At 41.8% G+C, this 46182-nt stretch carries 38 protein-coding genes; 15 read left to right on the top strand and 23 right to left on the bottom strand.

Translation table 11 applies throughout. The features are described 5' to 3' along the window. Positions 1–134 precede the first annotated feature (134 nt). From NWP21_RS11620 to NWP21_RS11630, 3 genes are all read right to left on the bottom strand, one after another. A complete protein-coding gene (locus NWP21_RS11620; RefSeq protein WP_280792820.1) occupies positions 135–458 on the bottom strand; it encodes a hypothetical protein in 324 nt (107 codons plus the stop codon). 200 nt (positions 459–658) lie between these two features. Continuing rightward, the gene (gene hisS, locus NWP21_RS11625; protein WP_280792821.1) at positions 659–2047 is read right to left on the bottom strand and encodes a histidine--tRNA ligase; all 1389 of its coding nucleotides are present in this window, start codon (positions 2045–2047) and stop codon (positions 659–661) included. Positions 2048–2135: 88 nt separating this feature from the next. Beyond that, a complete protein-coding gene (locus NWP21_RS11630) occupies positions 2136–3566 on the bottom strand; it encodes an aldehyde dehydrogenase family protein (RefSeq protein WP_280792822.1) in 1431 nt (476 codons plus the stop codon). 278 nt (positions 3567–3844) lie between these two features. Between NWP21_RS11630 and NWP21_RS11635 the strand changes: the two genes are divergently transcribed. After that, positions 3845–7774: a DUF4011 domain-containing protein gene (locus NWP21_RS11635; RefSeq protein ID WP_280792823.1), complete on the top strand. Its 3930-nt coding sequence runs from the start codon at positions 3845–3847 to the stop codon at positions 7772–7774. 210 nt (positions 7775–7984) lie between these two features. On the opposite strand, the gene NWP21_RS11640 is transcribed toward NWP21_RS11635, so the two are convergent. Then, complete coding sequence (locus tag NWP21_RS11640; RefSeq protein WP_280792824.1) at positions 7985–8947, bottom strand: zinc ABC transporter substrate-binding protein; 963 nt, start codon at positions 8945–8947, stop codon at positions 7985–7987. 84 nt (positions 8948–9031) lie between these two features. On the opposite strand from NWP21_RS11640, the gene NWP21_RS11645 reads away from it, so the two are divergent. From NWP21_RS11645 to holB, 5 genes are all read left to right on the top strand, one after another. Further along, positions 9032–9808: a metal ABC transporter ATP-binding protein gene (locus NWP21_RS11645; RefSeq protein WP_280792825.1), complete on the top strand. Its 777-nt coding sequence runs from the start codon at positions 9032–9034 to the stop codon at positions 9806–9808. Between the two features lie 268 nt (positions 9809–10076). After that, positions 10077–10928, top strand: coding sequence for a metal ABC transporter permease (locus tag NWP21_RS11650; protein WP_280792826.1), 852 nt, complete (start codon positions 10077–10079; stop codon positions 10926–10928). A gap of 80 nt (positions 10929–11008) precedes the next feature. After that, the gene (locus tag NWP21_RS11655) at positions 11009–11794 is read left to right on the top strand and encodes an HAD family hydrolase (RefSeq protein ID WP_271732254.1); all 786 of its coding nucleotides are present in this window, start codon (positions 11009–11011) and stop codon (positions 11792–11794) included. Between the two features lie 161 nt (positions 11795–11955). Next, positions 11956–13131, top strand: coding sequence for a DNA double-strand break repair nuclease NurA (locus tag NWP21_RS11660; protein WP_280792827.1), 1176 nt, complete (start codon positions 11956–11958; stop codon positions 13129–13131). Continuing rightward, a complete protein-coding gene (holB, locus tag NWP21_RS11665; protein ID WP_280792828.1) occupies positions 13128–14084 on the top strand; it encodes a DNA polymerase III subunit delta' in 957 nt (318 codons plus the stop codon). Before NWP21_RS11660 ends, holB begins: the two co-directional genes overlap by 4 nt. Before the next feature lie 209 nt (positions 14085–14293). Here the strand turns inward: holB and NWP21_RS11670 are convergent, their stop codons facing one another. Next, positions 14294–15037 (bottom strand): response regulator transcription factor, encoded by a 744-nt coding sequence (locus tag NWP21_RS11670; protein WP_280792829.1) that lies wholly within the window; start codon positions 15035–15037, stop codon positions 14294–14296. 373 nt (positions 15038–15410) lie between these two features. Here NWP21_RS11670 and NWP21_RS11675 point away from each other — a divergent pair, with 373 nt between their 5' ends. Next, positions 15411–16847, top strand: a complete 1437-nt coding sequence (locus NWP21_RS11675) for an alkaline phosphatase PhoX (protein WP_280792830.1) — start codon at positions 15411–15413, stop codon at positions 16845–16847. Positions 16848–16915: 68 nt separating this feature from the next. Here NWP21_RS11675 and NWP21_RS11680 read toward each other — a convergent pair whose 3' ends face one another. Next, positions 16916–18271 (bottom strand): (Fe-S)-binding protein, encoded by a 1356-nt coding sequence (locus NWP21_RS11680; RefSeq protein ID WP_280792831.1) that lies wholly within the window; start codon positions 18269–18271, stop codon positions 16916–16918. A 56-nt stretch (positions 18272–18327) separates the two neighbouring features. After that, positions 18328–19611, bottom strand: coding sequence for an FAD-binding oxidoreductase (locus NWP21_RS11685; protein ID WP_280792832.1), 1284 nt, complete (start codon positions 19609–19611; stop codon positions 18328–18330). 347 nt (positions 19612–19958) lie between these two features. Here NWP21_RS11685 and NWP21_RS11690 point away from each other — a divergent pair, with 347 nt between their 5' ends. Beyond that, on the top strand, positions 19959–20258 hold the full coding sequence (locus NWP21_RS11690; protein WP_280792833.1) for an RNA-binding protein: 300 nt from the start codon (positions 19959–19961) through the stop codon (positions 20256–20258). Between the two features lie 147 nt (positions 20259–20405). On the opposite strand, the gene NWP21_RS11695 is transcribed toward NWP21_RS11690, so the two are convergent. The 5 genes from NWP21_RS11695 to NWP21_RS11715 form a co-directional block, all read right to left on the bottom strand. After that, entirely contained in the window at positions 20406–21023 is a 618-nt protein-coding gene (locus tag NWP21_RS11695) for a gamma-glutamylcyclotransferase (RefSeq protein ID WP_280792834.1), read from the bottom strand. A 133-nt stretch (positions 21024–21156) separates the two neighbouring features. Beyond that, positions 21157–21636 carry a hypothetical protein gene (locus NWP21_RS11700; protein ID WP_280792835.1) on the bottom strand — a complete coding sequence of 160 codons (480 nt, stop codon included), beginning with the start codon at positions 21634–21636 and terminating at the stop codon, positions 21157–21159. A 366-nt stretch (positions 21637–22002) separates the two neighbouring features. Next, positions 22003–24234, bottom strand: a complete 2232-nt coding sequence (locus NWP21_RS11705; RefSeq protein WP_280792836.1) for an NACHT domain-containing protein — start codon at positions 24232–24234, stop codon at positions 22003–22005. 9 nt (positions 24235–24243) lie between these two features. Then, a complete protein-coding gene (locus NWP21_RS11710) occupies positions 24244–24720 on the bottom strand; it encodes a hypothetical protein (RefSeq protein WP_280792837.1) in 477 nt (158 codons plus the stop codon). Between the two features lie 154 nt (positions 24721–24874). Continuing rightward, the gene (locus NWP21_RS11715; RefSeq protein WP_280792838.1) at positions 24875–25027 is read right to left on the bottom strand and encodes a hypothetical protein; all 153 of its coding nucleotides are present in this window, start codon (positions 25025–25027) and stop codon (positions 24875–24877) included. Positions 25028–25246: 219 nt separating this feature from the next. On the opposite strand from NWP21_RS11715, the gene NWP21_RS11720 reads away from it, so the two are divergent. Further along, a complete protein-coding gene (locus NWP21_RS11720; protein WP_280792839.1) occupies positions 25247–25387 on the top strand; it encodes a hypothetical protein in 141 nt (46 codons plus the stop codon). 353 nt (positions 25388–25740) lie between these two features. On the opposite strand, the gene NWP21_RS11725 is transcribed toward NWP21_RS11720, so the two are convergent. The 5 genes from NWP21_RS11725 to NWP21_RS11745 all read right to left on the bottom strand — a co-directional run bounded on the left by NWP21_RS11725 (position 25741) and on the right by NWP21_RS11745 (position 30680). Continuing rightward, positions 25741–26676 (bottom strand): DUF4351 domain-containing protein, encoded by a 936-nt coding sequence (locus NWP21_RS11725; protein WP_280792840.1) that lies wholly within the window; start codon positions 26674–26676, stop codon positions 25741–25743. A gap of 94 nt (positions 26677–26770) precedes the next feature. After that, positions 26771–28258 carry a site-2 protease family protein gene (locus tag NWP21_RS11730; protein WP_280792841.1) on the bottom strand — a complete coding sequence of 496 codons (1488 nt, stop codon included), beginning with the start codon at positions 28256–28258 and terminating at the stop codon, positions 26771–26773. Positions 28259–28369: 111 nt separating this feature from the next. After that, the gene (coaBC, locus tag NWP21_RS11735; RefSeq protein ID WP_280792842.1) at positions 28370–29623 is read right to left on the bottom strand and encodes a bifunctional phosphopantothenoylcysteine decarboxylase/phosphopantothenate--cysteine ligase CoaBC; all 1254 of its coding nucleotides are present in this window, start codon (positions 29621–29623) and stop codon (positions 28370–28372) included. Positions 29624–29668: 45 nt separating this feature from the next. Further along, on the bottom strand, positions 29669–29881 hold the full coding sequence (locus tag NWP21_RS11740; protein WP_280792843.1) for a DUF2555 domain-containing protein: 213 nt from the start codon (positions 29879–29881) through the stop codon (positions 29669–29671). Between the two features lie 178 nt (positions 29882–30059). After that, positions 30060–30680 carry an alpha/beta hydrolase gene (locus NWP21_RS11745; protein WP_280792844.1) on the bottom strand — a complete coding sequence of 207 codons (621 nt, stop codon included), beginning with the start codon at positions 30678–30680 and terminating at the stop codon, positions 30060–30062. 131 nt (positions 30681–30811) lie between these two features. Between NWP21_RS11745 and NWP21_RS11750 the strand changes: the two genes are divergently transcribed. Further along, positions 30812–32344 carry a SagB/ThcOx family dehydrogenase gene (locus NWP21_RS11750; protein WP_280792853.1) on the top strand — a complete coding sequence of 511 codons (1533 nt, stop codon included), beginning with the start codon at positions 30812–30814 and terminating at the stop codon, positions 32342–32344. A gap of 35 nt (positions 32345–32379) precedes the next feature. On the opposite strand, the gene NWP21_RS11755 is transcribed toward NWP21_RS11750, so the two are convergent. Continuing rightward, positions 32380–33405, bottom strand: coding sequence for a GTP-binding protein (locus NWP21_RS11755; RefSeq protein WP_280792845.1), 1026 nt, complete (start codon positions 33403–33405; stop codon positions 32380–32382). Between the two features lie 300 nt (positions 33406–33705). On the opposite strand from NWP21_RS11755, the gene NWP21_RS11760 reads away from it, so the two are divergent. The 5 genes from NWP21_RS11760 to NWP21_RS11780 all read left to right on the top strand — a co-directional run bounded on the left by NWP21_RS11760 (position 33706) and on the right by NWP21_RS11780 (position 42207). Continuing rightward, entirely contained in the window at positions 33706–34782 is a 1077-nt protein-coding gene (locus NWP21_RS11760) for an AI-2E family transporter (RefSeq protein ID WP_280792846.1), read from the top strand. Between the two features lie 115 nt (positions 34783–34897). Then, positions 34898–35293, top strand: a complete 396-nt coding sequence (gene tnpA / locus NWP21_RS11765) for an IS200/IS605 family transposase (RefSeq protein ID WP_280792847.1) — start codon at positions 34898–34900, stop codon at positions 35291–35293. 117 nt (positions 35294–35410) lie between these two features. Further along, positions 35411–36847: a TldD/PmbA family protein gene (locus NWP21_RS11770; protein WP_280792848.1), complete on the top strand. Its 1437-nt coding sequence runs from the start codon at positions 35411–35413 to the stop codon at positions 36845–36847. A gap of 99 nt (positions 36848–36946) precedes the next feature. Then, positions 36947–38275 (top strand): TldD/PmbA family protein, encoded by a 1329-nt coding sequence (locus NWP21_RS11775; protein WP_280792849.1) that lies wholly within the window; start codon positions 36947–36949, stop codon positions 38273–38275. A 1115-nt stretch (positions 38276–39390) separates the two neighbouring features. Beyond that, positions 39391–42207 (top strand): Calx-beta domain-containing protein, encoded by a 2817-nt coding sequence (locus tag NWP21_RS11780; RefSeq protein ID WP_280792850.1) that lies wholly within the window; start codon positions 39391–39393, stop codon positions 42205–42207. A gap of 212 nt (positions 42208–42419) precedes the next feature. On the opposite strand, the gene NWP21_RS11785 is transcribed toward NWP21_RS11780, so the two are convergent. The 5 genes from NWP21_RS11785 to NWP21_RS11805 form a co-directional block, all read right to left on the bottom strand. Next, entirely contained in the window at positions 42420–43520 is a 1101-nt protein-coding gene (locus NWP21_RS11785; protein WP_280792851.1) for a T3SS effector HopA1 family protein, read from the bottom strand. Between the two features lie 101 nt (positions 43521–43621). Then, positions 43622–44797 carry a phosphotransferase gene (locus NWP21_RS11790; protein ID WP_271732091.1) on the bottom strand — a complete coding sequence of 392 codons (1176 nt, stop codon included), beginning with the start codon at positions 44795–44797 and terminating at the stop codon, positions 43622–43624. A 134-nt stretch (positions 44798–44931) separates the two neighbouring features. After that, positions 44932–45195 (bottom strand): hypothetical protein, encoded by a 264-nt coding sequence (locus NWP21_RS11795; RefSeq protein ID WP_280792852.1) that lies wholly within the window; start codon positions 45193–45195, stop codon positions 44932–44934. Between the two features lie 384 nt (positions 45196–45579). Then, on the bottom strand, positions 45580–45813 hold the full coding sequence (locus NWP21_RS11800) for a hypothetical protein (protein ID WP_271732092.1): 234 nt from the start codon (positions 45811–45813) through the stop codon (positions 45580–45582). A 97-nt stretch (positions 45814–45910) separates the two neighbouring features. Further along, positions 45911–46156 (bottom strand): hypothetical protein, encoded by a 246-nt coding sequence (locus NWP21_RS11805; protein WP_271732094.1) that lies wholly within the window; start codon positions 46154–46156, stop codon positions 45911–45913. Positions 46157–46182: the final 26 nt, after the last annotated feature.

Here is a 46182-nt window from a genome sequence, read left to right on the forward strand (position 1 = left end):
AAAAATAAGGTGTAGATGTCTAGATTGCATTGTGCTGTCGAGGGTTTAGTAATTTCTCTCATTCTCCCATACCCATTACTAGACGACCCTTATTTATCAATGCACTATTTTGTTATTCTGTCAATGCGTAAGTCCTAGATATGTGGTAAGGGTAACTTCAAAAACCGGATCTGATTCTGCCAGTGATTTAAAATACTACTTTGCGCCGCTAGGGGATCATGGGGAAATACTGCACCTACTTCTAAGGATAGTAGGACGGCAGTATATTTACCACTGGCTGTTAATTCCTGTGCTAGGGTGAGCATGGCAGTGGTTTTACCGGTTTGTCTAGGTGCATGGATGACAAAGTAATTGCGCTGTTCAATTAGGCGTTTTAACTCTGGTAACCGTTCACTGGTGGGTAGGGTGTAGTGGATATCTGGTTGACAAGGACCTGCGGTGTTGAACCATTTAGTCATAATAGTTTAGGTTGACGGTTGACGGTTGACGGTTGACTGTTCGACTCCACTCAGGGCGAGTCGCTCACCGACCACGGGTGACTGTTGAGGGTTGTAACAATGTTTGAGAAATATCACCGGGAGCCAGTGTAGTTTTAGGGGGATCTAAAATTTTTGCTCCATCATGAGGGACTTTTAAAACAACCTCTAACTAAACCGTGTTACCCCAACCGGTTTTTAATTTCTCCTGCTAAGTTATCCAGGGTGACTTCCACCTGTTCACCGGATTTTAAATCTTTGAGAGATGACTTTTGGGCTGCAGCTTCCTCGGAGCCAATGATTACACAAAATTGAATCCCTTGTTTATCAGCAAGTTGGAATTGTTTACCTAAAGGGCGCTGCTCGAAATTAGTTACTACATTAATTCCCGCGCGGCGCAGGTTTTGAGATACATTTAAATAAGTAGGCATTAAGTCTGCTTGCATATTTACGACCATCACTTGGGCTGGTGTGGGAGATAAAGTATTAAGAATACCAGCTTTAAGTAAGCGACTAATTAAACGAGTTAAGCCGATAGAAATACCCACACCGGGCATTTTTTCGCCTAAAAAAGTTCCCACTAATTCCTCATATCTACCGCCTGAGCAAATACTACCTAAAGCTTCATGACCTAACAAAGTTGTTTCGTAAACGGTTCCGGTATAATAATCAAGACCACGTGCAATAGATAAGTCAATACAAAACCGATTTTCTGAGACTCCTAAATTACGCACACCTGCAATGACAGTTGCTAACTCAGTCACTCCCAAATTAAATACTTGGGCTTCTGGGAGATTTTCGGCCAGATGCTTGAGCTTATCTAAAACCTGATCAACGGAACCATGAATATTAATAAAATCAATAATTTTTTGTGTATGTTCGGTATTAATGCCTTCTGCTGCCAAAGCTTGCTTAACTTTAGCCTCACCGATTTTTTCTAGATTGTCAATTATACTAATACAGGATTTAATTTTATTTTCAGGAATACCCACAGATTGAAAAAAGCCTGTAAGCACCTTGCGATTATTGATGCGAATCAGAAAATCACCAATATTAACTTTCTCAAAGATTTCGCTAATAATTGCGGGCATTTGAGCATCATAGAGTAAACTCAGTTCACGACGAGCCACTACATCAATATCACACTGGCGGAACTGACGAAAGCGCCCATCTTTGGCGCGTTCACCCCGAAAGACTACATCCATTTGGTAACGTGCAAAAGGAAAAGTTAATTCATTGAGGTGACGCGCAATGTAAGCAGCTAGGGGTACAGTTTGGTCAAATTTTAAAGCTCTAGCTTCTGAACCTGTTTCCCCGGATTTTTCCTTTTGAGCTTGCAGATTTGGTGGTAATATAGGGTCAATGCCATAGATAATATTATCTCCTTGATTGCCCTTGGCTTGTAAAACTTCTAAACGTTCGACTGCGGGGGTTTCAATGGGAGTAAAGCCATAACTTTCAAATACGCGGCGAATGTGATCTAACAAATATAATTCCAAGCGTTTTTCGCTGGGAAGAAATTCGGGGAATCCGCTGGGGGTAGAAAAGTTAATTTTGTCACTTTTGGCCATATTTACACCTTGTTAAATATCAGATTGGGAAATTAAGAAATTAAATTATAACGCTTCTGAGATCAATAAAATGCAGAGCCATTGTGGATTAGTGTAAATCGCGCCAACTGTGGTCAAACCACCAAGGGTCGGGACTGGAGTTGTTTTTGATCAAAAATGCTTTTTTTCTGAGGAAGCGTTGAATTAACCCTCGTCCCAGGGGTGAAGCTCCCAGACCGGATAATTTAAAAGAATTTTTTTCTCCCTCAGACACAATAGCAGTCAAAGCAGCATCATTAATACTAATAGCACCAGCATCAAGTCTACCCACGGCTAAGGCTTCCTCTTGGGAGAGTGCAAACACGGCTGCGCTTTGTCCATATATAGAATCATTTGCTAAGTATACCGCTTCCTCAAGGGTGGTAAATGGCATTACTGGCATAATGGGGCCAAAAGTTGGATCTGTCATGAGCTTCATAGAATGGTTGACTTGGGTGATTACGGTGGGACGACACCACCAACCCCCGCCTAATTGTTCTACCTTACCGCCACAATGTATTAATGCTCCGTTTTCTATTGCATCTATTAGATGGTGGTTGATAATTGCGGCTTGTTTTTCGGTGATGATAGGGCCAATTTCTCCACTGTCAAGGTGGGGATGGGCTAAGTGTAAAGTAATAGCTCTAGCTATGAGTTGATGATAAAACTGTGTAAATATTGATTGGGCTACATAAATTCTTTGAATGGAAACAAATGACTGTCCAGCGTTGAATACTGAACCCCACAAAATAGCACGGGTGGCTAATTCCAGATTGGCTGATTCTAAAACAATGGCTGGGTCTTTTCCCCCTAATTCTAAATAGGCGGGAATGAGGCGTTGAGCTGCGGCCTGAGCTACTTTTCTCCCTGTGGTTAGACTCCCGGAAAAGCAAACTAAATCTACGTTGTCTATGAGGTTAGCGCCTGTTTCTCCTCCTCCTTCGACAAAACTTAACACATCACGCAAGTCTGGTACAGTCTTGAGGGCTGTAATCAGGGGGGCGACGAAGCGGGGTGAAATCTCGCTAGGTTTGACAATGACGGCACAACCTGCTATTAATGCGGGAATGGTGTTGATTGTGGATAGCAATAGGGGTAGGTTCCAGGTGCTAATTACCCCCACTAAGGGGTAAGGTACTGATGTTTGTTCTAGGGCGATAAATGGGATGGCTGTATTTTTAGCCGAGTCTCGTAGTAGTTCTGGGCTTAAGTCACACCAACGGTCAATATTATCTAGGAAAGTGTTTATTTCTAATATTGAGGTGGACAGTCTCCCGGTATCAGTTACTAAAGCCTGTGTGAGCTGTTCCTGAACAGAGACTATTGCTTGTTTCCATGTCTGTAAGGCCTCAATTCTGGCTTCTAAACCGATGTGATACCAGCGAGTTTGCGCCCTGCGAGCGCGCTGGCACTGGTGTGATAATAATCTAGGAGATGGGGGGAGAATTACATAGTCATACTTGCCATTTCGAGGGTTACGGACTTCGATGGGTTTATTCATTAGTATATTTTTTGATTATATTTATTAAAGTAGCCATGGCTAGGTTACCTTTGAAACTAGAATTGATGGTAGTTTGACACCGCAGGATTCATGAAGATACTGTTGAGGGCAGGGTATTTTTGTCATCTCACTGTTTTTCTTCTGTGTCAAGTATATTATTTATGCTCCCTATTCTGATTCTTTTGTCAAGTCATTTTTATACTAAATTAGATGAGCTTACCCTGGTTGAAAGGGTAGTATAATATTAAGCAATAGGCCTATTTACAAGAAAAGCAACTATGGGACAGTCAGCTTTCAGTTCTCAACCAAACCTTGCTCAGAAAATTGTACAGTGGAAAGCTGGACTGGCTGATTTAGGACGACGCAATCCTCTGATCAAGTTTCGGCAAAATAGTCCTCGAAATTTAGAAGTTATCACAGATGAACCAGATGTTCTCTTCACCAAGCTAACAAAAGAGAAAAAATCCCTTTCTTTTTTCAGGATTGATAGTGAAAATCAAGACATTACCCAGTTAGAAAACTTTAAAGCATTAACAGCCGAAAAAAATCCGCTTGAATTAATTACTCGCCAAATAGGCAATGAGCAATTAAAACGGCTCAACAAATTACGCCTTGAGGCGCGACGGTCATTTGAAGAACGAGGTGTCAACAGTTTGTTTCTGGCACTTGGAACCTTAAGTTGGTATGAGAAGGATAAACCAGATGATACTTTACTATCCCCACTCATTTTAGTACCTGTAGACTTAATTAAAGAACCTAGACGAGAGGTTTATAAGATATCTTTTTTAAACGAGGATATTGCACTAAATCCAACCCTGGCACAAAAGTTAAAGCAGACTTTTGGAATTGAGCTTCCAGATGAAGAAGCTATACAAACACTAAGTTATAACAAAATTATTACTGAGATTAGGGAACTATTAGAAGAACAAAAGACATGGGAAATTAAAGAGAATGTATTTCTCTCACTATTTTCCTATGCAAAGGCTGCAATGGTGAGGGACATTATCGAAAATGAAACTCTGATTTTTGACCACCCAATTTTGCAAGCAATTAGTGGAGATTTAACTAATTATCAGTCGAACTATACAGAACCCCTACCTGCATCTGCTCTGGATTCACAAGTAAAACCTGAAGGAATATTTCAAATTGTTGATGCTGACTCCAGTCAACAAGTTGTAATTGAAGCAGCAAAAGCTGGTTCTAGCTTTGTTGTCCAAGGACCTCCAGGAACAGGTAAAAGTCAAACTATTGTAAATATGATTGCGGAACTGATTGGCGATGGTAAATCAGTTTTATTAGTTGCAGAAAAAGAGACAGCATTGAGTGTGGTTTATAAACGCATGGCTGAATGTGGTTTAGACCATATGTGTCTTAATCTTCATCACAGTGGGACAACAGATAAGCGAGAGCTTGTACATAATTTGTCAAAAACTATTGAATACGTTAAACTTGATAGTGCAGAAAATAATCATCTTTTCTTTGAAAGGCTTGTTTCTACTCGTCAATCACTAATTTTATATCTGACAAGTTTACACACTAAGGAAAAGCCTTTAGAAAAATCAGCATTTGAGATATTTGGTGAACTTTTGAGAAAAGAACGGGAAGCAGTTCCCAGTATGAATGCCATATTTGCAAACTTCAGCCAATGGAATCCTCTGCGATTCCAAGAGGCAAAAGTTTTATTAAATCAACTGGCACAATTTATACCTTTATTTAAGGGAGAAAAAATAAATATTTGGGCAAAAAGTTCTCTAGATTCTTATTCTTATGAGCTGGAGTTGCAAATCAGAGAGGAAATAGAAGAATTTCAGGAAGCACTTTCTTCACTGCAAAAGATTAATCAACAATTGCAGACAAATTTACAAATTCCAGCTTTGCTGAATTTAGAGTCTCTAGATAATTGCTATTTGGCTATTCAACATATATTGAAAGTACCACCATCGAAGTTACCGGATAATTGGGCTAAAGTAAATATTGCTCAGGCTCAAGATGCTTTTAATACTCTAAAAAGTGATGTTCGGGAAATTGAAAAGAATAAGCGATCGCGGGAAAATAGAAATTTTATCAGCCAGATTTTAAGATTATTTGAAATTTTTAATAGGAAGAAAGCTAATCATATTGAGTCTTTGCAAAATAGGTTACGTCAGAGTGACTATCCTGCTCGTCGGATTTTTGGTTGTTTATTTAATCCAGAAGTTTGTAGTGAAGCAGAGTTAAAAGAAATTGAACAAGCTTTAAGTTGGTTGGTTGGCTTACAAAAGTATTCGCTTCCTGCTGATTACATTCAAAATTTGATAAATTCTCCTTTAAAAAGGCGTGAATTTGCTGAATTAGTTAAGAAATATGAGTCAGTCCATAACAGTATTAGAAAAGGATTAAATTTCCTATTATCTTACTTTAGGGAAAGTGATATCACAGATTCTTATCTACCTCATAATCAAATTGCTTTTGTGGAATTAGAAACATTTTTAAACGTAGCTCAATCGGAATTGTCTGATTTTCAAGAATGGTTAAGTTATAAAGAAACTTACCAAAAAATCGAAAATATTGCCAATAGTAAATTCTTAGATGCTTTACGTGAGAATCAAATTCAACCAGAGCAATGGTTTCCGGTTTTAGAAAAGCGCATTTATCAAATATGTCTTGATGCTATTCTGGCGAGAAAACCGGAGTTGAAGAATTTTAATGTTGAAGTACACGAACGGCTCATCAAGGAGTTTGCTCAACTCGACTATAATCAACTAGATGCTGCTAGAGAACGTCTAAAACAGTTTCATGTGCAACGTTGGCAAAAGTGGGAAAATACCTCACTTGCTCTAGCTGAGTTACCTAATTTGAAAAGAGAAACGACTAAGAAAAGCCGACATTTACCTATACGTAAACTCCTCAACGATAGACAAAAGGGGATACCAAACTTAGTTAAAACCTTAAAGCCTTGCTGGATGATGAGTCCGCTTTCGGTAAGCCAATATATAAATCCAAATGTAGTTCATTTTGATGTTCTGATTTTTGATGAAGCATCTCAGCTTCGGACTGAAGATGTTGTTCCTGCGATTATCCGTTCTAATCAAGTTATTGTAATTGGCGATAATAAACAGCTTCCTCCCACATCATTCTTTTCTACTGGAGATAAGGAGGAAGATATTAATGATGAGGATGATGCAAGCTATGAAAGCGTTTTGGATGAATGTTCAAATTTTATGTTTGCGCGAACGCTGAAATGGCATTATCGCAGTCAAGACGAACGTTTGATAGCGTTTTCTAATAAGTATTTTTATGATTCTCAGTTAGTTACCTTTCCAAACCCAATTCAAAATTCAGATTTGGGAGTGTCGTTTAAATATGTTCCTGATGGAGTTTATGATCGTGGTGGACGCAGAGATAATCGACGCGAAGCAGAAGTGGTTGCTCATTTGGCCTTAGAGCATTTTCGTAAGTTTCCCGAACAATCCCTTGGTATTATTGCCTTTAGCGAAGCACAAGGGGAGGCGATTCAGGAGCAAATTGAGATTTTAGGGCAAGAAAATCCCGATTTTGAGATATTTTGCAGCGATAACTCATCTCAGTTTTTTCTCAAAGCACTGGAAAATGTTCAGGGTGATGAGCGAGATGGGATTATACTCAGCATTGGGTATGCTCGTGATGATCAAGGTAAACTTTCTCTTAACTTTGGACCATTGAATCGCCAAGGTGGACAACGACGACTCAACGTAGCTATCACAAGGGCAAAAAGTAAAATTACACTTGTTTCTTCCATACAGGGTGGAGACATTGACTTAACCCGGACTAAAAGCAAAGGTGTAGAAGCACTGCGTAATTACTTAGAATACGCTGCGAGTGGTGGAGAACGACTGCAAGGTAACTCTTACACGGACACGCTTCATTTTGACTCGCCATTTGAGGAAGATGTTTACCATACTTTATCACAGCAGGGATACACTATCCGCACCCAAGTTGGATGCTCAGGATATCGGATTGACCTTGCTGTGGTCAATAATAAGCGTTCAGGAGAGTTTTTATTGGGGATTGAGTGTGATGGTGCATCTTACCATAGTTCACCGACTGCCAGAGATCGCGATCGCCTGCGACAACAGGTGCTTGAAAGACTAGGTTGGAAAATTTACCGGATTTGGTCAACAGACTGGTTTCGTAATAAACCTGTTCAAGTTCGTTTGTTGATGGAAAGAATTAAACAACTTGACCAATAGGGTCTAAACTGGGGAAGCTTAAGTTGGATATCTCCATCAGGTGTGAGCGATCGCCAAGGGTACCTCTCACATCTGTTACTCGGAAAAAAATATAGCAGGGGGCAGGGGGCACCGGAGCAGGGGGAAGCCTTGAAACGCTTGAATTTCAACGGTTTTATCTTTTGTTTGTGTCCTAACCACCTTGGCGGTTGCTATATGTTAAAAATGGAATTAATTAAGTTGAAATGGTGTGTATTTACCTCCCAATGCTTCTACAATGGTGCGAGTATTAGCTACCATCATTTTGATATAGGAATCGGTATCACTGCCTTTTGCACCAATGGAATCAGAGTATAATTTACCTGGTGCTAATTTTACACCGGCTTCTTGAGCAACGGTAGTAATTAAGGCTTTGTTGATTGTAGTCTCAGCAAAGATGGCGGGTACACGGGTGTTTTTGATAGACTCTACTAAACGCCCAACTGTTTGGGCGCTGGGTTGTTCTTCTGTACTCACACCGATTAATGTCCCGGCGATCGCCAAGCCATAGGCTTGAGTATAATATTGAAAAGCGTCATGGGTGGTGACCAGTTGGCGGTTATTTGGGGGGATTGTTTGAATTTGTTGATTAATCCAGTTATGTAATTGCTGTAGTTGATTGGTTAATTCAGATGCTCTTTGAGTAAATTCTGGTGCGTCTGGGGGGGATAATTTAATCAACTCATCCCGAATTATATTTACTATAGCGATGGCATTTTCTGCACTTCCCCACACATGGGGGTCTGGTATAATTTTCCCATCACCTTGATCTAATTTCAAGGCTGAGACTATTTCACCCACTGCTACCTTATGGGCTTTTTGACCCACCGCATTCATTAACTTAATTAGTCCGGGTTCCAAATCATAGCCATTATACAAGATTAAATCAGCCGTTTCTAAAACCCGGCCATCTGCTGGTGTGGGTTCATAAACATGGGGGTCTACACCTGCTTGGAGAATACTAATTAATTCAATGTCCTCTGCGCCGACTACCTCAGCTAAATCAGCAATAATAGTATTAGTTGCGACTACTCGTGGTTGTGCATCAATCCCCCCGGAGACGGGGTTACTATCTATTTGGTTACATCCGCCTATGGCCAACCCTAACAATACTCCTACCACACCTGGGCAAAATAATCTAGCTGTTGATTTCATTGAGTTACACTTGTTCTCATCTTCTTCTCATATTTAAGGTACACTATTCTCATATTCTTTTCATTTTTCTGGGAAGTCGCGAAAATGTTCACCCTAGACCCTGTGTACCCCATGAACTATGCAGTTACAAATACAAGTATTAATATTACCCATGTTGGGGTGCATTACCACACAGCAGCAGCTTTAACAGATGTAAACTGTATCATTAAACCAGGGAGAATCACGGGGATTTTTGGTCCTAATGGTGCTGGTAAAAGTACGTTAATGAAAGCCATGCTGGGGTTGGTCTCCCTGAGTAGTGGCAGAGTTTTGTATAAAGAGAAACTATTAACCCAGCAACTAGAAAAAGTTGCATATATCCCCCAGCGGAATCAAATAGATTGGAGTTACCCTGCTACAGTGTGGGATGTGGCGATGATGGGAAGGGTAAAAAAGACGGGTTGGTTACGTAGCTTTTCCCCGGTTAGTCGTCAGGAAACTAAAAACGCCCTCGACCGGGTAGGAATGTTAGCATATTGCGATCGCCCCATAGGAGAATTATCTGGGGGACAACAACAAAGGGTATTTTTAGCCCGTGCTTTGGCACAGCAAGCAGATATATACTGCTGTGATGAACCACTAGCGGGGATTGACCAAAAAACCCAAGCTGTGATTTTTACTGTCTTTCGGGAATTAGCCGCTGCTGGTAAAATTGTTTTAGTGGTTAACCACGATTTAGGCGAATCAATTACTCACTTTGATGATTTAATTTTACTCAATCGGGAATTAATCGCTACAGGTGTACGAGAGCAAGTTCTGACAGCAGAAAACCTGAATCGCGCCTATGGTGGTCGAGTTATGTACTTTAATGATGCTGCTTAAATTATCCCTATTTCTGGTTTGGTATAAATAGGACTGGCTGAATAAATCTAAAACCTATATAAATCAAAGGTTTGAGATTGCTAAAAAACAAAATCGGTGCAGGGTTTTTCCTGGTTTTACCATCAAAAGTGGACATTTTAGGTTAAATAAATCAAATCGGAAAATTTAGGGGTGACGGATAGCTCAAACTGTTCGGTGTGTTCCCTGTTCCCTGTTCCCTGTTCCCTATCCCCACGAAAAGAATTTCTGTTGCAAACCCTAAATACCTATGATTGAAGCATTAATTGAGCCACTACAATATACCTTCATGCAGCGATCGCTCCTGGTCGCCATTATAGTCGGTTTGCTGTGTGCCGTGGTGGGTAGTTACTTAATGGTGCAAAGATTAGCATTACTGGGTGATGCTATCAGTCATTCAGTCTTGCCAGGACTGGCGATCGCCTTTATACTAGGAGCAAACATTTATTTAGGGGCATTTATAGCCGGGGTAATCAGTACAATCGCCATCACCTGGATAAAAAGCCACTCCCCCATCAAAGAAGATGCGGCGATGGGTATAGTCCTGTCTGCATTTTTCGCCACGGGGATCACTTTAATTACAGTGATTCAAAAGACCCAAAAAATCGACCTGAGTCATTTTCTGTTTGGTAATATTCTGGGGGTAACATCCCAGGAGGTGCGGGACACGGCCATGATTGCGGCTATAGTTTTAATAGTTGTTTTCTTATTATATAAAGAACTATTATTTTACACCTTTGACCCGCTGGGGGCGCAAGCTGCGGGTTTACCGGTAAATCGGTTAAACTTTGGCTTAATGGTGCTGATTGCTCTGACAATTGTGGCTAGTATGAAAACTGTAGGCGTTATCCTAGTCTTAGCACTGTTAATTACACCGGGAGCGACTGCTTACCTGTTGGTGAAACGGTTACATCAAGTTATGATTGTAGGCGCATTCGCTGGGTGTATTTCCAGTATTAGCGGAATGTACCTCAGCTACTTTTTTAATTTACCCTCTGGTCCGGCGATAGTTTTAGTAGCGTCAGGCTTATTTTTGTTAGCATTACTGTTTAGTCCTAAAAACGGGATTTTGACGTCAAGAATGAGTCGTAAAAATACATAAATGATTAAATACTGACAAAAATTACAGCTTAGTTGAAAATTCTTCGTTAATCTAACAAAAGCAGTTTATTTTCCAGCAAAATGACCGGAAGCAGTCCCACAATTTTAGCCTTAGACTTTGATGGAGTAATTTGCGATGGACTAATAGAGTATTTTGAAGTCGCATGGAAAACCTATTGTAAAATTTGGTCTCCAGTAGATAACACGCCCCCAGATGATTTACCATTAAGATTCTATCGCCTCAGACCAGTGATTGAAACGGGTTGGGAAATGCCAGTTTTAATCAAAGCTTTAATAGATGGAATTCCCGAAACCTCAATTTTGCAGGAATGGGGGAAAATCACCCTGCGGATTTTATTAGAGTATAGTCTGCAATCCCAAACAATTGCCCTGCAACTTGACAATTTGCGGGATGAATGGATCAAAACTGATTTAGAAGGTTGGCTAAACCTGCATAGATTTTACCCCGGCGTAGTGGAAAGAATGAAAATCACCCTAGCCGGTGAAACAAAAATATACATTGTCACTACCAAAGAAGGGCGCTTTGTTGAGCGGTTATTAGCAAGGGAAGGGGTGAACCTACCACCGGGGGTAATTTTCGGTAAGGAAGTTAAACGACCCAAATATGAAACTTTGAGAGAATTAATTGGTAAGGCTGCAGAGAAACCGGTTAAACTGTGGTTTGTAGAAGATAGGCTGAAAACATTACAATTGGTGCAACAACAAACGGACTTGAAAGATGTTGAACTTTTTCTGGCAGACTGGGGATATAACACCCAAACAGAAAGGAAAGCAGCCCAAATTCATCCGACAATCGGACTACTAAGCCTATCCCAGTTTACTAAAAACTTTGCTGCCTGGCAATAAGGCCTCAAACCCTAGGCGCATGATCATCTGTGTTCATCTGTGGTGATTTTTTCCACTCACAGATGATTGAGTAAATCTAAAAATTGTGCTATAAGTGCGATAAATTTATAGCAATATAAAATAACTGTGGTTAACACAACCAACCAAACCTAAGTTATTTTATGCTAGATATTACAAAATTAGCGCGACAAATGCAGGGTTTAAGTCAACATCTGAGTTTAGAAGCTGCTGCAAGTCGCCAGAGGTTAGAATTAGCTCAAGAATATTTACAAAAAGCTTATGAGTCTCAGCAAGAGTTGATAGAGCTTCAGCAACGATGGCGCGATCGCATTCTGTTTGCGAATGCTACACCCATAGAACCCCTGGAAACCCGCATTAATATTCTAGTCCCCCCCAAAGTGCATACGGTCATCGCCACTGACGGGTCTCAAATTGCGCCCAACCATCATGAAATTGCTTACTGTTACCTGTTGAACATTGGTAGAGTAGTGTTACACTATGGGCAAAACCGCCAACCACTGCTAGATAGTTTACCAGAAGTATTTTATCGCCCGGAGGATTTATATATATCTCGGCAATGGGGAATTAAAACTGAGGAGTGGATGGGATATCGCCGCACTGCTTCGGAAACTACAGTTTTAGCAGAATTAGCTTGTGCAGCTAAAGGAGAAGCTCCGGCCTTAGCAATGGTGGATGGTTCTTTAATTTACTGGTTTTTAGAGCAGTTACCTTTAGATGCACGCGATCGCATTTTACCACCAATCCTGGAAGCATGGCAACAGTTGCATCTGGCTAAAATTCCCCTGTTAGGATATCTGAGCGCCTCTCGCCACATTGATTCTATCAACTTTTTCAGATTATTGACTTGTCCCCATCAGGTTCCCGACTGTAAAAGTTATTGTCCGGACCCTGCGGAAAAATCTCCTTGTCAAGTTTTTGACACTTTGAGAGATACTACTTTATGGGGAACGACATTACAACCAGGACAACGTGGTCCGATCTGGCGTAGTAATAACCGGGTTTTAGAACTTTATGAGCAGCAAATAATTTACTTTTGCCACGTCCATGTAGGCAGTGAAATTGCCCGGATAGAATTTCCTGCCTGGGTAGCTGAAGATACAGATATGCTGAACCAAGCGCTGGCGATGATGCTGGCCCAGGTGCAGAAAGGCCAAGGCTACCCTGTAGCGATCGCAGAAGCCCATAATCAAGCAGTAGTCAGGGGAGGAGATAGAAGCCGTTTTTTTGCTCTCTTAGAGAGACAAATGATTAAAGCCGGTTTGAGAAATGTGGGAACTTCCTACAAAGAAGCTAGAAAACGAGGCAGTATTGCGTGATACCAGACCTATTTGCCCCAGTATTAGGACAATCCCAAGCCATTGAATTACTTACCCAAGGGGTCAAACAAGACCGAGTCCCCCCGGCTTATTTATTTGTGGGCATAGATGGTGTGGGTAAAAGCCTGGCTGCTAGGTGCTTTGTAGAACTACTTTTTTACGTGGAAACACTTAACTTGACTACATTACAAAATCGGTTGCGTCAAGGTAATCATCCTGACTTGTGGTGGGTAGAACCAACTTACCAATACCAAGGAGAAAGATTCACGGCCGCAGAAGCAGCCGTGAAAAAACTTAAGCGCAAAGCTCCCCCGGTAATCAGACTAGAGCAGATCCGGGAAGTTAGCGAATTTCTCAGCCGTCCTCCCTGGGAAGCACGCAGAAACGTGGTTGTTATTGAGTCAGCCCAGACAATGGCGGAAGCTGCTGCTAATGCGTTGCTGAAAACCTTGGAGGAACCGGGTAGAGCGACAATAATTTTAATTGCACCATCACCTGAGTCTATATTACCCACATTGGTGTCACGTTGTCAACGTATCCCCTTTTATCCGTTGGATACACAGTCCTTAACTCAAGTCTTGACCCAAACGGGACATGAGGCAATTTTGGCAAATCAGGCACTATTAAATATGGCTGCTGGTAGTCCGGGTAGTGCGATCGCATCCTATGAGCAATTACAAGCAATTCCGGAAACCTTACTCCAAGATGTGAGCAAAAGACCATCATCTTACCGCCAAGCTTTAGAATTAGCCAAGAAAATCGCCCAAGAGTTAGACACAGAAGCACAACTATGGTTAGTGGATTATCTGCAACAATCCTACTGGCAACAGTGGCATCAACCACAAATCATGCACCAACTAGAACAAACTCGTAAATTCTTAATGTGTTACGCCCAACCGCGGTTAGTTTGGGAATGCACATTTATAGCCATGCTCCCCCGAAGAATGGAATAACCGCCCATTTTTGTGGATGCATCCGATTTGACCGGGACTTCTCCGTCTGAAAAAAGTTGTTTTTGCATACCTAATTCACACCTGTAATTATTCCATACTTTAGCTGATCAGATGCCCCCCCCAAATATCAACGGGTAAATAACTTGATGTGAAACTGTTCGTAGAGTAGGTTACATAACTTTACAGATGGGTGAAATCCCGGATAAATTTCACTCTATCACTGATGCGGAAGCACCCTCATTGGATTGAGGTAAGCTGGGTAACTCTAAACAATATCCTGCCCCATACACTGTTTTAATATAGCGGGGGTGACGGGGATCTGGTTCTAGTTTAGTTCTCAAGTGGCGGATATGCACCCGAATAGTTTCAATATCATCATCTGGGTCATAACCCCAAACCTCCCGCAAGATTTCACTGGGGGAAACTGTCTGACCGTGGCGTTGCAGCAAACAGTGCAGGAGTTCAAATTCCAGATGAGTGAGTTTCACTGTTTGATTAAACCATATGGCCTCAAATCTTTCTGGAACCAGAGTTAAATTCCCATAGTTGAGAATTTCGCTATGTTTTGCTGCTTGGGGGATGCGGTCAGTACGTCGCAATAACGCCCGCACCCGTGCTAACATCTCCTCAACTTCAAAGGGCTTAGTGAGGTAATCATCCGCCCCGGCATTGAAGCCTTCCACTTTGTCATGAGTTTGACTTAAAGCCGTCAGCATCAAGACGGGAATTTCCGCCGTGCGGTCATCCCGCCGTAGGCGTTGGCAAACTGTAAACCCGTCTACTCTGGGTAACATCAGGTCAAGCATGATTAAGTCAGGTTGTAGCTGTAGCGCCAGCGCTTGACCTTTGATACCATCTTCCGCCTGGCTGACATCGTAGCCAGCCATCTCTAAATTGACGGCCACTAGTTCTGAAATGGCGGCGTCATCGTCTATGACAAGAATCCTCGGCATTATTTAATAACTTATTACTACTTCATTAAGGATAAATAAGAACCTTTGATAGATACAAAGATTTTTATCTTGATTATAAGAAACACTTAAATCTAACATAAATGTCAAATTACAAGATGGTGGCATCAGAAATAAAGTACTCTAAATCCTATATGTGTTGTGTTCTTCTGCCTACAATTCGCCTGGATTCCTGGAAAATGCTGTGTAGGGAAAACGTTGTTGGGGGGGTTCAACCCCGTTCCCTGGTATAACCGCAAATTAAACTAGTTATTATCCCACCTTAATGTTCCTCGAATAAGTTCTGATAGTGCGATAGAGAAGCGCTGCTGCGTACAGGGCGATCGCGTATTTAGGTAAAGAGAAGAACAACACAATGGAAGTCTCAAGACGTAAATTTTTAACCTTAGCTGGCACAAGTGCAGCTACCGTGACAATGCTGTCACCATTGGAAGCATTTTATGCCCGGGTTGCCCGTGGTGAAATGCCCAACAGCACCGGTTATGGAGCTCTGGAGGACAAGCTACCCTTAAACACAGCTGAACTGCCTGATAACTTTAAAAACATACCGATTTTAAAACTCCCTCGGACATTTAACTACACGGCCTTCCATTTTACTGGTGAGCCAATGGGCGACGGGTTCAGAGTACCATCGAACCATGACGGGATGGCTGCATACTCCGGGGCTAACGGCTCAACAATTCTAGTTTGTAACCATGAACTGGGTACTTCCGCTAACCACCCTGTGAGTGGTGATAATCGCTACTCCACTGGCGCTCAGGGGGGAACCAGTACGATTGTAGTGGGAGCAAACCGCAGACCCATCACAAACTTTAACTCCTTAGCAGGTACTGTTCGTAACTGTGCAGGTGGACCGACACCCTGGCGGACATGGGTTACTTGTGAAGAAACCTTTTCTACAAGCACTAATACCACTGGTACTGCTGGGACCCAAACCGTTAGACACGGTTACAACTTTGAGGTTGTAGCTGACCCGAATAGCGGTTTAGTCACCCCAGTTCCCTTGATAGACATGGGACGCTTTAACCATGAGGCTATAGCTGTAGACCCCAGAACTGGCTATGTGTACGAAACTGAAGACCGTGGTGATAGCTGCTTCTATCGGTTTGTACCTAATGTCAGACCTACCAAAGCCGGGGACTTGGCTCAAGGCGGTACTCTGTATGCTTTAAAAGTTAGAGGTACAGAAAACTTTGCCCTTAATACCATCAATAATCCTAATTTTGGTGGTGAACCTGGGAAGGTTAAGGTTGGTCAAAAATTGCCTGTAGAGTGGGTGCAAATTGATAATCCCGACCCAGATGCTGAGAATGCTGGTACTGGGGTTGGTGTGCGTTACGAAGCTCAAAGCAAGGGTGCTGCCATTTTCTTCCGGGGTGAGGGCGCTTGGTATGGTAATCAAATGGTTTACTTTGTTGCTTCTCAAGGTGGTCCACCTGTATCTGATGCTGCTAACGCCAGAGGTAATGGTCAAGTTTGGGCTTATGACCCGGCGAGAGAAGAGTTAACTTTAGTAGTTGAAGCTTCTCCGAGTGGTCAATTTTTACAAGCTCCTGATAATATCACTGTTGCTCCTTGGGGTGACCTGTTCCTATGTGAGGATGGTAGTGGTACTGATTATATTGTGGGTGTTAACGGCAAAGGTGAAGTTTATCAATTTGCCATGAACAACTTTAATAGCAGTGAGTTTGCTGGCGCTTGCTTCTCTGCTGACGGTAGAACGATGTTTGTTAACATTCAGTCTCCGGGTATTACACTGGCTATTTTTGGTCCATGGAATCGTCGCCGATAAGTATTAAGTAGTGTTTAAATGAGAGAAAAAACTGGGTTTTCCCAGTTTTTTTTGCATAAATACACAGGTTAAAAACCTAACTTCACACCCCGAATGGCATAATCTAATAACTCCATGGGGTGCATGACTGAAATGGTTTTACCCTGTAATTGTAAATGCTTGGTAATTTGCAAGGTACAACCGGGATTAGCAGAAGCAATTAACTGTGCGCCTGTATTTAACAAATTCTGTACTTTTTGCTGACCTAACTCCTCGGCTACCTCTGGTTGCAGCATATTATAAACGCCGGCACTACCACAACACAAAGCTGCGTCTATAGGTTCGGTTAGTTTCACGCCGGGAATTTGTCGTAATAATTGACGTGGTTGCACACTAATCTTTTGTCCATGGAGTAAATGACAGGCATCTTGATAAACTAAATTTAAAGGCTGATCACTTAAGGGGGATAATTTAGCTGTCAATCCTACCTTGACTAAAAATTCTTGAGCATCTTTGACTTTAGCAGCAAAAGCCTGCGCCTGGTCTCGATATTCTGGGTCATCTTGGAGGATGTGACCGTATTCTTTTAAAGTATGACCACAACCTGCAGCATTGATAATGATAAAATCTACATGGGTATCGGCAAAACTGTCAATCATTTGTTTTGCTAAACTTTGGGCTTGTTGGGTTTGTCCTTGATGTTCTGGAAGCGCGGCACAACAACCTTGAGATTTAGGAATTACGACTTCGCAACCATTCGCGGTTAATACTCGCACGGTGGCCTCATTAATGGGGGAGAAGAATAACCGTTGCACACATCCCAAAATTACCCCTACCCGGTAACGCTTTTCTCCTTGGGGGGGAATAATATCTGGTAGGTTATTTTGAAAGGATTGCAGGGTAATTTTTGGTAAAATTGATTCCATGGCTGCTAAACGCGGGGATAGTTTCTTGAGTAACCCTGTAGTTTTTACTAATTTTGGTAATCCCAACTTTTGATAAACTAGCAGGGGAAATAAAAACAGCCGTAATAAATCAGGATTAGGAAATAAGGAAAATATCAGTTTACGAATCAAGGTATCTGGTAAATTGCGCTTATAATTGCGTTCTACTTGGTGACGAGTGGCGGATATTAATTTATCGTACTGCACGCCGGAAGGACAAGTACTTACACAAGCTAAACAACCTAAACAAGAATCAAAATGTTGTACTGTGGCTGTATTTAGAGCTATTTCACCCTCGTTAATTGCATCCATTAAGTAGATGCGTCCCCTGGGTGAGTCCATCTCTTTACCAATCACCCGATAACTTGGACAAGTGGACAGACAAAAACCACAATGTACACAACTATCAATCAATTTGGGATCGGGTGGCTGATTGATATCAAAACTTTTTAAATTCTTAATCCTATTAGTATGATTCGCGGAATTGTCAGAAACTTGCATATTTAAATTTTTCCCCTCTCTATCTGGTGTGTTTTGGTAGCTGTGTGGTTGTTTGCTTAAATCCCACCCACAAACCGACCCGGACTGAAAATATTTTTACTATCAAACTGTTTTTTAATTTGGCGCATCATATGCAAGGAATTACCAGTATATCCCCAAACATCTATGGCTTGTTTAACTGTGTTTGGTGCTGTTAAAATACTCAAGAATCCCTTGTGAGACTGACAGCGATCGCGCATTTTTAAAACCTGATTTTTATTTTCCAATTGCCACAGACCCAAACCACTAGACAGATGAATCAAACCCATACCTGTTTGACTCAAAACCTCCACAGATGCACTAGGTAATACTCCTATTTTGCAGGTAATTGTTGAATCTGTGACGGGTTTATCCATTATTTCTCGTAATCTTTGCCATAGATGAGCGTCATGTTCATCCATATAAATTGTCCCTTTTAAACCCAATTGTTCGCCTAGTGCTAACAGTCTACGTGACTGTTCTTGGACACTTTGACTAATGCTTTGGAAGCGCGCCATTATTCCTATACCCTGATTCTCACCTAGGATAGAAACCAGTTGTGTGGAGAGCAAATCAGCTTGAGTTGGTGTTAAAGCACTATTGCGCAGGGTGGTTGCAGCTTGGGATATGGCTTCTGGTTTACCTGTTAGCATCACTGTAGCGGATGCTGCGGGTAATGGATATACCCTTAAAGTTACTTGACTAATAAGACCTAATGTGCTGTAGGAACCGGTAAATAATTTCATTAAATCGTATCCGGCAACATTTTTCACTACTCGCCCCCCTGCTTTGGCAATTTCCCCATCAGCACGGACAAAGGTAATACCTAGTAACTGGTCGCGGACACTCCCATAACGTTGTCTGAGGGAGTTGGTATCAGCTGTGGCGATTATACCGCCTATGGTTGCTAATTGCGGTTGACTGGGGTCAAGGGCAATAAATTGGCGGGATTTGGCTAAAATTTCTTGGAGATGGCAAAATTGCATTCCTGCTTCTACGGTGACGGTTAAATCACCGACTGCGTGGGCAATTAGTTGGTTGATGCTTGCTGTACTAACTATGATGTCAATATCTGTGGCTAAACCACCCCAGTTGATTTTACTAGTTTTTCCTACCGGCAGGACGCGCCAGTTTTGACGGTGGGCTTCGGCGATGACTGCTGCTAGTTCCCCTTGGGTGCGGGGATAGACGATACAATTGGGAGGTTTTGCGGATGAGATCGCCTGTTGGATGTGTTTTTGCTGTTTGGGTGGGAGGTTTTCCCAAGGATGGATGGCGGTTTGTTCGATGATAGATGCAAGACAAGAGGCGATCGCGTTCATCAGTTTTTTTTGTTTTTAGTCTCCATATGTTAATATCTATCAAAATAATGCACCGAGGGTGAGAACCCCTAACCTTTCAGGAGAGGATTAAACGGGAGACCACGGGTTTTAACCGGTCATATTTCTGATTTTCCCCTAATACTTAAGCAGTAATTGCTTGTGTGACTTTTTATTACGATCTTTGTCATACTCCACCAATGGTTGTTTTTTGTGTCATAGTGGGGGGAAGAGAATTGATTCGGTGATCAGATTTTGTTTTTATTATTGACGGGCTATTTCCTTTTGGTATTTACAGGCTTTTCTCCGAAACCGAAATCTCTACACTCTTACGATTTTGGAGAAATTTTATGTCAGTTTATGTAGGTAATCTATCTTATGAGGTTACACAAGATGCACTTAATGCAGTATTTGCCGAATATGGTTCTGTAAAGCGGGTACAACTACCTACTAACCGCGAAACAGGACAACTGCGGGGTTTTGGGTTTGTAGAAATGGGTACAGATGAGGAAGAAACCGCTGCGATCGAGGCTCTGGATGGTGCTGAGTGGATGGGACGCTCCCTGAAGGTAAATAAGGCCAAACCCAGAGAAGATAAGGGTTCTTTTGGTGGTAACCGTGGTGGCGGTAATTTCCGTAGCCGTTACTAGATCAAATAGATTATACTTTTTCAACTGCTAAACACCGGCAGTAAAAAAAAGGTCATGGTTTCGTACACATGAAAATGGACTCAAACCGAGTCCTTTTTGATGTGAAAACATTAACCTAAGTGGGAAAGTCATGACTGGAGTTTGAGTTTAAGCGGGTAATAGCGCTTTCTCCGCAGCTTGGATCAGATGTTCTTGGGAAAGCTGTTGTAATTTGTACATATGCTCAAACAAACTCCAGCAGTATTCTTCTGGTAATCCACAGGTAACAGCACCCCGCAAGACAACACTAGAATACCAGTCGTTGGGTGCGAGTTCTTCTGGGAGCTTGTTCACCACTATATAAGTGCGCGTATTTTTGTAGACATTATTTTGGGAATGAATCTCTACTGTTTCCCGACGGTATAAACTTTGAGAAACACCTTCGCGTTTATCTAAGTTTCCACTCAAGCGCCAGGGTAGTTGATAAAGGACACCTTTGACATGAGCTTGGTCATCTGGTAAGACATCTAAAACCCCACACTTGCGGGTGGGAGAATAGGAATAGAACCCTAGGCGGTAACCTTTCAACACCGCTGGGCCGATAATATAATCATGGGTATTTTCACCCAGCGATCGCTTTAAGTCTACCGGACACATACAAGAACCATAGGCAAAATAGTAAAACATTGGCTCTTTTTGTGCCTGTTGTTGCAGTTTCAACTGAGGCTGGGGCAGATTATGGGATTGTACCCAACGATGGTGTGAGCGATCGCTTTGATGACTCATCTATCTTCAGAAGTATTTAATAAAAATTCTATCATTAATTTTCTCAAGATACAACTTTATTCCGATAGAAAAACCGTAGTTTCAAATTGTGGGTAGATAAACCCAGTAATTAATATGAGAATTAGGCTGAAATTTAACTGCAATCCTGGGTAATTTTCCCGGCTTTTTGATTGAGCCTGACGGCCGAACCTGTGCTATTAGTGTGATAAACTAAGGTTTGGTCAACAGCATCGACAGTTACTCGCCACCCTGGGACTAAAGCCTGAGTGCAGAATTCATCAGGACTAGCTAGGTTTAAACAGCCATCATTCCATGTTTGTGGTTGAGCTTGAATAATCTTGAGTTGAGAAATTGGTAAGTCTAAATTTTCAGAGACCGCTTGTAAAACTGCATTTTTGACAGACTCTGGTAGATTCATCACCTGGTTATCTGTGGGAGTATCAGTAGCTGCTAAACGTAAAGAACCCAGGTAGCTGTGTGGGTGAGGAGCAACGGTCGCAGCAGTAACGCGGTTAATGATTGTCAACCCGCTACCCAGAGAAAAAATGCCAGTTAAAATTACCACAGTGATAATTCGGGCTTTATCGGTAATATAATTATTCTTGTGCGTCATTTTGCTGATCAAACCCCAATATTTATTATTAGTCCATTATGGCAAGCGATGGCAGCACCAGCCCTAAAGTTCCCAAAGCAGATATGATAAATATCTGCACCCAATATACAGCTATTCTCACCAGGTAAAAATCATGCAACTTATTTGCATATGGACTGGTCATAATTATATCACTAGCTCTCAATCCTCAAACCATACCAAAGTTAGAATTAAGAGGCGTGTGGCTGACAAATATTGATAGTGCTGAATTTCCTCCAAGTCTAGCCCGATCAGTGCGATTGCGCACAGCGCAGTACGGGAGGCGATCGCAGTGGTACATCTGCAATCATTCCCCAATCAGAATCAGGTTTTAGCAGTTGTATTTTTTTAGTTCCGCTTGAACTCCATTTGAGCAAAGTGGTCTTGCAGTAGTTTGTGGATGAAGCGGTAGCGACCACCAACACGCTGGAGGAATAATCGCTCGGTGCAGTAGTCGAGGAAACGGGCATAGTTCCAGGGGATGTAACCGTTGCAGTAGAGGATAAAGCGTAGGGTGAAGTGTTTAATAACGGGTGTTCCACTTCTAGGTATCCCCACCAATAATCCCACAGATAATCCAGACATTAAGCTAGAAATTAAAGCTTCAAAAATGAAAGCTTGATTTAAACTAGTACTATTCGTTTGATTTTGAATCAAAAAGATTGATATTTGTATAAAAAAGATTAATATTGTGGAGGGTAAAAAAAACCAGGCTGATAACTTGACTGTATTTTTAGCAGATTGCCAAATACCTTGGTTAGGAATAGTTTTGTTTTCTATTTCTAGACCTGAAAATCCTAAAAATATCCCTAAAATTAGCCCATACATCAGCCCTAAAATCAGCCCAGAAATCAGCCCAGAAATCAGCCTTAAAATCAGCCCTAAAATTAGCCCTAAAATCAGCCCATTTTTAAAAATATGATAAGAAAATTTTATACTTTCAATTGCTTCAATTTTATCTCCAATCAGCCCATTAATCAGCCCTAAAATCAGCAATAAAATTAGCCCTAACCTCCACTTAAAAATCAAATAATAAATCAGCCTTAAAATCAACCCAAAAATCAACCCAAAAATCAGCCATTTTATAATAGTTTTGGTAAAAAATTTATTAGGCCTAATTAAATCTATATTTTCAATTTTATCCTCTATTATTTCACCAAAGAATCCATTAATCAGCCCTAAAATCAGCCCTAAAATCAGCCTTAAAATCAACTTATCAATCAACCTATCAATCAGCCCAGAAATCAGCCCAGAAATCAGCGCATAAATCAGCGCATAAATCAGCATTTGTATAACTCCCCAGACAATCAAATTATAAAGAATTTTGGGAATTTTAGTTTTTAATAAATCAGGCTGCATTTCTTCAATCAAGAAATCCGTTCGGGTTTCTTTTTGCATCTGTTTAGCCAACCACACAAGCCACATTCGGGTTCGTTTAGCATTAGGAGGTTTGGTTGAAGAATATGTATTAATTTTCATATTTCGTGTCAACATTCGCCCTATATAGGCATCTAGCAAATACTGAATCCGGTCATTTGAGGAGTTCAAATGCCGCCATTCTTCTATAGATATTTCTTGAAAAGCTAGAACAGTAATACTCAGGAGTAAGGGAGTTTTTACTAACTCTAGTAAGTTTAAGTCGCTCCTGATGATTGAGCAGAGTTCTATATAATTAGTATTTTCTAGATAATCATAAATTTGATTGTCGTTTAAAGGCTGTAAGCATATAGCACCGTTCAGCTGTAATTGAGTAGCGCAGCTACTATATTCTTCACTGCGGCTACAAACAACTAAAGAAAGCGGTCTATTTTCACTTACTAAAAACTGATTAATTGTATGGACACAAAGTTCTTGACGCTGTGGCTCAAGTTCATCTAAACCATCAAGCAATGGTAGTAATTTCTGGTTGTCTACCCATTCTTTACCTAGTTTGTTTGAAACACCATATTTAGATTTGAGTTCAGTTAATAGCCAATCCGTTAAAGATTTTCGGTTATCTTTCCATGAGGACAAGTTGAATAAAACAGGAACGGGATGATCAGGCTGTGCTTCTGCACGTTTGACTAAAGCTTGCGCCAATTCTAATTGTATAGTTGTCTTCCCCGACCCTGGGTTACCTAAAATTAACAGTTTACCTGCAATTTCTTGTGATTCAAAAACTTCTAAAATTGTTGTGGTATCTGGAAGAGCTTCAGCAGGCTTTGAGCCAATTTTTATATCAGCATCCCAAGGGCGCTTGACTTGTTGTGGTTGTGACTCCTTCCCCAAATTAATTAGCACAGCATTATGTAGAGACTGTCTTAACCGTGCTGTAATTTCTTCCTTGACTGCGGCTAATAATTTCTGTTCATTCTTTGGTCGAGCCGGGTCACTTCCTGATGTTGGTATCTGCTGTCCAAAAATTAACTCGTGGATATTTAGCATCAAGTTGTTAGTACCCTGAACTACTCTATTACCCTCACCCAGAACACCTTGATTTTCATTACCCTGAACCGCCCGGTTTTGATTACCTCCAATTTGATTTTGATATGTAGAATTATCAGGCTGTTGTGGTTCTAAGTTTTCAGGTGGCTGATTCATAAATACCTTCTACAATCCTAATAGAGATGAACCAACCGCCGCACCTAACCAGCCAGCAACTTTTACAATAATCGGCTTGGCTACTGTCCAAAGTTGCTTACCAGAATCCACCGTTTTAGTTGTTTTTTCTAGAGTTTCTGTCACGCTTGTTAAGCGGTCTAATGCACGTTTTTTATTCGGTTCTTCCTTATCTGTTGCTTTTTTAACTGCGCTCAAATCGTCAATTACTTCTTCTTTGGTGTCGGCTGGTAATTCTGCGCCTTGAATCAAGGTTTCTAATTGTGCCAGTAACTTGATAACATCTTCTTTAGTAAGGGATGCTGCGGTATCTGCACCCACTTGATTTTGTTGCATGACTTGATTATTGTCACCAAGCACAGCCTGATTATTGTTTCCTTGCACTGTGCGGTTGTTATCGCCTTGCACGTTGTTGACGTTACCGCCGACAGAACCACCAACTGAAAAGCCACCGGGATTACTAACCATATTTGCTACTTATTGTATTTGTGTATTTGATTTTAATTGTTAATTATTTACATGGGTGTGGAATAGTGATACAGTAGCATTAAATGGCTAATATTGCTACCAATAGCCCAAATATTAAAAAATATTATCTAAAATTTCCCTTTTAAAACAACATCTAACCTACACTCTTGATGGTATCATAAATACTAGATAGTAATTTCTCAAACACAACAGCTTTAAATTCTTGATTATTCATGAATTGCATAAAGATTTCTTGATTACCTTCCATAGGTTCGATAAATAGATTTTGTAGATGTTTTTCTAGCACCGGAGCAAAATTTTCAAGGTTTCATGGTTGCTTGCGGTGTAAAGTATTTAGTATGAAATAAAATAATAATAACTCTATAGGACTCGTATTTGAATAGAAAACAAACCTTTGCGTACCTTTGCGCCAACCTTTGCGCCCCTTTGCGTTTAACAACAGGGGAGCCGGGGGTTAGAAACCCCCGTCTGAAAGCTAAAGTCAGATTTATCTGACTAGAAAATCATGTGTTTGATTATCTTGACAAGATGCGATAGCGAAGCGCTGCTGCAAGCAGATCGCTATTCCAGGATCTGTGAGGGGATGTTAAGGGCGATCGCCTTACAGATTCTCACCCACTCCTGTAGTCATAATTTTGCTGTATAAGAGATTATTTCTGTTGTTGATTGCTAAATTACTTCTGAGAGGATGTTTAGTAAGTGATGATTAGTGTACCAAATATTCTTTCACCCCTCCCCCTTGCTTACAAGGGTAGGTTTTTAATATTATCTGTGAAGGCAAGACCACCGAAGACAAGGAAGGAAAGTGGACAAGGAAGATTTTATACGGAGAATGGTCTTTTAATGGGCTATTTTTCTTACTAAGAATACAGACTTTGTGCTGTTTTTCTCTCTGGTCACCTTGTCCACCTTGTCTTGTCCTTGTCAGGGGAGGGGACTGGATTTAATGAATTAAATGGGGTAAAGATGTGATGAAAGTTATCAAATAACTGCCATAGTTTACTTTTGTTGTTCTAACCAGTTAGTTAAATCTGCTAGAGATTGGAGGTCAAAAATTACATCGGCTAGGTTTTCTAATTGTGCTGAAGATAAGCTATTAATTTGGCTTTCCAGTGTGGGAGTAATATTGTTAAATCGCCGTTTTACTTGTCTTCTAATAATTTTTTGTTCTCCCTGTTCAATACCTTGTTCAATTCCTTGTTTAATTCCCTTCTCAATTCCCTTTTCCATCCAACTGGTAACAATTTCCATGATTTGTTCCTCTTCAACTAAGTTGGCTTGTTTTAATTCGGTGTTTAATTCTTGTTCTTCGGCTGTGTTTAATCTGAGATAGGTGTCAATAAAACCGGAAATTAGTTCTATTTTAGCAGGATTTAATTGTAATGTGACTAACATTCTCAAGCATTCTAGTTTAACTCTCACCCTTTCTTGTGGCTGAAAGTCCATTTTGGCCATTAATGCGGCTGCTACGGGGTTGGGTTGGTTTAAAAAGTTGCGCCATTTGAGGTTATTTAGTTGAATGGTAAAGTAGTTAAATTCCAGTATTTTTCGGTTGGGAAAGTTAACGGTATATTGGCTTTTCTCTGGGCGTTTTGGTTCGTCGTATGAGAAGATAACTATAGGAAATATGGGGAGTAAATATTTAGCATCTAACCGAGCGAAGTAATGGAACATCCGCCGTTCAAATTCTTTCTGATTATAGGCTTGATTTTCTAGGTGAATGAGAAAGTAACTGTCTTGTTTTTCCCACTTTACTTGTGCTAATAAATCTATTTTTCTTTTGTCCCCAGAGGTGACATCGGTAAATATTTCTTCTGGTAAGAAGGTGAGGGTGTCTGTTTCTACATACTCTAATACTTCTGGTAAAAACAGTTCGATAAATTCCCAAAAGAAGGTTTGGATTAATTCTTTAAATAGTCTATCGTGGTCTATCATTGGCGGTTATCATAAATGTAAAAAACCTACCCTTGTAAGCCTTAATCCCCCCTTGTAGGGGGGGAAACAATAAAATCAAGTCCCTTCCCCTTAATTAACCGCCAATCCCTAATCTTCCGGCCAGACCGGGAGTCAAAGGTAACAGAGTAGTAATCATTAAAAACAGTGCTAATAAACCTAAAGCGGCTCTGGTATCATCTGGTTCGGTGATTTCATTTAAAGTCGGGCGTTCCAAATCTCTTTGTAACAAGAAAATCACTACCGCCCAGTAAATAGCCAGGGGATTGCCTAAAGAAATCAGACCCAGTAGAATTAAAGTGGCTGTAGTTGCGCGTCCTGCGGTTTTGCGGCCATAAATTGCTTGGACAATCCGCCCACCGTCTAATTGTCCAGCTGGCATTAAATTCAAAGCTGTAACTACTAATCCTAGCCAACCAATCACTACCAGGGGATGGACACTAACCGTAGATGATTGTAAAGCCGAACCCAGAACCACCCGCGCCAAACCACCTACTAAAATAGAACCCTGGAAAAACTGATTAGGTAGTTGAAATAAACTACCGGGGTGGGAAAGTAGCAAACCACTAATTAACATGAATAAGGAGAGAATACCACCAGCAGCAGGACCAGCCAAAGCAATATCAAATAGGACTTTACGACTAGGTAACAGAGACTCAAAGCGAGTAATTGCACCAAAGGAACCTATTTGCACAGCTGGTAAAAAGAAAGGCCAGCTCAAGGGGACTTGGTGACGACGAGCTACTAACCAATGACCGATTTCATGAGTTGCTAAAATTGCAAATATCCCCGCAGCAATGGGTAAAGCCTCTGTAAAGCGTCCGGGATTGGTAAAAAAGTCAAAATTCAGCAACAACCCTGCTGCTTCTAAGCTGGTGGCGATAGTTGCGACCAAGAGAATGACTGCAAACAACTTTTGTTGTAATGACATCGGACGGGGATCATTACGGCTAGGTAAAATAATTACTACCGGTTTACCCTCTGTACCATCCACTAAAAACAGCCGATATTTATCCCCTAATTTGGCTTGTAAACTGGCGGTTAGGGTGTTGTGAATTGCTTCGGGTTCTCCGCGCAGATTACCTTTAAATATTGCTCCTTCTTGATAAGAGATAGTTTCTGTGGTAAAAAAGGTATCAATACCAAAAATAGAGCGAATAGCGCTTAAATCTTCTTCTGGAATTGGTACAGCTTCAATTTTCAGTTCTGCTAATACCACTTGGGGGGTATTTTCTCCTGTAGGTGCAGAATCCCCTGCTAACCTCTGGGTGGCCTGTTGTTTAATAATTGCATCTTGTCCAGCAGCGCGTAACTGTCTACCTAAAAAGATATATAACGCTGCGGAGCTGACTACTAAAATCAATATACCAGCTATATTAATATCAATGCCAGCGGCAAACAAACCAAAAAACAGTAACCAGGGAACCATCAACACGACGGACTGTAACCAGGCTAAGATTCCCAGTTTCCCAAAGGGTCTAGCGCGATAAAAGCCCCAACCTAAAATACCCACAGCAATTAATAAAATTATCCCCACAATGGGAATCTCTGACACAGTAAACATTTGCAAACCCTTCACTGTAAAAAAAATTAGCCTGAACTAGTCAGGTGTTACAGACATTATAAGGAAAATGCCGAAGAGACCGAAAAATAACAACTTTTCCTACTCTGACTCTCATTGTTTGCGCTTCAGCGCCTCTGGGTGAAATAACCCCAAAAAATCAAACAAAAAATGAGCCATTTGTAACTTAGACATTAGGTTAATTTGTACCTGATTTCCTTGTTGATCTAAAAAAACCGCCTGATTATTGTCACTAGCAAAACCGCTCTCAGGTTGATCAATGGGATTAGCAACAATCACATCTAAATTTTTATACTGCAACTTAGCCCGCGCTGGGGTGATGATATCCCCGGTCTGTGCTGCAAACCCGACTAATAGCTGTGATGGTTGTTTAAGTTGTGCTAAGTGGGCAATTATATCTGGTACTGGTTCCAAGGGTAAAGAACTGGGGAGCGATCGCTTAGGTAACTTCTGTGTACTATAATCTCTAGGCTTGACATCTGCCACCGCTGCGGACATAATAATTATGTTAGCATCCTGTAGGTGAGATTTCATCGCTGCACCCATAGACTCTGCACTTACCACGGGTATAGCTTCCACCCAATCGGGTATTTCCCAACTAGCAGGGCCATGTACCAAGGTGACCTTTGCGCCTCGGTGCATGGCTGCTTGTGCTAAAGCTAGCCCCATTTTACCTGTGGAGGGATTACCAATAAACCGCACCGGGTCAAGATATTCTCTAGTTCCGCCGGCACTAATTAAGACGTTTTGCCCTTGTAAATCTCGCTTACCACTAGTATGTAACAGAGATTGGATATAAGTTAAAATTTCCTGCGGTTCTGCCATTCTCCCGGATCCAATGCGATCGCAAGCCAACAGACCCGACCCTACAAACATACCATGATACCTGGTATCTGTCAATAACTGTTGCCAATTGCGCTGCACCGCCACCTGTGCCCACATATCGGTATTCATGGCTGGTGCTAACAACACCGGACAACTGGAAGCCAGCACAGTATTTGTGAGTAAATTGTCAGCCAGACCACAAGCCAACTTAGCCAAAGTATGAGCGGTCAGAGGGGCAATTACTAACAAATCTGCCCATTCTCCCAACTCAATATGCAAGGGTCGGGAGTGATTTGCTTGCCAAAAATCATTATCTGTGTATGCACAATGGCGAGAGAGGGTAGCTAAAGTTAAAGGGGTGATAAATTGTTGTGCAGCTTGGGTAAGAATTACCCGGATTTGCACCCCAGTTTTAAACAAGCTGGAAACCAATTCACAGACCTTGTAGGCGGCGATCCCACCACCTACAGCAATCAGCACCCTTTTTTTGCGGTTTGGGGTTTGGGGCTGGAGATAGAGCATGGTCAAAAATTAGGAGTAATATTAATATTACTCCCAAATAACCTATTATGCTTCGTCGTAGGCTTCTAAATCCAAGAGGTAGATATAGGGTTCAACCAACTCAGGACGCTGAAAGGCGATCGCACGCAACAGATGCCAATCATTTAAACCCTCAAAGGCATTACTGTAATTATCTACTTCCAGACGATTAGCCAACTCTTGCACATCTGTGGTAGTCATAGCAGAAATGTTTTTCTGAGAAATGGTTAAAGTTTTCACAATGCTTGCCCCTCCCTTATGCAGAATTCTTACCACAACCTCCGTAACGTGGAGACCCAGCATGACTTGAGTTCTAGCTGTGACGCTGCCACCCAATCTATCTTACTCATTACAGAGGCCATATTTCCGAAAAAATTCCAATTTTTTACCATAGTGCGGAAAAAAATTGTATTTCAAACTACCCAATCACATTAACCACGAAATTGCGTAGCACATCTAACATCTGGGGTTGAATTTCATGACCCACATCAAACTCATGGTACTGCACCGCCACCCCCAGGGACTCCATAAACTCCCGTGCTTTGACAGCGGCCGCCAGTGGCACAACTTGATCATACCTACCATGCATAATTAAACATGGGGGAAAATCAGCTTTAGTCGTGGTTACCAAATCAGGGTGTAAATATCCACTCATCACCACTAAACCCCTTAAGGGCAATTTTAACCCCAGATCCAAAGTCATAGCCCCTCCCTGAGAAAAACCACACAAAATAGTCTGGGACAAGGGTACACCAGTAATACTCTCCAAAGATTGCAACCAACCCATTAATAATTCCCGACTTTCGGGTAAACCTACATACATATTTTCCATTCTCAGGTCATACCAAGCCTTCCCAGGAGAAGAGTTGGCAAAAGGAAACGGTGCATTAGGAAACAGAAACTGGTAATCAGGTAACTTAAAAAATGGGTATAAAGATGCAATATCTTCAGAATTAGCACCCCAACCATGTAAACAGACAATTAAACCTGTCGGTGGTTGAGGTGTGGAACGGGGAAGAGAAATAAACTGTAGAGACATTAGTTTTATTATATGGCAGCTAGGCAGGTTTTAACCTGAGGTAAGTTTAAACTTTGTACGAATTAACACGAAACAATGGGGCTGATGAATGCCAAGATCAAAATAAACCAGCCAAGAGTATTGAAATTAATATGCCAGAACTACGCGAATCCATTGCTCAACACTACCACGAACGGACTAAATACGATCCTGAAACCCTGGCCTCTAAATCTCAAGGGTTAGACTGGGCTAAACAACCAGTACCGTTTAAAGAATACAAAATTGGTACTACCTTCGACCTCAAGCCCTATATTCAAGAAACAGCACAAACATTGGCTGATAACCCTGATGCTCAATGGTGGCGGAGACTTTCGCGGTTGCTGTTTCGCAGTTATGGACTCACAGCCAGAATGCCTTCCATGGGTAGTGCAGTATACTTACGAGCTGCTCCCAGTGCGGGGGGGTTATATCCGGCGGAAGTTTATCTAGTTTCCCGTGGGACGGGGTTATTACCACCGGGATTATATAACTACCAATGTCGGGACCACTCTCTGATGCATTATTGGGAAAGTGATGTCTGGAGAGCTTTGCAGTCAGCTTGTTTTGACCATCCAGCCATGGAAAATACCCAATTAGCAATAATCATCACCGGGGTTTTTTATCGTTCAGCTTGGCGATATGAGGATAGAGCCTACCGCCGCATTTTTTTAGATACAGGCCACTTGCTGGGCAATATTGAGCTAGCAGCAGCCATGAATGACTATCGCCCCCACTTAATTGGTGGCTTTGTGGATGAAGCGGTCAATGACCTATTGTATATTGACTCGGAACAGGAGGGAGCCTTGGCTATTCTAGCCTTGGCAGATTTATTAGATATTGAGGAAAATTTACCACCAGGATGTACGGCTTTACCCTCCACCAGTGAAACCAATTATCCCCCCATCCCCGATGGTGAATTACTCAAATATTTTCACTCTCGCACCCAAATTACCGCAGATGCAACTCATCAGACTTATTTACCCTCCCCTAAGTCTGAGAATCTTTTAGAAGATAAATACAATTTTCCTTTCTGTCTGAAAGTTCCCACCGCTACTACTCCCATTAATTGGGGAGCAAAGCTGTTAGGTTTAGAAACAACCATGTATAAGCGACGTTCTACCCGGGCCTACAGTGGTGATGATTTAACCTTGGATGAACTCAAAAGTTTACTTGATTTCACTTATCAACCCCAAAATTACCTGGACCAAGGTTTAGATAGTTCTCCGGATTACTTTGATACCAACCTGATTGAAACATTTATTGCGGTTAGTGGGGTGAATGGTTTAGAGTCGGGTTGTTATTATTACGCCCCCAAGGCCCAAGAATTACGACAAATTCGCTTCAAAAACTTTCGCCGAGAGTTACACTTTCTTTGCTTGGGACAAGATTTAGGCCGGGATGCTGCGGTAGTCCTGTTCCATACGGCTGATCTTAAATCCGCGATCGCTCTATATGGCGATCGCGTTTACCGTTATTTACACATGGATGCTGGACATTTAGGACAAAGACTAAATTTAGCCGCTACCCATTTGAGTGTAGGCGTTAGTGGTATCGGTGGCTTCTTTGACGACCAAGTTAATGAGATTTTAGGCATTCCCGCAGATGAAGCGGTGATATATGTCACCACCCTAGGAAGACCAAGGTAAAAAAGCACCGAAAACCCACCCCTGTGATCTGCTTCTTATTTCTCCTGTTCAGAAATGCAGTTTTCTAACTGAGAAATCAGAGCTTCCCCATCCAAATTTTGACCAATTAGCACTAACTGGGTTTTCGGTGTACCTTTCCATTCATCATCATTTAAAGTAAAGCGTTTACCACAAAGGTGGAAAATATGACGGTTAGGACTTTCTTCAAACCAGATAATTCCTTTAGCTCGGAAAATATTTGTCGGTAATTGGTTATCTAGGAAATACTGAAATTTTCTAATACTAAAAGCCTGGTCAGCTTGGAAAGAAACAGAACTGAAACCGTCATTTTCTAAATGGTGGGAATGGTGATGGTGATCATGGTCGTGGTCACACTTTGAGTGGTCATGGTCATCCACTTCCTGAAAATACTTGTCAGAGGTAAACAAACCCACACTGAGAATTAAACCTAGGGGAACTTGCGATCGCACCGTGCGGATAATTCTCGCACCTTCTTTAACATCATTGATTTTCCGTTCCAAATCCCTCAAATCCGCCTCATCAACTAAATCGGCTTTATTGAGGATAATGATATCACCATAGGCAATTTGACTATATGCCGCCTCAGCGTTAAATAAATCCAAGCTGTAGTTAGCTGCATCTACTACGGTAATAATTGAGTCTAGACGGGTTAAATCTCGTAACTCCGTACCCAGAAAAGTTAAAGCAACTGGTAACGGGTCAGCTAGTCCCGTGGTTTCCACGACCAAATAATCTAAATTATCCTGGCGTTCTAAAACTTGGTAAACCGCATCTACCAAATCATTATTAATAGTACAGCAAATACAACCATTGCTCAGGGCAATCATATTCTCTTCCGTAGAGACAATCAATTCATTATCAATAGCGATTTCTCCAAATTCATTGACTAAAACCGCAGTTTTTAAACCCTGTTGATTACCGAGAATATGATTTAATAAAGTCGTCTTGCCACTACCAAGAAAACCAGTAATAATTGTCACTGGTATTCCTTGCTTTGGTGCATCCATTTTTGTCAATTCGGCAGTAACTAATGTTTCCATAGAGATGTAATCAAATATAGTCATCCTATTTGACTTGAGAAATTATGAGTGAGGAAAGGGAACAGGGAACAGGGAACAGAAATTGTTCATGAATCATTTAGGATTGCTATATCAAAAAATCATGTTAATTCCTCAGAAGTGCCTAGGTAGGAAAAAATGGTAGATTTCTCCCCTGCCGTACTAGCATGGGAATACACAACAGTCATGGCAGCTGTTTTACCCCATTATTACCGATGATCATCACAAAATTCCACCGCCATCTATGGAACTTTTTCATCACTAATGACTACATAATCAAATATGTCTGAACAGCGTAAGTCTATTTCCTTATCTGACCTTTTCCTCATTGTTGCCACCTTTTTCGTCGTCGTCCTCCTGTGGCAATTACGGAGCTTGTTAGTAATTTTAATGATTTCCGTAGTCTTAGCCTCTGCGATCGCCCCCTTAGTCAACGCCGCGGAAAAAATACATCTTAAGCGTTGGCTAGGGGTAATTATCGTCTATGTTAGCTTAATTTCTGGATTAATTGGCGCTGGCTTAATCATTGGCCCATCGGTTTCGGAACAGATTCAGCGACTAGCTAGTAAACTACCGATGTATTTAGATAATTTGTGGAATGCTGCGGAAAATCTGGCCTTGCGACTGGGAATTACTCAAATAGAGTCAGTGGAAGAATTTTTTGACCTCCAGTCAGTAGCTAACTGGTTACTGCGTTCGAGTCAACAGCTAGTTGTACGTTCCTTTGGCTTTACTCGTGGTTTTATTGGGGGGGTAGTAAATCTGATTTTGTCCCTGGTCATCTCCGCCTATATGGTAGCTGGAAGTAAAAACTTAATTCAAGGTCTGGTGAGTCTGTTTCCCCAACCTTGGGACGAACGTCTAAGGGCGCAAGTTATCCCGATTGCTCGGCGCATGGGAGGATATATTCAAGGAAGAGTCTTAGTTTCAGCCATTCTCGGTGTTGTGATTACCGTGGGATTGAGGATTTTAGGACTATCAGAATTTGCCTTAGCTCTCGGTGTAATTGCGGGTTTTACTAACTTAATTCCCTTTGTCGGTCCAGTCTTAGGAGCAATTCCGGCTTTAATTGTCGCCATTCCCCAAAGTGGTTTGACTTTTTTGTGGGTATTGCTGTTATTTGTGATTATTCAAAACGTAGAAACTTATGTCCTTGACCCCCTGCTAGTGGGTTCTTCTGTGCGAGTGGGTCCTTTATATCAACTTTTAGCTGTACTGGGAGGAACGCAAGTTTTGGGAATTATTGGCGCTGTAATTGTCCCCCCTTGGGTAGCGGGTGTAGGTGTACTGGTAGAGAATCTTTATTTACAGCCGAAGTTATTAAGTGAAGAAAAATCTGCTCCCACGGCGGAAAGTTAATGGAAATTTTAGATTTCACCTTGATCTAGACAATGTGAGCTTTTTGTTAAGTTATACTTTAGGCATAGTGTAAATATGATACCATTTTCGTTGCAGAAAAAGAATAGACATCTCAATGCAACCTCTATACAATCATTACAGTGATGCCATTGGTTTAGTCAGTGTTCACTTGATCTGGATGACCTACGGACATGAAAGAATATTTGCCGAGAGCGCACTTCTTAAGCAACAGTGTATCAAAGTATTTCAGACTGTTGCTGATGATAAAAAATGGATGATTAAAGCTCTAGAAGTCGCGCCAGATCAAGTTTATTTACAAGTGGAGTATGACCACCATCACTCTATTGCTCAGGTAGTAAAAGCCTTTCAAGGTCGTTCTTGCAGAATTCTCCGCCGGGAATTTCCAGAGCTACGCAGACTACCCAACTTATGGAGACCTTCTTATATATTTGATACCAGTGGCAAAGTCAGCACTGCATTTGTTGCCGATGACAGCCAAAATGGCCATTAAAAATCAACCTATTCCCGCAGCTGTATAGTTTGGTGCGGGAGTTTGGGGTTTAGCCATTGTAATTTTATAGTATAAATAATTAATTAGTAATTAACCTATTCATAATTTCCTATCAATATGTGGTCTGAACTTACACAAGCGATCGCTAATCTGAACATTGCAGCTGATTGGATTGGAATTAGAACCGTCAAGACAAACGCATCCACCCGTCATGTGCGGGATGGGTTACCCCAAATCAACGGTAAAACTTCCACCATGGGAGCTATGCTAGAAGTTTTAGTTAATGGCTGTCTAGGTTATGCAGCCACAACCTCTCTAGAATTACCATCACTACAAGCAGCAGCCCATACAGCATATCAACAAGCGCTAGCAGCAAGCAAATGGTGGATATATCCCTTTAACGCCAATCAACGCCCTAAAGTGGTGGGGGAATATAACTCACCCTACCTGGAACCCTTAGATGGTTTGTGTCCTGGAGAAATCAATAATTTCTTGGTGCGTATATGTCAGGGGTTAAAAGTTAATGACAAAATTGTTCAAACCTCAGCCAGCGCCACCACCACCGAAAGAGAAACTTGGTTTGTCAGCAGCAACGGTTCCCAAGTATATCAAAAAATTGTCTCCCTAGGAACCCATTATGGGGCGATCGCCCAAGATGGTACAATAGTCCAACAACGCAGTAACAATGGTTGGCAAGCACACTGCTATCAAGGCGGATGGGAGCTATTAAAACAAGAGCAATTATGGCAGCGAGTGCAGCAAATTGGCGAGCAAGCAGTAGAACTGCTAACCGCTACAGAATGTCCCAACACCCGCACCAATCTACTTTTAGCACCTGACCAAATGATGCTGCAAATTCACGAAAGCGTCGGACATCCCCTAGAAATTGACCGCATTTTAGGAGATGAACGCAACTACGCCGGGGGGAGCTTTGTCAAACCCAGTGACTTTGGTAACCTAGCTTATGGTTCACCCCTAATGAACATCACCTTTGACCCCACCGTACCCGGTGAGTTTGCTAGCTACGGATTTGATGATACAGGCGCAGTAGCCACAAAAGAATATGTAATTAAACAAGGCGTACTACAAAGGGGACTAGGTAGCTTAGAAAGCCAAGCTAGAGCCAATATACCCGGTGTAGCTTGCGCTCGTGCTTGTTCCTGGAACCGTCCCCCCATAGACCGCATGGCTAACTTAAACCTAGAACCAGGGAACCAAAGCACAGCAGAAATCATCAGCGGTATAGAACAGGGAATTTACATGGAATCGAATCGCTCCTGGTCAATAGACGATCGCCGTTATAAATTCCAATTTGGTTGTGAATATGCCAAACTAATTGAAAACGGTCAACTTACTAAAACCCTACGCAACCCCAACTATAGAGCCACTACCCCGGAATTTTGGCACAGTCTCACCCACATAGGCAATGCTGACACCTGGGAAATGTATGGTACCGCCATGTGTGGTAAGGGTGAACCTAATCAAGCCATTTGGGTAGGACATGGTTCACCCCTGTGTGTGTTTGCTAATGTGGAGGTTTTTGGGGGTGGTTAAACAACTGCTTACCCCACCCACAAGCATCCTGCAACTTTTACTATATTAAACCCCACTCATCCCTAACTATCCCCAGAAATTCCCCCTCAAAAACACCCCATGACTTTAGAAAACAGTTTCAATCAACTTATAGAAACACTACTGATAGAAAAAACAGTCACGGAAGAATTTACCCTCAGACTCAGCAGCGAACACAGCCAATTTACTCGTTTTAACCATGGGAAGGTGAGACAAACAGGTGTAGTTGCTGACGGTTCCATAGAATTAACTTTAATGGAAAATCAGCGCCGCAGCTTTCGCTGTTTTCCCTTGACAGGAAACAGGGAAATAGACTCCCTCGCAGCACACACAGCATTGCTCGAACTGCGCCAAGAATTGCCAGTTTTACCCCTTGACCCCTATTTAGTGTTACCATCAGGCAATAATATTAGTCGCGAAGTCAATTCTGGGCAATTATTACCACAAGAATCGGTAGTTACAACTATATTAGCCCAGGTGGGAGATTTAGACTTTACTGGTCTTTATGCCGGAGGGTTAGTGATTAAAGCCTATGCTGATTCTCAAGGTCAAAAACACTGGTTTACCACTGATACCTTTACCTTAGATTATTCCCTATTTGATACCTGTGGACAAGCAGTTAAAGTCATCCTTGCTGGTAGTCATTGGGATGACAGCGCTTACATCGCCAAGATGAGCGCAGCTAAAACCCAACTAGAATTACTTTCCCGTCCAGCTAAACAATTGACACCGGGACGCTATAAAACTTATTTTGCTCCCGCTGCGGTAGCAGATTTATTAGATATGCTTTCCTGGTCAGCGGTGAGTGAGGCTGATTTACAACAGGGAAACAGTGCTTTGGCTATGCTATCACGGCAAGAAAAACAACTATCCCCTAGGTTTAGTTTAACAGAAAACTTTCAACAGGGGTTTGTACCCCGATTTAATCAATTAGGAGAAATGGTAGCTCCTGAATTACCCATAATTACACAGGGGGTTTTGGTTAATACTCTAGTTAATTCTCGCACCGCTAAGGAATATGGTAAAGTCGCCAATGGTGCTAATAGCTCCGAAACTTTGCGATCGCCCCACATCAGTCCGGGTAATTTAGGCGTTGACGAGATTCTCAGGAGTTTAGATACAGGACTATATATATCTAATTTACATTACCTCAACTGGAGCGATCGCCCCACCGGGAGAATTACCGGGATGACTCGTTATGCTTGTTTTTGGGTAGAACAGGGGGAAATCATCGCCCCCATTGAAAATTTACGCTTTGATGAAAGTCTCTATCGTTTTTGGGGAGATAATCTTGTAGAGTTCACCAACTTTCAAGAGTTCATCCCCGATGTGGGAACTTATGAGAGTCGTCAATTAGGAGGTAGTCTAGTTCCCGGAATGTTGGTAAATGACTTCACCTACACTTTATAGAAAAACTGTTGACGGGTGACGGTTCGACTCCGCTCACCGACCACGGGTGACGGAAGGGCGATCGCTTATGCATAGGCGATCTGCTTGCAGCAGCGCTTCGCTATCGCCATGAAGCTCGATAATGGGGAGCCGGGGGTTAGAAACCCCCGTCTGATAGCTGAAGTCGGATTAATCCGACTGAGTGTTAAATATAACATTATAAATGCCATTAATAACCATTGCCTAGAGTACCCTATTTAACCTAATAGTCCACTTCTAGTGGACTTTCGCTATCAGACGGGTAATTTATTACCCGGCTGCTTAGTGCGATCGCTGTTTTGTTGACGGTTGACTGGGATAGATGACTAGGCTATCCCCTAATTACTGTAATATTTCTGCGTTGAGGACTCTGGGTGATTTCCGTGGTGGTGCGATCGCCCGTGAAACCGCAGCAGTTTAGAGCATTGGGAGCCAGGGGTTAGAAACCCCTGTCTGAAAGCTAAAGTCGGATAAATCCGACTAGGTGTTAACTGTTGACGGTGGTCGGTGAGCGGAGTCGATAGCGATAGCGTGGCGTTAGCCATACCGTTGACGGTTGACGGTTGACGGGTCAGGGTTTAAAAGCTACCAGCACGGGGAGCCAGGGGTTAGAAACCCCTGTCTGAAAGCTAAAGTCGGATAAATCCGACTAGGTGTTAACTGTTGACGGTGGTCGGTGAGCGGAGTCGATAGCGATAGCGTGGCGTTAGCCATACCGTTGACGGTTGACAGTTGACGGGTCAGGGTTTAAAAGCTACCAGCACGGGGAGCCAGGGGTTAGAAACCCCTGTCTGAAAGCTAAAGTCGGATAAATCCGACTGGGTGTTGATTCTGACATTAATAATACAAGTAACGGCGATCGCCCCTTGATTGGATATATGGTTTATCTTCTCAAATATCTATCTTTAGATAGATGACAAAATTAGCTAAATAGTATCACTTAGTTATTAGTATCAAAAAAAGTAGATTTTACAGATAAAAGTTAAATAATTCTGGTATTTGTTGTAATATGAAGTTTAATTAAGCCTGGTGAATATCTGAATTTTTATACTCCAGACTTTCTTTATTTTATCGAGTACTTATAACACCTTAAATCTATGTCTATTGTGCCTATTGCTTCCAATGACAACTTTGTCAATGCCATCATCATTAACAGAAATATCACCACTGGTAGTAACATCGGCTTTACCGGGGAAGTAGGGGAACCAGCCCAGCAGGGTGTGATTAACTCTGCTTGGTGGAGTTGGACTGCCCCAGCTACCGCCAACAGAGTTATTATAGATACTATTGGCAGTGATTTTGATACGGTGTTATCTGTATTCACCGGTAATACTGTGGATGGTTTGACATTAGTAGCACAGAATGATGACTTAGGGGAAGATAATAGTAAACAAAGCCGTGTGAGTTTCAACATCACTCCCGGAACTACCTATTACCTAGCGGTGGATGGTTATGGTAATGAAACAGGCAATATCACCCTCAATGTTTCTCCCTTCAGTAATTACAATACCTTTGGTTTTGCTATCGGTGTACAGGTAGTGGGGAACTACGCTTATGTCGCTGATTATGGTGCAGGATTGCAAATCATCGATATCAGCGACCCCGCTAACCCCACCCGCACCGGGGGTTACGATACCTCTGGCTATGCTAGGGGTGTAGAAGTAGTGGGGAACTACGCCTATGTGGCTGATAGTTCTGCAGGATTGCAAATCATCGATATCAGCAACCCCGCTAACCCCACCCGCACCGGTGGTTACGATACCCCAGGCTCTGCTGAGGGTGTACAAGTAGTGGGAAACTACGCTTATGTTGCTGATGAGTGGTCAGGAGGATTGCAAATAATAGATATCAGCTACCCTACTAAACCCACCCGCACCGGTGGTTACGATACATTTGCCAGGGCTTATGATGTACAAGTAGTGGGGAACTACGCCTATGTCGCTGATGAGTGGTCAGGATTGCAAGTCATAAATATCAGCAACCCCGCTAACCCCACCCTCACCGGGGGTTACGATACCTCTGGCTTTGCTTATGGTGTACAAGTAGTGGGGAACTACGCCTATGTCGCTGATAGGGATGCAGGATTGCAAATAATAGATATTAGCAACCCGGCTAACCCCACCCGCACCGGCTTTTACAATACCTCTGGACTGGCTTGGAGTGTACAAGTAGTGGGGAACTACGCCTATGTCGCTAATGGGGATTCAGGATTAGAAATCATTGATATCAGTGACCCAGCTAAACCCACCCGCATTGGGGGTTACAATACCTCTGGCTCTACCTTGGGTGTACAAGTGGTGGGGAACTACGCCTATGTGGCTGATGGGGATGCAGGATTGCAAATCATTGATGTGAGTGAGTTTACTCAAGTCCCAACTGAGCAACCATCTATAGGGATAGTCGCCCCTACTAACGCAGTACAGTCAGAAGGTAACTCAGGTACTACCCCCTTCACCTTCACAGTCACCCGCACCGGGGATACAGGTACAAGCAGTGCTAACTGGGCGGTGACAGGTACAGGTGACAACCCCGCTAACGCCGCTGACTTTGGGGGAACCCTCCCCACGGGTACGGTCACCTTTGCAGATGGGGAAACATCCCAAGTAATTACAGTCAATGTCAGTGGTGATACGGAAGTAGAACCGGATGAAACCTTTACCGTTACCCTATCTAACCCTAGCAACGCCACCATTACCACAGCTACTGCTACCGGGACAATTCTCAATGATGATGCAAGTCTAGCGATCGCCCCTACTAATGCCATCAGGTTAGAAGGTAACACAGGTACTACCCCCTTCACCTTCACAGTTACCCGGACTGGAGAAACCACAGGTACAAGCAGTGCTAACTGGGAAGTTACAGCTACAGGTGACAACCCCGCTAACGCCATCGACTTCGGGGAAACCCTCCCCGCGGGTACGGTCAGCTTTATTGCTGGGGAAACATCCCAAGTAATTACAGTCAATGTACAAGGTGATAGGGTATTTGAACAGGATGAAACCTTTACCGTTACCCTATCTAACCCCAGTAACGCCACCATTACCACCGCCACTGCTACGGGAACAATTAGGAATGATGATTTAATAAATCCCCCTCAACTGCTGATTACCCCTGAAAGCAACAAGGTTACACCAGGAAGGGGAGAGATAACCTTAAACTATCGCCTTGATAACTTTAACGATTCTCAGGTATCCTTTGCAGGATTTTCAATTTACTTTGATAATTCTCAACTCAATATTAACACAGGGGATGTGAATTTGTCTAGTTCGGCGGGGACTATAGTTAGCAAAACCATCATTGATGACACAGCAGATGCTGATAATGACCCTAACACTGATAAGGAATTGATTCTGACTATCAGCCCTCTTGAGTCTACTAACAGTGATAGCGTCTTTGTGAATATTCCCTTTACCACCACATCTGGTTTTGATGGAGAAACTACAGTTAACTTTGCTGGTAGCAGTGGTAACCCCAATGTAGATGTATTAGGAGTACCTTCGGTCACAGTCAGTGGACTCGCTGCGGATATTGATGGTAACGGTAGGGTAACAGGTGCTGATTTATTGTTCATTAGCCAATATCTGCTGTTACGGAATAATCCTAATGTGGATGCGATTCTGCAAAGTTCCTTTAATCTGTTTAGCACTGAAACCGTGGGAGCTACAGACACCACCGGTGCAGCTTTGAGGAATGCGATCGCGAATGGGGTCAACAAATTAGCCTTTGACGTTGATGGTAATGAGCAAGTCACAGGGGGGGATATTTTCTTAATGAACCAAGGTTTATTACTCAAGAGTAATCCTAACGTCAATGCGATTTTACAAACTTCCTTTAATCTGTTTACCAGTGAACTCACAGGAGCGAGAAACACGGGAGCCGAAATTAATGCTTTTATCTCTGAGTTGCTGGGCTAAATAAGTAACTGTTAACTGTTGACGGGTCAGGGTTTAAGAGCTACGACCACCGGAAACCGGGGGTTTCTAACCCCCGTCTAATAGCTGTTGATGGTCAGAACTCTTCCCAGTCAACAAATCTAAACCTATCCCCGAATTACCGTCATATTTCGTCCTTGGCGAATAAAGGCTATTTCCGCTGTTGGGGGTAAATCCCGACCACCGTCAAAAACCTATAAAGTAGTGAAAATATCTTCAGACTTGGGATTAAGATAAGGGCGTTGTAATTCAATTCCCCCCATAGAGAAATGTTGCAAAATAGATTCTAACCTACCTGCTGGTGTATCATTATTTCCTTGCCAAACATCCAGCAATGCATTAGCAATAATTTGGCAGCGATTCATCCCAAAGCTTTCACGTTCTGTAAATTTGTTGTTAGGTTCTTCCGCCAGAGATAAACCAGGAGCTAGTAATTTTGTAAATAACGGCACCGAATCCCCAAAATAAGATTGATTTTCTCTATACACCCTTTTTAATACAGGGTGGATAGCCTCATAGTTATGTTTATCAAAGTAAAGCACTGCTGAATCATAACGTCCATAATCTGAAGGATTATATAGCGCTTTAAACGTAAAAGAAATGGGTAGGGCATTGAGTAGGGTAGTCAAAGCATCCATGACCGCCACTGCACCATCTGGGGATAAATTAAAATAGATCCGCACTATTTCTTGATCGCCATGAGCAGCAGCATCACCAACCGCCATATAAAAGCCATTTTGTACAACATTTTTAGGCAATTTGATCGCAACTAGATTACCGACAGTTGCAGCTTTATGTTCTGGTCGTAAGTGAATATCACGGTCAATATGTATGGTTAAACCACCCTTATGCACCGCCACAGCGCCATCTGTTTCTTCTTTCACTATGAGCCAATCGTTACCCCAGTAGCCTGAACCCCGGTTACTCTCATGTAAGCGGTCATAAAAACCTATATCTACACCCAAAAAACTATTATTTTCTAAGTCTTTATTTGATGCTAATTTTCTTGAATCTCCATCTGATGTCAGATTCAAGTCCTCTTGTAAGGAGCCGTTGTAGTAGACACCATAGAGGAAACTACGCAACTGCACACCTAAATACTTTTTCTGGAGTTCTAAGGGCAACTTTTGAAAGCGGGAAGCTGCTTGCTCGGTTAATTCTAAACTTTTATAGTTGGGGTGTTTAATACAATGATGGGAAACAATTTCAACTTTATGAATAATGTCTTCTATCGATGTCTGCAATGGCTGAGGAATAGTAGCTAGTTGAGTTTGTAGAGAATCTAATAGTTGCATAGGAGGGCTTCACGTGTGAATAAGAGAGTGTGTTCAAAAACCGGTAAAAAATCGTCATAAATTCGCTGTGTATTTCAGCCAACTTTCCCACCTGATAGGCGTTAGCTTGCGGCTGAATATTTAGCGGGAGTCAGGTCTGAAGCATCCATACCGAAAATGGTGGGTATAGATGGTTGCGGACGACACAATAAACTCTTGGCAACTTGCAGCATACTGATACCTTGATTACCAAAGGTTTTTTCGTGCTGGAGAGTTGCTTGGATAGATTGAATTAAGGCTAAACCGCAAAATTGTACTACTCGCTCTAAGAAATCAGGACAATGCTCTAAGATTTCCGGGAATTCAGCCAAATAAGCCTTAACCAGTGCTGCAAGTGAAGGACGGAGTGATTGTAAAGGTGTTGTAGCTAGGCGTAAAGATTCTTCAATTTCCATCCCTTTACCCACAACTACGCTATATAGCCATAATTGCAAGTAACTGGCGATTATGCACCCCAAATCATGAGCAGGGTCTCCCCAAGAACAGCGTTCCCAGTCAATTAATCGAATCATGCTTTGCTGTGCTAATGATTCATTCACATCTTCCCAATTTAAGGAAATGAGAATGTTATTCAGCTTCATGTCGTTATGAGTCAAACAGTAGGGAGTAACAGAACTACCTAACTGTGCGATCGCCTGACCCAAACTGTCGTAACGTTGATATAGGGCAAAGAATTTTAACCCATCAGATGGAACACTACCGAAAATTTCCGGGGTCAGCCTATCAATGCGATGATTTACTTTTGCCGCGTCTTGACTCGCTGTATCCTGGGAACTGTCAAAGAATTGCCGATACTCTGGATGTTGAATACTTCCGCGATGAATTAATCCCAGAATAGTCCCAACCTTTGCGGCTATTTTTGTCGGAAAAATATTTTCCTTGGTGTAGAAATCTGCTAGATCGCGGTAGTTACTCAGATAATTAAAAATAATGATCGAATTCTCAGCATCAAAATGTACTGCTTCTGAAAGTAAAGGGCGTACATAGCTCAGTTCTAGGTTTTGGTTTAAAAACTCATGAATGCGCCATTCCTGCACAAACTCCCCAGCGGTTTTTCCTTCTCGGTTGTGGCGTTCTTGCTTCACTAGAAGTTGCCTACCCTCTGATAAGCTGAGTAATAAGTTAAAGTTTTTCGCTGGTTTTAGTTCAATATTACTAGATGAACGTTCTTCCTCACTACATATTCCTAAAGGAATTAAGTAGTCAAAAACATTTTGATAGCTTAATAAAAATGGCATGGCGTTAAATACTCCTCAGTAATGCAAAAATTTGTTGTTGATTAATCAAGAAACTGCAAAACCACAGCATTCCTATCCAGACATTGATGGCATACAACATTTTCTTGGTCATCATGTCGATTCGGATTCAATAATTAGAAAGGGGCAACCTGATCAGGTATAATCTCAACCTCAGTTGCAGTTATAAATGAATATGCTAGGGACACGATACTATATATGGCAAATGCTGATAACATCAAATCAACTAGACTATAAGTAAAGTTCAGGATTTGATGGAATGCATAGTCAAGTGCATATCCATTACCACCATATACAGGTATATAAGACATATCCGCTACTTCGATGAAAAAGCTATCTGATTTATTGGGGTAAAGTTCACGAATTATAATTTCTGCCATTTAACTTATGCCTACACAAATTATTGATTAATGAGTGAATACAAGCCATATCGACTAATATTCAGCTTCACTATTAGTCAACTAATGTGCTATCATGACGCGAATTTAACTGTTATTTACTCATAAGCTTTGAGGAGCAATGATTTCAATTTATCTAATTTAGCCGGCTGATTGATTTTGACTTATATCGAAATATTCATCAATCAGTACTACTCATTTGATATATTGTGAGACTAGTTTTAATTAAGTTTCAATTACCTTGTCGATTACAGAATATATTTTTCAAGTTTGGCTGTAATGTTTGCTTTTGCAATCCTACATGATTGATGAAAACTTTATCTTTAATCTCAAGACAGCCATCAACATTACTAGTTAACTACAGAACTAGTACAAAGTATACGGTTTACTATATGACTTGGCTATATAAGTAGCATGACCAATGCCATATGTACCGATAAATGTTCCAGCTAACGCAGTGAATGTAATTATGCCACCGACAAGGTTGTATTGACCCTTAGCGCTAGAATCAATATCGCTCAGTTCATCAAGAAAGCTTTGGGAATCGTGGAACAGTTCAGAGCCAGTAGCGTATAGTTGAGAAAGAGTGATAGTTGCCATGATCTACTCCTGAAAGACTTGTGGTAATTAGAAGGTAAATGACTTAATCTGTCTGGCTCTCAGGGATGATTCCTAAGAGCCATTTATTAGCAGATAATTACACAACTAGACTGAAGGATTTAGCCAAGATAGTTACATGGTCAACAGCATATGTAATTACAAATGCCTCAGCCAACTTAGTTAGTGTAAAAGGATTACTCGCTGCATAAGTCACACCAGCAGCGACAGCTACTTGACCACCAGAGATAGAATCAACATCGTTGAGTTCATTCAAGAAACTTTCAGAATCTTGAAACAATTCAGAACCAGCAGCGTGTAATTCACAAAGAGTAATATTAGCCATGATGTACTCCTAAAAGACTTGTGAAG

The sequence above is a fragment of the Anabaenopsis sp. FSS-46 genome (assembly GCF_029891665.1).
Taxonomy (GTDB): domain Bacteria; phylum Cyanobacteriota; class Cyanobacteriia; order Cyanobacteriales; family Nostocaceae; genus Anabaenopsis; species Anabaenopsis arnoldii.

Bases quoted from the DNA above. Each gene is read 5' to 3' on its own strand.
- NWP21_RS11620 (WP_280792820.1), bottom strand. From the start codon at position 458: ATGACTAAATGGTTCAACACCGCAGGTCCTTGTCAACCAGATATCCAC.
- hisS (WP_280792821.1), bottom strand. From the start codon at position 2,047: ATGGCCAAAAGTGACAAAATTAACTTTTCTACCCCCAGCGGATTCCCC.
- NWP21_RS11630 (WP_280792822.1), bottom strand. From the start codon at position 3,566: ATGAATAAACCCATCGAAGTCCGTAACCCTCGAAATGGCAAGTATGAC.
- NWP21_RS11635 (WP_280792823.1), top strand. From the start codon at position 3,845: ATGGGACAGTCAGCTTTCAGTTCTCAACCAAACCTTGCTCAGAAAATT.
- NWP21_RS11640 (WP_280792824.1), bottom strand. From the start codon at position 8,947: ATGAAATCAACAGCTAGATTATTTTGCCCAGGTGTGGTAGGAGTATTG.
- NWP21_RS11645 (WP_280792825.1), top strand. From the start codon at position 9,032: ATGTTCACCCTAGACCCTGTGTACCCCATGAACTATGCAGTTACAAAT.
- NWP21_RS11650 (WP_280792826.1), top strand. From the start codon at position 10,077: ATGATTGAAGCATTAATTGAGCCACTACAATATACCTTCATGCAGCGA.
- NWP21_RS11655 (WP_271732254.1), top strand. From the start codon at position 11,009: ATGACCGGAAGCAGTCCCACAATTTTAGCCTTAGACTTTGATGGAGTA.
- NWP21_RS11660 (WP_280792827.1), top strand. From the start codon at position 11,956: ATGCTAGATATTACAAAATTAGCGCGACAAATGCAGGGTTTAAGTCAA.
- NWP21_RS11670 (WP_280792829.1), bottom strand. From the start codon at position 15,037: ATGCCGAGGATTCTTGTCATAGACGATGACGCCGCCATTTCAGAACTA.
- NWP21_RS11675 (WP_280792830.1), top strand. From the start codon at position 15,411: ATGGAAGTCTCAAGACGTAAATTTTTAACCTTAGCTGGCACAAGTGCA.
- NWP21_RS11680 (WP_280792831.1), bottom strand. From the start codon at position 18,271: ATGCAAGTTTCTGACAATTCCGCGAATCATACTAATAGGATTAAGAAT.
- NWP21_RS11685 (WP_280792832.1), bottom strand. From the start codon at position 19,611: ATGAACGCGATCGCCTCTTGTCTTGCATCTATCATCGAACAAACCGCC.
- NWP21_RS11690 (WP_280792833.1), top strand. From the start codon at position 19,959: ATGTCAGTTTATGTAGGTAATCTATCTTATGAGGTTACACAAGATGCA.
- NWP21_RS11695 (WP_280792834.1), bottom strand. From the start codon at position 21,023: ATGAGTCATCAAAGCGATCGCTCACACCATCGTTGGGTACAATCCCAT.
- NWP21_RS11700 (WP_280792835.1), bottom strand. From the start codon at position 21,636: ATGACGCACAAGAATAATTATATTACCGATAAAGCCCGAATTATCACT.
- NWP21_RS11705 (WP_280792836.1), bottom strand. From the start codon at position 24,234: ATGAATCAGCCACCTGAAAACTTAGAACCACAACAGCCTGATAATTCT.
- NWP21_RS11710 (WP_280792837.1), bottom strand. From the start codon at position 24,720: ATGGTTAGTAATCCCGGTGGCTTTTCAGTTGGTGGTTCTGTCGGCGGT.
- NWP21_RS11720 (WP_280792839.1), top strand. From the start codon at position 25,247: ATGTGTTTGATTATCTTGACAAGATGCGATAGCGAAGCGCTGCTGCAA.
- NWP21_RS11725 (WP_280792840.1), bottom strand. From the start codon at position 26,676: ATGATAGACCACGATAGACTATTTAAAGAATTAATCCAAACCTTCTTT.
- NWP21_RS11730 (WP_280792841.1), bottom strand. From the start codon at position 28,258: ATGTTTACTGTGTCAGAGATTCCCATTGTGGGGATAATTTTATTAATT.
- coaBC (WP_280792842.1), bottom strand. From the start codon at position 29,623: ATGCTCTATCTCCAGCCCCAAACCCCAAACCGCAAAAAAAGGGTGCTG.
- NWP21_RS11745 (WP_280792844.1), bottom strand. From the start codon at position 30,680: ATGTCTCTACAGTTTATTTCTCTTCCCCGTTCCACACCTCAACCACCG.
- NWP21_RS11750 (WP_280792853.1), top strand. From the start codon at position 30,812: ATGCCAGAACTACGCGAATCCATTGCTCAACACTACCACGAACGGACT.
- NWP21_RS11755 (WP_280792845.1), bottom strand. From the start codon at position 33,405: ATGGAAACATTAGTTACTGCCGAATTGACAAAAATGGATGCACCAAAG.
- NWP21_RS11760 (WP_280792846.1), top strand. From the start codon at position 33,706: ATGTCTGAACAGCGTAAGTCTATTTCCTTATCTGACCTTTTCCTCATT.
- tnpA (WP_280792847.1), top strand. From the start codon at position 34,898: ATGCAACCTCTATACAATCATTACAGTGATGCCATTGGTTTAGTCAGT.
- NWP21_RS11770 (WP_280792848.1), top strand. From the start codon at position 35,411: ATGTGGTCTGAACTTACACAAGCGATCGCTAATCTGAACATTGCAGCT.
- NWP21_RS11775 (WP_280792849.1), top strand. From the start codon at position 36,947: ATGACTTTAGAAAACAGTTTCAATCAACTTATAGAAACACTACTGATA.
- NWP21_RS11780 (WP_280792850.1), top strand. From the start codon at position 39,391: ATGTCTATTGTGCCTATTGCTTCCAATGACAACTTTGTCAATGCCATC.
- NWP21_RS11785 (WP_280792851.1), bottom strand. From the start codon at position 43,520: ATGCAACTATTAGATTCTCTACAAACTCAACTAGCTACTATTCCTCAG.
- NWP21_RS11790 (WP_271732091.1), bottom strand. From the start codon at position 44,797: ATGCCATTTTTATTAAGCTATCAAAATGTTTTTGACTACTTAATTCCT.
- NWP21_RS11795 (WP_280792852.1), bottom strand. From the start codon at position 45,195: ATGGCAGAAATTATAATTCGTGAACTTTACCCCAATAAATCAGATAGC.
- NWP21_RS11800 (WP_271732092.1), bottom strand. From the start codon at position 45,813: ATGGCAACTATCACTCTTTCTCAACTATACGCTACTGGCTCTGAACTG.
- NWP21_RS11805 (WP_271732094.1), bottom strand. From the start codon at position 46,156: ATGGCTAATATTACTCTTTGTGAATTACACGCTGCTGGTTCTGAATTG.